The organism is Bacteroidota bacterium (genome assembly GCA_016711505.1).
GTDB lineage: Bacteria > Bacteroidota > Bacteroidia > AKYH767-A > 2013-40CM-41-45 > JADKIH01.
The window spans coordinates 1-57,671 of record JADJSV010000011.1 but is presented as its reverse complement, the minus strand read 5'-3'; the positions used below and the strand labels follow the sequence as shown (position 1 = coordinate 57,671).

General features: G+C 37.3%; 48 protein-coding genes and 2 pseudogenes (1 of these 50 running past the window's edge). 25 read left to right on the top strand and 25 right to left on the bottom strand.

The window, feature by feature from the left end:
* From IPL24_12345 to IPL24_12325, 5 genes and pseudogenes are all read left to right on the top strand, one after another.
* On the top strand, positions 1 to 827 hold the end of the coding sequence (locus IPL24_12345) for a T9SS-dependent M36 family metallopeptidase (protein ID MBK8364423.1). 2,914 nt of this gene lie to the left of the window's left edge; 827 of the gene's 3,741 nt are visible here — the last part of the coding sequence; its start codon lies off the left edge, out of view; it ends in the stop codon at positions 825 to 827.
* Positions 828 to 1,028: 201 nt separating this feature from the next.
* Positions 1,029 to 2,820 (top strand): annotated as a pseudogene (locus tag IPL24_12340) (M1 family metallopeptidase).
* Between the two features lie 21 nt (positions 2,821 to 2,841).
* Positions 2,842 to 3,171, top strand: a complete 330-nt coding sequence (locus IPL24_12335; GenBank protein ID MBK8364422.1) for a hypothetical protein — start codon at positions 2,842 to 2,844, stop codon at positions 3,169 to 3,171.
* Positions 3,168 to 3,356 carry a hypothetical protein gene (locus tag IPL24_12330; GenBank protein MBK8364421.1) on the top strand — a complete coding sequence of 63 codons (189 nt, stop codon included), beginning with the start codon at positions 3,168 to 3,170 and terminating at the stop codon, positions 3,354 to 3,356. The genes IPL24_12335 and IPL24_12330 overlap by 4 nt, the downstream gene beginning before the upstream one ends.
* A 41-nt stretch (positions 3,357 to 3,397) precedes the next feature.
* The gene (locus tag IPL24_12325; GenBank protein MBK8364420.1) at positions 3,398 to 3,889 is read left to right on the top strand and encodes an N-acetyltransferase; all 492 of its coding nucleotides are present in this window, start codon (positions 3,398 to 3,400) and stop codon (positions 3,887 to 3,889) included.
* 56 nt (positions 3,890 to 3,945) lie between these two features.
* Here IPL24_12325 and IPL24_12320 read toward each other — a convergent pair.
* From IPL24_12320 to IPL24_12305, 4 genes and pseudogenes are all read right to left on the bottom strand, one after another.
* Positions 3,946 to 5,993 (bottom strand): annotated as a pseudogene (locus tag IPL24_12320) (dihydrofolate reductase).
* Between the two features lie 362 nt (positions 5,994 to 6,355).
* Positions 6,356 to 6,589 (bottom strand): hypothetical protein, encoded by a 234-nt coding sequence (locus tag IPL24_12315; protein MBK8364419.1) that lies wholly within the window; start codon positions 6,587 to 6,589, stop codon positions 6,356 to 6,358.
* Between the two features lie 123 nt (positions 6,590 to 6,712).
* A complete protein-coding gene (locus IPL24_12310; protein ID MBK8364418.1) occupies positions 6,713 to 7,234 on the bottom strand; it encodes a hypothetical protein in 522 nt (173 codons plus the stop codon).
* A 116-nt stretch (positions 7,235 to 7,350) separates the two neighbouring features.
* Entirely contained in the window at positions 7,351 to 10,374 is a 3,024-nt protein-coding gene (locus IPL24_12305; GenBank protein MBK8364417.1) for an amidohydrolase family protein, read from the bottom strand.
* Positions 10,375 to 10,624: 250 nt separating this feature from the next.
* Here IPL24_12305 and IPL24_12300 point away from each other — a divergent pair, with 250 nt between their 5' ends.
* A complete protein-coding gene (locus IPL24_12300) occupies positions 10,625 to 12,064 on the top strand; it encodes a hypothetical protein (protein MBK8364416.1) in 1,440 nt (479 codons plus the stop codon).
* Between the two features lie 10 nt (positions 12,065 to 12,074).
* Here the strand turns inward: IPL24_12300 and IPL24_12295 are convergent, their stop codons facing one another.
* Complete coding sequence (locus IPL24_12295) at positions 12,075 to 13,283, bottom strand: T9SS type A sorting domain-containing protein (protein MBK8364415.1); 1,209 nt, start codon at positions 13,281 to 13,283, stop codon at positions 12,075 to 12,077.
* A gap of 157 nt (positions 13,284 to 13,440) precedes the next feature.
* Here IPL24_12295 and IPL24_12290 point away from each other — a divergent pair, with 157 nt between their 5' ends.
* Together IPL24_12290 and hflX are read left to right on the top strand one after the other, a co-directional pair.
* Entirely contained in the window at positions 13,441 to 14,088 is a 648-nt protein-coding gene (locus IPL24_12290) for a SirB2 family protein (protein MBK8364414.1), read from the top strand.
* A gap of 2 nt (positions 14,089 to 14,090) precedes the next feature.
* Positions 14,091 to 15,251 carry a GTPase HflX gene (gene hflX, locus IPL24_12285; GenBank protein MBK8364413.1) on the top strand — a complete coding sequence of 387 codons (1,161 nt, stop codon included), beginning with the start codon at positions 14,091 to 14,093 and terminating at the stop codon, positions 15,249 to 15,251.
* A gap of 236 nt (positions 15,252 to 15,487) precedes the next feature.
* On the opposite strand, the gene IPL24_12280 is transcribed toward hflX, so the two are convergent.
* From IPL24_12280 to IPL24_12265, 4 genes are all read right to left on the bottom strand, one after another.
* Complete coding sequence (locus tag IPL24_12280; protein MBK8364412.1) at positions 15,488 to 16,411, bottom strand: T9SS type A sorting domain-containing protein; 924 nt, start codon at positions 16,409 to 16,411, stop codon at positions 15,488 to 15,490.
* A gap of 126 nt (positions 16,412 to 16,537) precedes the next feature.
* Positions 16,538 to 18,094: a LysM peptidoglycan-binding domain-containing protein gene (locus IPL24_12275; GenBank protein MBK8364411.1), complete on the bottom strand. Its 1,557-nt coding sequence runs from the start codon at positions 18,092 to 18,094 to the stop codon at positions 16,538 to 16,540.
* An 830-nt stretch (positions 18,095 to 18,924) separates the two neighbouring features.
* Positions 18,925 to 20,523 (bottom strand): T9SS type A sorting domain-containing protein, encoded by a 1,599-nt coding sequence (locus IPL24_12270; protein MBK8364410.1) that lies wholly within the window; start codon positions 20,521 to 20,523, stop codon positions 18,925 to 18,927.
* Between the two features lie 121 nt (positions 20,524 to 20,644).
* Positions 20,645 to 21,934: a hypothetical protein gene (locus IPL24_12265; GenBank protein MBK8364409.1), complete on the bottom strand. Its 1,290-nt coding sequence runs from the start codon at positions 21,932 to 21,934 to the stop codon at positions 20,645 to 20,647.
* Positions 21,935 to 22,511: 577 nt separating this feature from the next.
* Between IPL24_12265 and IPL24_12260 the strand changes: the two genes are divergently transcribed.
* Positions 22,512 to 22,832, top strand: a complete 321-nt coding sequence (locus IPL24_12260; protein ID MBK8364408.1) for a hypothetical protein — start codon at positions 22,512 to 22,514, stop codon at positions 22,830 to 22,832.
* Between the two features lie 324 nt (positions 22,833 to 23,156).
* Here the strand turns inward: IPL24_12260 and IPL24_12255 are convergent, their stop codons facing one another.
* Both IPL24_12255 and IPL24_12250 read right to left on the bottom strand, forming a co-directional pair.
* Positions 23,157 to 23,351, bottom strand: coding sequence for a twin-arginine translocase TatA/TatE family subunit (locus tag IPL24_12255; protein ID MBK8364407.1), 195 nt, complete (start codon positions 23,349 to 23,351; stop codon positions 23,157 to 23,159).
* A gap of 143 nt (positions 23,352 to 23,494) precedes the next feature.
* A complete protein-coding gene (locus tag IPL24_12250; protein MBK8364406.1) occupies positions 23,495 to 24,757 on the bottom strand; it encodes a peptidoglycan DD-metalloendopeptidase family protein in 1,263 nt (420 codons plus the stop codon).
* A gap of 277 nt (positions 24,758 to 25,034) precedes the next feature.
* On the opposite strand from IPL24_12250, the gene IPL24_12245 reads away from it, so the two are divergent.
* A complete protein-coding gene (locus tag IPL24_12245) occupies positions 25,035 to 26,585 on the top strand; it encodes a T9SS type A sorting domain-containing protein (GenBank protein ID MBK8364405.1) in 1,551 nt (516 codons plus the stop codon).
* A 64-nt stretch (positions 26,586 to 26,649) separates the two neighbouring features.
* On the opposite strand, the gene cysC is transcribed toward IPL24_12245, so the two are convergent.
* The 7 genes from cysC to IPL24_12210 form a co-directional block, all read right to left on the bottom strand.
* A complete protein-coding gene (gene cysC, locus IPL24_12240) occupies positions 26,650 to 27,354 on the bottom strand; it encodes an adenylyl-sulfate kinase (GenBank protein MBK8364404.1) in 705 nt (234 codons plus the stop codon).
* 94 nt (positions 27,355 to 27,448) lie between these two features.
* On the bottom strand, positions 27,449 to 28,393 hold the full coding sequence (locus IPL24_12235; protein MBK8364403.1) for a DUF4292 domain-containing protein: 945 nt from the start codon (positions 28,391 to 28,393) through the stop codon (positions 27,449 to 27,451).
* Positions 28,371 to 30,113 carry a tetratricopeptide repeat protein gene (locus IPL24_12230; GenBank protein MBK8364402.1) on the bottom strand — a complete coding sequence of 581 codons (1,743 nt, stop codon included), beginning with the start codon at positions 30,111 to 30,113 and terminating at the stop codon, positions 28,371 to 28,373. The genes IPL24_12235 and IPL24_12230 overlap by 23 nt, the downstream gene beginning before the upstream one ends.
* A 122-nt stretch (positions 30,114 to 30,235) precedes the next feature.
* Positions 30,236 to 31,240 (bottom strand): NTP transferase domain-containing protein, encoded by a 1,005-nt coding sequence (locus IPL24_12225; GenBank protein ID MBK8364401.1) that lies wholly within the window; start codon positions 31,238 to 31,240, stop codon positions 30,236 to 30,238.
* Positions 31,241 to 31,264: 24 nt separating this feature from the next.
* Entirely contained in the window at positions 31,265 to 31,699 is a 435-nt protein-coding gene (dut, locus tag IPL24_12220) for a dUTP diphosphatase (GenBank protein MBK8364400.1), read from the bottom strand.
* A gap of 23 nt (positions 31,700 to 31,722) precedes the next feature.
* On the bottom strand, positions 31,723 to 33,240 hold the full coding sequence (locus IPL24_12215; GenBank protein MBK8364399.1) for a polysaccharide biosynthesis protein: 1,518 nt from the start codon (positions 33,238 to 33,240) through the stop codon (positions 31,723 to 31,725).
* Between the two features lie 183 nt (positions 33,241 to 33,423).
* Positions 33,424 to 33,699: an acylphosphatase gene (locus IPL24_12210; protein MBK8364398.1), complete on the bottom strand. Its 276-nt coding sequence runs from the start codon at positions 33,697 to 33,699 to the stop codon at positions 33,424 to 33,426.
* Between the two features lie 45 nt (positions 33,700 to 33,744).
* Here IPL24_12210 and IPL24_12205 point away from each other — a divergent pair, with 45 nt between their 5' ends.
* A complete protein-coding gene (locus tag IPL24_12205) occupies positions 33,745 to 34,272 on the top strand; it encodes an NUDIX hydrolase (GenBank protein MBK8364397.1) in 528 nt (175 codons plus the stop codon).
* Between the two features lie 49 nt (positions 34,273 to 34,321).
* Here the strand turns inward: IPL24_12205 and IPL24_12200 are convergent, their stop codons facing one another.
* The 5 genes from IPL24_12200 to IPL24_12180 form a co-directional block, all read right to left on the bottom strand.
* Complete coding sequence (locus tag IPL24_12200; protein MBK8364396.1) at positions 34,322 to 34,549, bottom strand: BC10 family protein; 228 nt, start codon at positions 34,547 to 34,549, stop codon at positions 34,322 to 34,324.
* A 151-nt stretch (positions 34,550 to 34,700) separates the two neighbouring features.
* The gene (locus IPL24_12195) at positions 34,701 to 35,471 is read right to left on the bottom strand and encodes an enoyl-CoA hydratase/isomerase family protein (GenBank protein MBK8364395.1); all 771 of its coding nucleotides are present in this window, start codon (positions 35,469 to 35,471) and stop codon (positions 34,701 to 34,703) included.
* Between the two features lie 126 nt (positions 35,472 to 35,597).
* On the bottom strand, positions 35,598 to 36,014 hold the full coding sequence (locus IPL24_12190) for a cobalamin B12-binding domain-containing protein (GenBank protein MBK8364394.1): 417 nt from the start codon (positions 36,012 to 36,014) through the stop codon (positions 35,598 to 35,600).
* A 495-nt stretch (positions 36,015 to 36,509) separates the two neighbouring features.
* Complete coding sequence (locus tag IPL24_12185) at positions 36,510 to 39,947, bottom strand: HAMP domain-containing histidine kinase (GenBank protein ID MBK8364393.1); 3,438 nt, start codon at positions 39,945 to 39,947, stop codon at positions 36,510 to 36,512.
* 2 nt (positions 39,948 to 39,949) lie between these two features.
* Positions 39,950 to 40,519, bottom strand: coding sequence for a phosphoribosylglycinamide formyltransferase (locus IPL24_12180; GenBank protein MBK8364392.1), 570 nt, complete (start codon positions 40,517 to 40,519; stop codon positions 39,950 to 39,952).
* 165 nt (positions 40,520 to 40,684) lie between these two features.
* On the opposite strand from IPL24_12180, the gene IPL24_12175 reads away from it, so the two are divergent.
* From IPL24_12175 to IPL24_12125, 11 genes are all read left to right on the top strand, one after another.
* Positions 40,685 to 41,332: a DUF47 domain-containing protein gene (locus IPL24_12175; protein MBK8364391.1), complete on the top strand. Its 648-nt coding sequence runs from the start codon at positions 40,685 to 40,687 to the stop codon at positions 41,330 to 41,332.
* A gap of 21 nt (positions 41,333 to 41,353) precedes the next feature.
* Complete coding sequence (locus IPL24_12170) at positions 41,354 to 42,346, top strand: inorganic phosphate transporter (GenBank protein ID MBK8364390.1); 993 nt, start codon at positions 41,354 to 41,356, stop codon at positions 42,344 to 42,346.
* A 234-nt stretch (positions 42,347 to 42,580) separates the two neighbouring features.
* Positions 42,581 to 42,817: an acyl carrier protein gene (locus IPL24_12165; GenBank protein ID MBK8364389.1), complete on the top strand. Its 237-nt coding sequence runs from the start codon at positions 42,581 to 42,583 to the stop codon at positions 42,815 to 42,817.
* 107 nt (positions 42,818 to 42,924) lie between these two features.
* Positions 42,925 to 44,175 (top strand): beta-ketoacyl-ACP synthase II, encoded by a 1,251-nt coding sequence (fabF, locus tag IPL24_12160; protein MBK8364388.1) that lies wholly within the window; start codon positions 42,925 to 42,927, stop codon positions 44,173 to 44,175.
* 28 nt (positions 44,176 to 44,203) lie between these two features.
* On the top strand, positions 44,204 to 44,926 hold the full coding sequence (gene rnc / locus IPL24_12155; GenBank protein ID MBK8364387.1) for a ribonuclease III: 723 nt from the start codon (positions 44,204 to 44,206) through the stop codon (positions 44,924 to 44,926).
* 193 nt (positions 44,927 to 45,119) lie between these two features.
* Positions 45,120 to 45,542, top strand: coding sequence for an IPExxxVDY family protein (locus tag IPL24_12150; protein MBK8364386.1), 423 nt, complete (start codon positions 45,120 to 45,122; stop codon positions 45,540 to 45,542).
* Between the two features lie 8 nt (positions 45,543 to 45,550).
* Positions 45,551 to 46,984, top strand: a complete 1,434-nt coding sequence (gene pyk / locus IPL24_12145; protein MBK8364385.1) for a pyruvate kinase — start codon at positions 45,551 to 45,553, stop codon at positions 46,982 to 46,984.
* Positions 46,985 to 47,155: 171 nt separating this feature from the next.
* Positions 47,156 to 48,208 carry a M42 family metallopeptidase gene (locus IPL24_12140; protein ID MBK8364384.1) on the top strand — a complete coding sequence of 351 codons (1,053 nt, stop codon included), beginning with the start codon at positions 47,156 to 47,158 and terminating at the stop codon, positions 48,206 to 48,208.
* Between the two features lie 101 nt (positions 48,209 to 48,309).
* Positions 48,310 to 49,386 carry a PAS domain-containing protein gene (locus tag IPL24_12135; GenBank protein MBK8364383.1) on the top strand — a complete coding sequence of 359 codons (1,077 nt, stop codon included), beginning with the start codon at positions 48,310 to 48,312 and terminating at the stop codon, positions 49,384 to 49,386.
* A 41-nt stretch (positions 49,387 to 49,427) separates the two neighbouring features.
* Entirely contained in the window at positions 49,428 to 50,486 is a 1,059-nt protein-coding gene (locus tag IPL24_12130) for a PAS domain-containing protein (protein MBK8364382.1), read from the top strand.
* A gap of 627 nt (positions 50,487 to 51,113) precedes the next feature.
* Positions 51,114 to 51,428 carry a hypothetical protein gene (locus IPL24_12125; protein ID MBK8364381.1) on the top strand — a complete coding sequence of 105 codons (315 nt, stop codon included), beginning with the start codon at positions 51,114 to 51,116 and terminating at the stop codon, positions 51,426 to 51,428.
* Positions 51,429 to 51,717: 289 nt separating this feature from the next.
* Here IPL24_12125 and IPL24_12120 read toward each other — a convergent pair whose 3' ends face one another.
* Together IPL24_12120 and lysA are read right to left on the bottom strand one after the other, a co-directional pair.
* The gene (locus IPL24_12120) at positions 51,718 to 53,088 is read right to left on the bottom strand and encodes an iron-sulfur cluster-binding protein (protein ID MBK8364380.1); all 1,371 of its coding nucleotides are present in this window, start codon (positions 53,086 to 53,088) and stop codon (positions 51,718 to 51,720) included.
* Between the two features lie 158 nt (positions 53,089 to 53,246).
* On the bottom strand, positions 53,247 to 54,470 hold the full coding sequence (lysA, locus tag IPL24_12115; protein MBK8364379.1) for a diaminopimelate decarboxylase: 1,224 nt from the start codon (positions 54,468 to 54,470) through the stop codon (positions 53,247 to 53,249).
* Positions 54,471 to 55,512: 1,042 nt separating this feature from the next.
* Between lysA and IPL24_12110 the strand changes: the two genes are divergently transcribed.
* The 3 genes from IPL24_12110 to IPL24_12100 are packed head-to-tail and all read left to right on the top strand — an operon-like array spanning position 55,513 to position 57,459.
* Entirely contained in the window at positions 55,513 to 56,784 is a 1,272-nt protein-coding gene (locus IPL24_12110; protein MBK8364378.1) for a tyrosine-type recombinase/integrase, read from the top strand.
* 41 nt (positions 56,785 to 56,825) lie between these two features.
* The gene (locus IPL24_12105) at positions 56,826 to 57,170 is read left to right on the top strand and encodes a type II toxin-antitoxin system RelE/ParE family toxin (GenBank protein ID MBK8364377.1); all 345 of its coding nucleotides are present in this window, start codon (positions 56,826 to 56,828) and stop codon (positions 57,168 to 57,170) included.
* Positions 57,151 to 57,459, top strand: coding sequence for a helix-turn-helix transcriptional regulator (locus IPL24_12100; GenBank protein ID MBK8364376.1), 309 nt, complete (start codon positions 57,151 to 57,153; stop codon positions 57,457 to 57,459). Before IPL24_12105 ends, IPL24_12100 begins: the two co-directional genes overlap by 20 nt.
* The last annotated feature ends 212 nt before the right edge of the window (positions 57,460 to 57,671 follow it).

The window sequence follows — 57,671 nt, the reverse complement described above, 5'->3', positions numbered from 1 at the left end:
CAGTTTTTGTTGATGCAAGTGGCACAACTGACAGAACATTTAATTTGTATAATTCTTCAGGCACACTACTTCAGTCGAGAACAATTAATGTTCCTGACGGACAAAGTCGTGTAACATTGAACTTCGATATTCAGTCACCGGGAAATTATGAATTAGGTGTTGTTGCAGGAAGTGTACTGTATACAAATACGACCGGCGCCGGATATCCTTATACAATTGGCGGATTGGTTTCGATTACTTTAAGTAATTCAACTACTAATCCTGCAAATTATTATTACTATTGTTACGACTGGGAAGTTCAGGAATTACCTTGTTCAAGTTCACCTGCAACAGTGAGTGTATTGGTTGGAAGTGCTGTCAGTGACTTTACATACGCAGCTTTAGGACTTGATGTGGCATTCACAAATGCTGCAATAGGAAATGTTATTGTTTATTCATGGGCATTTGGTGATGGCAATACTTCTAATGCTGCCAATCCGAATTATACGTATGCTGCTGATGGAACATATACCGTTTCATTGCATATTGAAACTTCAGATGGATGTTCGGCAGATTATTCCGAAACCATCACGGTTACATCGATAGGAATTGATGAAGCGAATGATGAATCTATTATGATCAATTCGAAAAACAATTTACTCACTATAAAATTTGATCATCCGGCAAAAGACGCTACAATTAAAGTCGTAGATGCTTTAGGTCAGATCCTGATCAATGAAACATTTAACAAAGGCACAACATTCAACCGTACTTTGAATATTGCATCTTCCTATGTGATAGTTTCTGTTCATGAAGGTGAAAAAGTGTTAACGAAAAAGTCCTTATAACACAGTAAATAAATGCATTTTCCGAATTTTAGCAGATCAAAAGGCCGTTCCCTCAGGAGCGGCCTTTTGATTTTTAGCATTAAATCCTGAACAAAAAAAGTTATTACCTTTATAAAAAAATAATTTGTGACGAAAAACATTCTCCTCTTCGTAATTTCATTCGTGACTTTTTCTGCCTGCACGAATTCAAAAAATAAAAATATGGAAACTCAAGAATTGATTGTGAAACAAGATCCGCATTCCTATGCGCGGTCAAATGAATCTAAGGTGACTCATCTAAGTATGAACTTAGCTGTCGACTTTGAAAAAAAGATCCTGAAAGGGAAAGCCACACTGACAATTCAATCCGAAGCAGGAGCAAATAAGATTCATCTTGATACAAAAGATCTTGAACATTGAGAAGATCACTCTGAATGATTCTGATGCTCTGGCAAAATTTACCTTAGGAAACCAGGATCGGTTTTTAGGAAAGAGTTGATCATTGAAATAGATTCAACGACGCAATTTATCACAATCAATTATTCTACATCTCCGGAGCAGCAGCATTACAATGGTTGTCTCCCAACAAACTGCAGGAAAAAACAGCCGTTTTTATTTTTACACAGTCACGGCGATCTTAGCGCGTACATGGGTTCCGATACAAGACAGTCCGGGAATCAGGTTTACATACGAAGCAGTCATCCAGGTTCCGAAACAATTGATGGCAGCAATGAGTGCTGAGAATCCACAGCAGAAAAATGATTCGGGTATCTATCATTTTACAATGCCGAAACCGATTCCTGCATATTTACTGGCACTTGCAGTCGGCGACTTTCTTTTTAAGCCACTGGATGCACGTACAGGAGTGTATGCTGAACAGGTTACGATCGATAAAGCCATTCATGAATTTGCAGATCTTCCGCAAATGGTGAATGTGGCTGAAAAACTTTACGGCGATTATGCCTGGGGGCGATATGATCTGATCGTTCTCCCGCCATCATTTCCTTTCGGCGGGATGGAAAACCCAATGCTGACCTTTGCAACGCCTACAATTCTGGCAGGTGACAGATCACTTACTACACTTGTTGCACATGAACTTGCACACTCGTGGAGTGGAAATCTAGTTACAAATGCAACGTGGGATGATTTCTGGATGAATGAAGGATTTACAGTTTACTTTGAATTAAGGATCATGGAAGAATTGTATGGAAAAGATTTTTCTGACATGCAATGTTACTGGGACTTGAAGATCTCAAAGCAACTATTGCCGAACTCGGTGATACAAGTGCTGATACATTTAAAACTCAACCTGGCAGGAAGAGATCCTGATGATGGAATGAATGATATTGCCTATGAGAAAGGCCATTTTTTTATTGCTACTGATTGAAAAACTATCGGCAGAGACCGATTTGATGTTTTTCTTAAAAACTATTTTCACAGTCATGCATTTGGAACAATCACTACAGAACAATTTCTTAAAGAATATAATTCAGAACTGATAAAGGGAAATAGTGAGTTGGAGCAAAAAATTAATATCAATGAATGGGTATATAAACCCGGTCTGCCCAAAAATTGCCCCATAGTTCATTCTGCCAAATTTGAAGCTGTAGCCAAAGAAGTTGAAGTATGGAAAAACAATGGAAAAGCGAAAGAATTGAACACAAATGGCTATTCAACCTATGAATGGCTTAGATTTTTAGCATTACTTCCTGAAAAATTGTCATCAGCACAGATGAAAGATCTTGACGAGACTTTTCATTTTACAAAAACCGGCAATTCAGAAATTCTGTTTGCATGGTTGGAAAAATGTATCTACAGCAATTACGAACCTGCTTTCCCAACCCTTAAAGTATTTCTCACCGATGTTGGCAGAAGAAAATTTGTAAAGCCATTATTTAGTGCGATGATCAAAACAGAAAGCGGAAGAAAAATGGCTGAAAATATTTACTCGTCTTCAAGAGAAAATTATCACACAATAACACAAATGACAATTGATTCCCTTCTGGTAAAATAAAAGTTACATTAAAAAACAAATATGAAGAAAGTAAAAATACTGTTTGCATTTATTCTGATGTCAATGGTTGCAAGTGCACAAGACTATCAAACTGGATTAGGTTTCCGTTTAGGTGGAATTAATTCAGGAATAACGGTAAAACATTTTACAGGAAGTACATCTGCTTTGGAAGGAATAATTGGATTTGCAAGACATTCAATATCGATCACAGGCTTGTATGAAAAGCATCAATCTTTTCCAAATGCGCCGGGATTAAAATGGTTTTATGGATTGGGTGGCCACGTTGGTTTTTTCAAGGTGATTACCGTTATGGTGATTTTCGCTACTATAAATATAAAGGCAACAAGGTGATAGTTTATGATGACAAGTATTATACAAGTTCTACCTATCTGGGTGTAGATTTTATTATAGGTCTAGAGTATAAATTCACCGGAGCCCCGATCACACTCGGATTGGATGTGAAACCTCAAATTGACATTGTACCAGGATTCTACGGCTACTTTGATGGTGCTTTATCATTTCGTTTTACGCTCTGATACAATTTCAGATTATTATTGCGATTTCTTACATTTGAAGTATGTTACAAATTCGTAAATCTACAAGTGATGATTTAAAAGCAATTTTAGACATCTACAATGAGGCTGTTTTGAATACAACAGCAACTTTTGACACTACTGCAAGAACATTTGAAAAGCAATTGGAATGGTATGAAAATCATAAAGCCAATCATCCGGTTTTTGTTGCTGAAGAAAACAATGTTGTTGTAGGCTGGGCTTCATTAAGTCCATACAGTGATCGTTGCGCGTATGATACCACCGTTGAGGTCTCTGTGTATATTCATCCAGATCATAGGGGGAAGAAAATCGGTTCGAAGTTACTGGAAGTAATTACACTTGAAGGTCTGAAAGTAAAAAATCATACTGTGATTTCGCGAATAACGAGTGACAATTTATCCAGTATTCATATTCATGAAAAGATCGGATATCGTCATGTCGGTACACTAAAAGAAGTCGGAGTCAAATTCGGAAAATTACTTGATGTAGAGATCATGCAATATCTTTACAAATAAAAAGAATAAAAAGGGGCGATAATTACATCGCCCTTTTTCTTTACAAATAAATTTTCTTAATTCCAGAATGGAGGAAGGAAATTATATGTCTTCCCATATTCCAGCATTTGTGAAATAAGATCTTTTGGATATTCAACTTTCACATCAACGATACGATCTCCTTCCATAACAGGAACTAATTTTGGTTGAATGAAACCCTGATAAGGCGCAATGTTAAGCTTTCAAAACGAGCATGAACTTCTTTTAACAATGGCTGATCTACGATCACACCGTATGTTTCTACAAGATTTTTTCCTGCTTTGAAATCGCCTTCCGATTTTATTCTTTGGATCTCGCGAAGTAATTCGCCGAACAATGTTCTCAACTTCTGATAATCGTTGATCACAAAATATGTTTTACCATCACGTGAAATTCTCTCTATTACTTTATCTTTCTCTCCTTTTTAATGCCCATTGAGAACTCAATTGGCGATTACGCATGTGCGCTTGTTCCAGATTTTTTCCCGGCTCGATTCTTTGTAGTTGAGTCATCAATCCATTCAGAATATAATTATCATACTGAGCCTTTCCGACTTCCAGTGATGGACTTACTCCCATGTCAACTAATTTCTGGTCCATTGTATAATATAAGCCGACTAAATCTGCTCTTGCTTCTTCTAACACACCTGCGTAATTTTTCAGTGTGATGTCTGTAGTTCTTACTCCTCTGATTGATCTTTCCTGATGCATGTCCAATTACTTCATGCAGGTCGGTGTGAAGTTCACCACCAATTGCAGCATATTTTCTTATTCTCTCTTTCACTTCATCTGATGAACCGAAACTCATCGATCATTGGTGATTTTGCTTTATAGAAATTATACGATTCAACGATATTACTTAATGAAACAGATTTCGAACCTGTATCTCTTCCCGGATCCATTCATTGTTTGGCAGATTAATTCCTATTGGGTCGAAGGTGCAGCATCTCCAACTTCTGAGATCACAGTGATGACCTTAGCACTGATTCCGGTTACTGTATCTTTCTTATGCTCTTTCATGATTGGCGAATTGTCTTCGAACCATTGCGCTTCATGCGAAACAGCTGCAATTCGTTTTGTCGCTTCGAAATCTTTCATCGACACTACCGATTCAAAAGCAGATTTTTTCTGCAATGCATCCTGATATACTTCGATAAAACCATTCACAGCATCGACAGTAGAAATCGTATCACAAACCCATGCAATGCTGTAATTATCAAAATCAACAGGATCCCCTGTCTGATAAAATTCGATCAGGTTATCAATTGTTTTTTTTGTTGTTCATTTTCAGCCACTCGTACTTGCCTTTTGCAACCAGTAAATGATTTTCTCAATGGCCGGCCATACATTCCTCCCAATTTATAAACTTGCTCAACGATCTTTCCATCCACTTTCATCAATTTAGAATTGAATCCGATCTGGGAATGATTTGTTGGATCCGCTTCTTTCATCTTTGTATAAAAGTCTTCTACCTCTTTCTGATTTACACCTTCATAAAAATTGTTGCTACTTCCGATAATTACATCTTTGCAGAAAGGTCAACACTTTTGAATCATAAGTCGGATCAAAAAGATTGTTTTTAAGCGTAAGAAATTCATCAACTGATTTTCCATTGAGTGGTAAATTGGCTGATCACTATTTTTACCAGATTCCGAAAAATATTCAAAACTACATGCCGGAATAAATTTGTCTGCCGAATAATGATGATGATTTCCATTCGAAAAAAAAATCGCTTACAGTATTCAATGAAATTATTCCAGTCAGGGCCACTTTTTCGCCTTTGTATGTTTCAAGAATTGCTTCAAACGTTTCTCTGAGCAATCCCGTATCGATATTTCTGATCATAGAAAATATCGCTTCCTGCTAATCCTGCTTGAGAAATAATATGCAAGTTGCTTTTGCTTCAACGTCAACTTATCGAAGTCGTGGATCTTATATCGCAACACTTGGATATCTGCGAATCGATCTGCGATGAAATCGAATGTAGTATCTTCCATTTGTGCTGTTCCGGATTCCGGAGATTTTTTCCTGAATTACAGGCGCCAGGCAAGTAGTGATCCTGCAAGAATCAATTTTGTTATTTTCATTGTGATCATTATTTCTTAATTCCGTATTTGTTTTATAAGTTTGATTCAATTGTTTTTGGATATTATCAAGGCTGATTTCTCGGCCATTGATAAATGCACTTTCAACATGATTGGTTTTCATATCCAATACATCACCTGCTGATAATAAGTGTAGCATCTTTTCCTTCTTCCAAAGATCCTGTTGTTGTACTTATCCCTAAATCTTTGCTGCATTCAATGTAATGCTCATCAAGGCTTCTTCTTTCGTCAGGCCGTATGCAGCACTTGAGTTCCTGCATTGAATGCAAGATTTCTTCCTTGCCAGGAACCATCCATACTTATGGTATAATTTATTCCGGCTTTAGATAAGAATAGCAGGTAATTTATATGGAAGATCTAATATCATCATCTTCTCGAGGAGGAAGCGAATGGGTTCGTCCTAGAATGATAGCGACATTTTTAGATTTCAATAGATCGGTTACACGATATGCATCTCCGCCACCAACAATTACCAGACGAATTCCAAATTTATCTGCCATGCTGATTGCGCTAACGATTTCTTTCACATAATCACAATGAACATAAAGAGTTTTTGTTCCATTGAATAAACCACGCATAGATTCAAATTTCAGATTCTGATCCTCGTTAATTTTGAATTCGCACCTAGATTTGCAGATGACACGGTTGAAGCTGATTTAATGAATACGCTTTTGCTTCATCAAAATACAATTGAAGATCATTTAGATTTCTTGGATCTTATTACGTTGCACATCTTCCGGTTCAGAATTGCCACCTTTGTAAACATACATACGAGGCCAGTTGAGATGAATTCCTTCATCTGTTTTGTATGCTGCATCTTCCCAGTTCCAGCCGTCTAATTGAACTACACTTGACTGTCCACTGATCGTTCCACCGGAAGGAACAATTTGCGCTAACAGAACTCCGTTCGATCTTACGGTCGGAATAATCCTTGAATCTGAATTGTAAGCAATGAGACTTCTTACATTGGGATTCATGTCACCCACTTCATAGTTATCTAGCGTCGAGCGAACCATATCGATCTCTGTCAAACCAAGAGTTGAATTACATTCAATCAGCCCCGGATAAATATGCTTGCCTAGTGCATCTATCACTTTATCAAATTTCGATTTATCTAACCGGATAACAGTTGCATCTGCTACCAATGTCAGCTTTCCATTTTCAAATCCTATTGCAGAATTCTCTATCACATTTCCATTGCCAATATGAGCAACGCCATTCATGATAAGAATTCTCTGTGACTGAGCAGGAACCGGATCCGGTCGCTGTGCATTGACTGCAAGAGAAAGCCGTCAAATATATGTATAAATTTTTTTTCATCTTGTTGCGTTCTTTAGGATCAATGAGGCATTGATATTTCGTGATCATTACAATGTTTTAACTCCAGAGCTTTGAATGCGGGTTTTTGAGTCGACTCGCCTTTGTTCTTTGCATCTGTCATCTTCTTCATTAATCTTGCTTTTTCCGACACGATCTCTTTGCGTAAGATCTCATCTTGCTTTATGTCGAAATATTTAATTCCATCAACGTAAGTCTGAATTGGTTTTGCATAGACCGAAAGTGGATTCTCATTCCACACAACAACATCACCATCTTTGCCGGCTTTCAAACTTCCTGTGCGGTCATCGATGTGCAACATCTTCGCAGGATTGAGTGTAACAAATTTAAACGCTTCTTCTTCACTTACTCCACCATACATTACTGCTTTCGCTGCTTCCTGATTCAATCGACGAGCCATTTCTGCATCATCTGAATTGTAGGATACATTCAATCCAACATTATGCATGATCGGACCATTGTATGGTATTGCTTCATACACTTCAAACTTATAAGCCCACCAGTCACTGAAAGTTGAAGCCCCACTTACTCCATGAGCTTTCATCTTGTCTGCTACTTTATACCCTTCGAGAATATGAGTGAATGTATTTACTTTAAATCCGAATGAATCAGCAACATGTATAAGCATATTGATCTCGCTCTGAACATAACTATGACAGGTAATAAATCGTTTGCCTTTCATTATTTCAACTAATGCATCCAATTCAAGATCACGGCGAACAGGAATTGAATTTGTTCCCGCAGGTTTTTTATTCGACGCAGAATTCAAATTCATTTTTGCATTGTAAATACTTGCTTTAGTAAAAAAGTCAAGATAAACCTGCTCAACACCCATTCTTGTCTGTGGAAAACGTACGACTTGTTTCTCGCCCCAATTACTTTGCTTTACGTTTTCACCTAAAGCAAATTTGATAAATCCCGGTGCGCCTTCGAATTTCATTTTCTCCGGACTTTGCCCCCAACGCAATTTTATCAGTTGAGTTTGTCCCCCTATTGCATTTGCACTTCCATGTAATAAATGCGATGTAGTAACCCCGCCGGCCAGTTGTCTGTAGATCTGAATATCATCTGCATCAACAACATCACCAATTCGAACTTCAGCAGTAGAAGATTGTGTTCCTTCATTTACTGCATCAGAAACTGCAATATGTGAATGTTCATCAATGATGCCGGGAGTTACGTGCATATTTGTACCATCAGTAACTTCGCATCCCGCAGGTGCTGCAATATTTTTTCCAACCTGCTTGATCTTTCCATTTTCAATAAGAACATCAGTATTTTTTAATATCCCATCTTGTTCATTTGTCCAGACAGTTGCATTCTTTATCAAATATGTTTTTGCCTGTGGTAATTGTTTCCAGCCATAGGCCATATTCGGAAAGTAAACCGGAGCTCTAACAGTATCTTTTTTCGCTGTATCGTTTTTTGATACCGGAGCAATAAAAGCCGAATCAAATTTCATTGTCCATTTGCCCCAATCGGCAGAAGGCAATAATACATTTCCCGTCCACACAGATCCTATTGTTTCACCGGTCAGCCGGTAAATGCCCTTAGGCTCTGTTTTTTTCAATTCAACCTGCATTGTTACTGTCTGGCCTTGTCTGGAAAAAGATATTTTCGTGGAAGTCGTGTCTTCATAGACAAATGCTTCCGGAGTATTTACTTCGCCACCAATTTTAATCCGTAAAGGTTTGATGTTATCAATCGACAAAGAATAATTTCCACGGACATCTTTGAAAGAAGGATCAACGATCTGATATCTTTTTCCATTGATCCAGTTCTCAAAGATCTGATTGTCTTTATTTGTAAGATTCGTAGAAGTAATAATAAAATTTGCAAGCATAGAATTCTTCAAACTTCCGATCTGATCATCAAGTTTTAAGAATTGTGCTGGTGAATAAGTTAATGCTTTTATCGCATCTTCTTCCGTCAATCCGTTTTCAATAGCCTTACGCAGATTTTTCCAGAAGTCTGATTTATTTTTCAGATCAGAAAGAGTAATTGCAAAAGGAATTTTTTTACCGGCAACAACACCAGCATTTGCAGGAGCAAGTTCCCAGGCTTTCATCTGACGCAATGAAACATTGACAGCTTCATATGGATCAGAGAAATCATAACCTTCAGGAAAATTTAATGGAATGATAAGAGCACTTCCGGTATTCTTGATCTCTTCGATTCGTTCGTATTCATCACCACTTCCTTTGATTATATAATCAACTCCAAACTCAGTTCCGATCCTGTCTGCCCGCAATGCATTTTGCTTATCACTGACTTCAAAGATCTGAGGTAAGTTTTTGTTCTTGTTAAAAGCATCAAGAGAAATATTGAATTCTTCCTTGTAGCCACCTGAACTATACCATTCAGCATCAAGATAAGTCTGACGAATGAGAGCTATGGAGCCCATCAGTGATGATGGATAATCCTGAGTCGAACTTCCTTTGTTAAATGAGAAATTTGAAGCAGCACGATCCCGAAGAATCATTTCGTTTTCGCGTTCATCTCCTAAGAGAACAAATGTTGATGTTCCTCTGACTACTCCATCACGAAGTACACTCATCACAGAACCAAAACCAAGTTTGCGTAACTCCTCGGCCTTTTTTGAATCTGCATTAAATGTACGGAAAGCATCATACTCTGCACGTACTGCCTGATTCCAGTTATATGCGCCTTTCGTATTTGAAATAAATTGTGGTGAACGGTCAAAGTCAGGAGTACGTTTTACTTCCGTCATTCCATAATCGCTGAAGATATCGATCAGTCCGGGATAGATATGTTTTCCATTCAGGTCGAAGACAACAGCATTCGAAGGAATAGAAATTCCTGCTCCTGAGTTTAAGATCTTTCCATCCTGAATCAGCATTGTTGCACCAGAAACAGAAGTCTTATAGTCAACATGCAGTACTGCATTTTTAAATGCATAAATAGTATGTCGCGGGTCGTCGGTGCCATTCACCGGAAATGTTTCCTGTGAATAGGATTCCATCATCGATAATACCAGAAATATAAACGTAAATAATCTTCTCATAAAACCGGATTAAGGTGTGAAAGATAAGATATTTAGGTAATGGGAAATAACCACCAGAGGTCAAAAAGTGACGATTTATATCATTTTAACTACAATTAACTATTTGATTCCTAATTACATCAATTCTCTTCCTTGAAAAAATTCAAAGGCAAAACAGATTCCGGTAAAACCTGTTTTTAGTCGATAAATTTTTCGGTTGAATTGACTATTTTTTGTACACTATTACATCAGGATCTTCGATTCAAAAGAAATGAAACAACTTTCTATGAATAAGATCATCCAACCGGAATTAGAAGATAAAGATGTCGATTTTGAAGATATTTTTCTTTTAAATGACAAGTTATATGTTGTAGGAAGTGTCTACAACAGAAAAGAAAAGATCTTCAATTTGATGGGAACACAAATTGGCGAAAATGGTATCATGAGTCCAACTTCAACTAAAATGTTTGAAGCAGAAGTTGCAAAGAAGAGTGCACGTGGAGCTTTTTACTTTAAAATTTCACCTGATGGTGGCGCTTTACTTGCAATGCATACATGTGAATTCAGCAAAGAAGATGCTGTGAAATATCAGGTAAAATTATTTGATAACAAGCTTGATGTAATGTTTGACCATAAAGAAGATGTATTTTTTAATGATAGTAAAAAAGATTACGAATTCATGATCTCTGACTTTGAAATCAGTTATGATGATGATGTTTTACTGGTAATCAATGAAAGCTATAGAGATAACAAAAAGAAAGAGCAAGTAGAGAAATTTGAAATTCACGAATTTATGAAAGCTAACAGCTACAAGAAAGAAGTCGTAAATATCAATTTAAAAGATGTGGAGATCATTAATTGCAAAATGATGTCGACTGCACAGAACACATTGAAACTTGTAGGATTTTATTCAAGCGTCCGAGAAAGCGGAAGAGCAAATAAAGAATTAAAAGGTGTTTATAATGCAACAATGGACTTAAGTTCAAAAGCATCACCTGTAGTAAAATTCAACGAATTCGATCTTGCTACTAAAGTAAAATTGATGGGAGAAAGAAGAGCTAACAAAGGAAAAGATGTAAAGCCACTCTATGCGATTACAAACATTATTGAAAAAGAAGATGGCGGAATGATCATCATGTCTGAATATCAAACTATCATTGTCGGAAAAACACAGGGGCTAGGTCCATTTTCTGTTACTCCGATCACTTATACAAGAAATGAAATAATAATTACAAGTTTGAATCCTGATGGTAAAGTTGCTTGGAGCAATGTTTTGCCTAAAGAGCAATCTGCCACTGTTTCAGAAATCGGATGGTCGACCGGTACTTACAGTTATGGCGCCGGTAGTTTTGGTGTTGGTGTATATAAAGGAATTCCACTGGGAACTCTTGGTAAAGGTCCGGAATATCTTGGTTCAATTCCGATCTATAGCAATGGTAAATTAAACGTTGTGTTTAATGATAATATCAAGAACAAAGGCATCACAGATATTGAAGAAGTCAGAACAATGGGAAATTACAAGAGCTCAGTTCCGGCATTATTTATTTTTGAAGAAAACGGAAAGCTTTCCAGAAAAGATCCTGAAGATGCTGTTAAAAGTGAATTGGTTTTGAAACCTGGTGTCTATAGCAGAAAAGCGAGTAACGAATTAATTGTGTATTCGTCAAAAATGAAAAAAGATAAATTAGGACGAATGGTTTTAAAAGATTGATCAATCTTTCTTACTTAAAAAATAAAAAAGGCGCCATAGCAATGAGCGCCTTTTTTATTTTTATCAGAATTCTTTTCTGAAATATATCATTGATCCTTATTCGAACAAAGTAAACTCCGGAAGTTAATCCCGACAAGCGCAATTCATAAGTCTCCTGTGTTGATTTCACCTGACTGAAAAGTAGTCTGCCTGAAATATCGTGAACTGCAATTTCAATAGTAGCATTTTCATTTTTGAAAGAAATATTTACTAAGTCATCAAAAGGATTTGGGTAAATAGCTACAATGTCATTATCCATTTCATTGTCAGAAACAGATGAGCACAAATTGCACGACTGAAAATAAGATATTGTCGTATCGGAATTTCTTGTTGTTTCAAAATCAATTCCTGACTGACAGTTTTGCTTAAGAACCGCATCGAGCCAGAGAGAAAGATATGAAAGAACTTTTTGCTGTTGAACTTCCCGGGAAATTGAAGGTGCCGGTGAACATGTTGCTTCACCTAAACTGCAATTAAAATTTGAATCACCCATCTGACAATGACTGGCACCATTTATTGAAATCAGATTTTTGCAGGGAGATTGAATTGCATTATACATCAACAATTGATTTGTTGCAACCGGAGTGATGCAATCATTTTCACCTGCTATCAATAATGCAGGAATAGTTAGTAAAGAAGCTGCAGTTACAGCAGAAGGATTTGTTTCAGCAGCTGCAAGATTTGCAATTGCTGTAATACCTGAATAAAATTGAGTCGATAAAAAACTTGCACCACCTCCCATGGAATGTCCCATGACGCAAGTAGCATCAGCAACACGATTGAAAAACAGATCTGCACCATTTAAGTTACTAAGTTGAATTTGTTCGGAGATAAACGCAATGTCCTTTCCGAAATCCAGGTGTGAGGGAGCAAAACCTGATTCCGTTGTTGGAAGTGCCATGATATATCCTTGTAAGACCAATGAATCCCGTAATGAAGAATAAGAACTTGTAGACATTACAAAACCATGTCCGAACACAAGAACAGGAAAATGAAACGTATCCGAAACAACTGAAACATTTGTTCCGGAAACATCGGCAGGATAATAGATATCACAAGTGATCGATCTGGTTCTTGAACTGTCAAAAAACGTTTCTGCCCGATGGCCGATTGAAGTATATTGACCGTGAACATTACTAGCCAGAATTATTATTATCAAAAGCGTAATTAATTTTTTCATATGATTATGTAACAATCCGGGTTTGTGAAAGTTTTCCCGGCGTGACAATTGTAGCCAATATTCCGCAAATACAAGCATTTTTGAGGAATGAAACTGCAATTCATTAATAGATTCCAGATTGGATTAGTTTTCCTATTTTTACCACAAACTACACCTAATGGACTCAAATTTACTTGCCCGGATTCACGGAATTTCTGTGATGCTTTTTTTACTGACGTATGTGATCAAGACTATTTTACTTTTTACGAGTAAAGATATGCTGGCAAACTACAGTAAAAAAACGAAGGTTCCAGAAATGATCATCAGCACACTTTTTCTTGTGACAGGAATCTGGCTGTTCGTAATTGTAGGTGGAATAAAGACGCTGTATATCATTAAACTTGTTTTTGTATTTCTGAGTATTCCGATTGCAATTGTTGCATTCAAGAAACAAAACAAAGGCCTGGCTTTACTTTCACTAGTATTGATCGTAGGAGCTTATGGAATGGCAGAAGCAGGAAAGAATAAACCGTTTATCCCGGCAAAAGTTGCACTGTCCGGAAATGCGACAGCAGAGAATAGTACAGGTGCAAAATTGTATTTTGAAAATTGCGCCTTTTGCCATGGTGCTGATGGAAAAAAATTATACCGTGGAGCTAAAGATCTTACGATCTCTCCCTTCGGTTACGATGACATTGTACAAATGGTCCGTGAAGGAAGCAAAGGAAAGATGCCCGGATATACTGTAACTCTCAGTGATGATGAAATTGCTGCTGTATCGAAATTTGTACAAAACTTAAAAACACCGATGGGTCCACAAGAATAATTATGAAAGAAACAGCGGTACTTGTAGGGTTGATCAATAAAAATCAGAATGAAGAACAAGTAAATGAATATTTGGATGAACTGGCATTTCTTGCAGAGACGGCAGGAGCTGAAACATTAAAACGTTTTACTCAGAAACTTGAGCATCCGGATTCAAGAACATTTATCGGTAGCGGTAAACTTGAGCAGATCCGTGTTTTCATGGTAGAGAATGATGTTAAACTTGCAATCTTTGATGATGAGTTAAGTGGTTCACAGATCAGGAATATTGAAAAGGTACTTGACTGCAGAGTTCTGGACAGAAACAATCTGATCCTTGATATTTTTGCAAATCGTGCACGAACAGCACAGGCAAAAGCGCAAGTAGAATTAGCACAATATCAGTATTTACTACCACGACTTACACGTATGTGGACTCACTTAGAGAAACAACGTGGTGGTATTGGTATGCGTGGTCCGGGTGAATCGGAGATTGAAACCGATCGCCGTGTAATTAAAGACAAGCTATCAAAATTAAAACTCAAACTGAAAGAATTTGAAAAGCAAAGTCAGACGCAAAGAAAGCAGCGTGGCGAAATGGTACGCGTTGCGCTTGTTGGATATACCAACGTCGGTAAGTCAACGTTGATGACTTTGTTAAGCAAAAGCGAAGTCTTTGCAGAAGATAAATTATTTGCAACTCTTGATACTACGGTACGCAAGATCGTTTACGACAGAATTCCATTTTTACTTTCAGACACTGTTGGTTTCATCCGTAAACTTCCGCATGATCTGATCGAATCATTTAAGTCGACGCTCGATGAAGTTCGCGAAGCTGATATACTTTTACATGTTGTCGATATTTCACATCCACAATTCGAAGATCAGATCAATGTTGTGAATCAAACTTTAGTAGACATTAAAGCAAGTGATAAAAAAGTTATTCTGGTTTTAAACAAGATCGATGCATACAAATGGGTTGAAAAAGAAGAAGATGATCTTACTCCGAGTACGAGAGAAAATATTTCTTTAGAAGAACTGAAACGCAGCTGGATGAGCCGGATTGATTTGAATTGTATTTTTATTTCTGCAGCTAAAAAAACTAACATTGAAGAATTGAGAGAAAAGATACTAAAAGAAGTTAAGGCTGTACATTACAAGAGGTATCCGAATGCAATACAATGAAGTGGAATGAAGTGGAATGAAGTGGAATGAAGTGGAATTAAGTGAAATGAAGTGGAATGAAGTGAAATGAAGTGGAATGAAGTGAAATGAAGTGAAATGAAGTGGAATGAAGTGGAATGAAGTGGAATGAAAAATAAAAAATTGCTTCATCAGTTACAAATAACAAATCACAAAAAAAGGGTCAAAACCCAACCTCAGTTGACCTTTGACCCTTTCATTTGAACTATTTTATAAACTTATCGTGTAACTGCAAATTGCTTTGCAATAATTATCTTTCCATTAGCATTCAATTTTACAATGTAATTGCCAATCGCTAAATCCGAGATCTCAATTGTTTCTTTTGAAGAATTCATTTTATCGGAACGAATCCAGCGACCGTTGTTGTCGAACAGGTCATAAGAAAGTGTTGCCGGGTTTCTCAGTTCAGCATCGAGGGTGATGAATGAAGAAGCCGGTGATGGATAAACAGAAAAACTTTTCACATCGCCGGAAAGCTCTTCTACTCCAACGAATCCTAATGCAGTCAATGAATCGATTACAAGTTCACTTTCATTTACAGTTGAACCGAGCGCCAATGCAGTATTTGCAGACTGCATGATTATTAAAGCTGTATCAGGTTGCACAGTGAAATCACGGAAATTCATTGTAACCATAAATTGGCGGTAAGTTGCAGATGCTTCAAGGGAAGTTATTCCGGCTGCAATTGTATCTCTTACAGAACCGTTTCTTTTTAAAAGAAAAACTTTCACAATACCTGAATCGCCACCTACGGGAATATATTTATACTGACCTGAATAGTATCTTGCTCTTGTTGTATCTGCATGACCTCCGCTGTATGCTAATGCAAATCCATTTAATGAAACAATACCATTTGTTGCAACTGCAGGTCCGGTTACATTGAATCCTTGAAACAGAATTACCGCAGATTTTAAATGTAATGAGTTAGCTCCTTCATACGGATCTAAACCTCTCCAGGCGGTCTGAACTCCACCGCTTGCTTTTGTTAAACTGTCACTTGTTGTCCAACCGGTTGGATATTCACCTGATCCGCCTGAAGCAGTAAACGATGTCCACGTTTCAAAACTTGGATTTAAGATTCCCTGGCCAAACAAAACAGATGTTGAAGCCATTAGAAATAAGAATAGTATTGATTTTTTCATAATTAGGATTTTGTATAACAAAAGTACGGATTTTAGCCGAAAGGTTGTATGACCCATCGGTCAAAAAATGAATCAAAAAAAAAGCACCCCTAAAAGGTGCCTTTTAAATATCTTTTGAGTAAATGATTACCCTTGAACCTTTACTTTGATTCGTGTACCTACCTTAAGGTCGTTGGACTGTAGTTGATTCATTTCTTTAATCTGGTCTACAGTCATCCCCTCATAACGTTGAGCAATTTTCCACAGTGTGTCACCGGGTGCTACAACATGATAAACAAAGCGGCTGCCGTTTGTTGAATCAGTGCTTTGATTTGCTATAAGAGTACTTGCAGGTTTTACAGTCTCAGTTTTTTCAGCAAGTTTAGCAGGAGCTTTTTTCTCAGGAACAAAAACTGTCAGGTATTGTCCTGCTTTTAGTCGTGTAGACTTTAAACGATTCCATTTTTTTAATTCTGTAACGGAACAAGAATATCGTTTTGCAATTGATTGTAAATTATCGCCTCTTCTTACTTTATGTGTTTTGCGGATCTCATCATTTCCATCAGAACTTACATTTACTTTTTCGCTTGATGCAAAAGTTGCAGTGTAGCTGTCTTCGGCAGGTTTGTATATCGAAGATAAATTAGCCAGATAAGTGTTGATCTTATTGGATGGAAGTTTTACAACCATTGGCTCATCAGAAACAGGAACGACACCACGTTTGTAAATCGGATTCAGATATTGAATCATGTCGAGTGGAGTGTTCGTTGCATCGGCAATAGCTTTCAATGAAACTTTCTGATCGACCATTACTGTATCTGCATCAAAGTAAGTAAGTGCAGGAGCGACAGGAGTAAGATTGTGTTCAGCCGGATAAGACATCAGGTAAGTAACAGCAATGAATGCAGGAACATAACCACGAGTTTCTTTTGGCAGGTAATTACAAATTTCCCAGAACGTTCTTTTACCTCCGCTGCGTGCAATTGCTTTGTTGACATTTCCTGCACCGCAGTTGTAAGCTGCAATTACTAAAAGCCAGTCGTTATAGATTGCATACATGTCTTTGAAATACTGACATGCAGCATAAGTAGATTTTTCAGGATCACGACGTTCGTCGATCATTGAATTAATTTTCAGATCGTATAATTTTCCGGTAGCAAACATAAATTGCCACAAGCCTGTTGCACCGCAATGTGAAACCGCCATTGGATTCAACGCACTTTCAACGATAGAAAGATATTTGAATTCAACCGGCAAACCCTGCTGATCGAGGATCTGTTCGTACATAGGAAAATACAAATTCGAAAGTCCCATTACTCTTTCCGTTAAGCCACGCTTACGAACCGCATACATATCAATGTAATCTTTCACCATTGAATTATATGTAAGAGGGATTGGTGTCTGGATTTTCTCCATTCGCTTTGCGATCACATCGCCCGAATAAACCGGCACTTCCTGCGGACGGAAATTACTTGACGTAAAACCATATGCTGAATTAGAGTTTAGTCGCTGAACGTAACTAAGGTTTAGTAAGCTATCAAGAGTTGCGGCAATCGGATCATAAGAATCCGGAATAACGTTTTGTTGTTCGTTGATCAACTGAGCGTTGACCGGTGCAATAGAAAACACCGATACAGAAAGTATCGCTGCGGATAAAAGTAAATTGGAAATTCGCTTCATGTATTGTCCCTTCTGTTTAAACACTGTTTCTACATAAATTTCAAGCTTTCGTGGGGTTGCAAAGATATGATTATCTGATAATTGACAATCCTGATACGATGAACGCCAAATGAATTTACAGCTAAAGCTTTGAGCTTCTTACAAATTCACAATTTGAAAAGCCTGTGTTTTGTGGAGATTACGAAGGTAGGTTCAAATTCTATGTTTTGTCTGAAGAACAGCCTTAACATTTATCGTTTTATGCTGAATATCAAACATTTACGGATATTGTTAAATTTGGATGGTAGTAAATGGAAGTTGGTGTTAGCTCTAAATTCTTTATTTCTGAGTAAATTTCAAATAGAAGCTTTTCTCTGTAGAAATCAAATTTCCCAGGTCAAAAATCGTCCGGAAAATTCAATCTCTGAGGATTGGCCTTAGGAAATAAAATAACCCAAAAACAATCCTAAAAGGAATTCACAAGGGGCAGAAAAATAAGTCAAAACTAAATCTCAATCTCGGAGGGACTTATATCAGTAGGCAAAGCCCGATCCCAGAGGGATCACATATCGGTAGAAAATTAAATAATGCACAAGCCCCGATCCCAGAGGGATCACATATCGGTAGAAAAATAAATAATGCGCAAGCCCCGATCCCAGAGGGATCACATAACGGTAGAAAAATAAATAATGAACAAGCCCCGATCCCAGAGGGATCACATATGAATCACCCCAAGTTTTCCAAAATTAAAAAATAAATATCCAGCCAAAAAAAAGCCCTCACAAAAATAAATTTCTGTGAGGGCCTTCGAAAAAAATAATATTAAAAAAATAAATTTTAATTAATGACAACCTTGTTCACCATTCACTCACCATTCAAAGAATAATAAATTTTTTTGATACAGGTAGTAATTCAATTCCATTTTCCAAACTCAAAAAGTAAATTCCCGAAGGTAAATCCACATCAAATGAATTAGAATTTCCTATCACTGCTTCTTCTAAAACTAATTCTCCAAAAACATTATAGATACGACATACAGTGTTAAAATAATTTTCTCGCACTAAATTAAATTTGCCGTAATTCGGATTAGGGAATATTTTTACTTGGCTTTCCAAATCTCCGTTATTGTCAACTGCTGTCATGCACAGAGTTGTTTCTGTAATAGAAGATGTGGCATCATACATAATCATTGAAACATCGGTAAGTGGTGCAACCATTTCAATTACAGAATCATCTACCTCCGAAATGCTAAGGGTAAATGACGAATCGCTAAACAAATAAGGAGTTTCAAAACATCCACTATATCCTGTTAAGTCTGTCTTCACAATATAAAAATCCCCTTCCATACTTTGATATGATGGACTATGATCGCCTGCATTAACAATATAATTATTGAGAACTGCAGAAACACCAAATCGCGTTCCATTTGTTAAACCATATGTAGAAACAGAAGATACATTTCCGCTTAAGTCAATATTAAAACCAACGGCTACGTCAGAGTTCGAAGTCCCGACCAATCCAGTTACTGAAAAACTGCCATTCGGTAATTGATTTATAGTTGCCGGAACTTCTGAATTGATGGTTCCAATTAGTTTTGACCAAACAACATTTCCTATGGAATCTGTTTTTAAAAACAGAAAGTCGCTACTACCAAGCCCCACACTTTGTGTATATGTAAATACCATATAACCCCCATCAATCGTTTCTCTAATCCTAGACCTGTTACCTTCGAAGCCCGGCAATAAGATTTGTTTGCTCCATAATAATTGCCCTGTTGAATCAAGCTTTCCGAAATAAATATCTGTGTTCGCCGGAAAATTATCTATCAATCTGTCTCCTGAAAATGCGATTCCGCCATCGCTTGTAATTGAAAAATCGTGAAATTCATTATCCAAAGTATCGTATAAATATTTACTCCAAACCACATGTCCATTATAATCAAGTTTCGTAAAGAAAAAATCCTGGAATGTGCCGGTTTGAGTATTATTTAATGTTCCACCGGTATAAATACTTCCGTTGTAATTTGAAAGTGAATAAAGATAAATAGTGGGTAAATTAAATGAATAGATCTTTGACCATACTAGGTTTCCATTTGAATCAGTTCTAAAAATAAAACTGCTGTTGTCACCCCATGATGAATCCGATAAAGTACCGGCTACTACATAATTGTTATCTGGCAAAAGCAACGAGGCAGTAGCATCATTATTGGTCGGCGTATACGCATATAGTTTAAACCAAAGAAGGTTTCCATCGGTGTTTGTTTTTAGAACCGCTGCCGAAGATGTTTGTTGAATAAAATCTTTTGTATTCCCGCTTAACACAATGTTTTCACTTGAGTCAAGAAGTATCGAATAAATATGATCTTGAACAAGAACGCCAGGTACAGAATGATTATATGTTTTCTGAAAAGTAGATTGACACCAGGACAATTGTGCCAAAAGCAACAAAAACAAAAGTAAAATTATACTTTTCATACTGGGAATATATTAAAAGACTTCATCAAAAATAACAAACAATTTCAATTGGCAAACATTTTCGAATTATTTTAATTCGGTTTTTGATCCTAAATCTTTAAAAAACTAAAATAGAGTCAATTTAATTAATAATTTTCACTTTCCCCCGCCCAAACAATCTCCTCTCAACTTTTATCTTCCCATTGTTTTTGAATTTGATCACAGCACTCGAAAGCAAGATCAATTTTCCACCACTCTTCACCTCTATCGTCCCATCCCATCCATCTTCGCAATCATTTGCAACAGTTCCGCTGATGATCAGCGTTGAACCTTTTTCAACTACGATCTTTGAACGCTGTGGCATGGATAAATGGCATTCAAAATTTACTGTGGCTTTATTACGGATGAAAATATCTTTGTCCCACTTCATTTTGAAATCCCATTCTTCATCGGATGTAATGATCCACGCATTGCTTGAATCATATGTACATGATGTTACATAACGCGATGCATTTTTCACTGACAATGCACGATGACATTTTGCGATCTGCAGCGGCGACAAATAAGATTCATCGCGGAAGCCGCCGTGTAAATTGTTGGTGACTTTATCAGCAGTATCTTTGTTTACATCATACTCCCACGGAAATACTTTTGTTGGTGCTGTGTGCGGAGCATTTCCGGGATACGGTGTTCCGAATACATCGGGAAACCAATCGCCGGTGTCAGGATCAGTACCCATTGCTTTGAGTGTTCCGGCACAACCGCCACCGAGGTAAGTATGACACAGATCAAAGATGTGTCCGATCTCATGCGCCATTTCTGTTGCCGATGCATAATTACTTCCGGGACTCCACGACCAGATGCCGGGCATTACGACTCCTAAATTTCCTTTTGTATCATATGATACACCTCTTGTTGCATAAGCAAGTCCGTGTCCGGCTTCGGTGAGAAATACATTCAGATACTGCAATCGTTCGGGATCATTTTTTGTGAGATAAGAAAGCAAGCCTTGAACATTTGCAGATTTATTGAGTGTGCTGTTTTTGTAAAAATAAATTCCTTTCAATTCAAGATCGATGAATTTACTTTTCAAATCTGTTACACCTTGAATAGGATCGGATGGCTTTGAGTTTTTTGCGTATAAATTTTTTACATACCCGAAAAGTGTTCTGAGTTCTTTCAGGTGTTCCTCTGAATCGGTGTATCCATTTCCACCGGTATCATTCTGCATGATGATCAGATTTATTCCTACGGTTTTAAGCGGACTGTTTTCATGCGGCAGATAAGTCGCTACTTTGCTGTATATATTTTTCCATGCTGATGATGAGCGGTTGCAGGAAGTATCTGAAGTATTCTTCGATGCAACAGTTTGCTGAGCGAACGATTGGTTGAATGTCAGGATAAAGAAAAAAAGAAGGATTCGTTTGAACACAGGGGTTGGATTGAGTTATCAAATTTAGGTATTTCTTGTAGGTGAAAGTGTGCATTTGTGATAGGTAATTTATTTCCCGCAGAATTGCGCAGAGTTCGCAGAAAATCCGCAGAGATCTCTGCGAGATCATAAATCAATGTTGAATTTCATAAAAGGAAAATTTTCCAACAAATAAATACAATTCCGCAGGAATTTCTGCGGATTTTCTGCGTACTCTGCGAACTCTGCGGGAAAGAATTCTGTGTGTTTTTTCTCCCGCAAATCCAGTAGTCACGACTGATATCAAGATTGAATCTAATCTCCAAGACTGCGCATCCCTTGATCTTGGCCTTCTAACCCAATTCGACCCCATTTCCACCGCTTTCAACCCGCCATTCACTCCCCCAAACCCTCGATTGACTGCCACTACATGCCGATTGACTTAAAATAATGGACAAAGGCCCGTCAATACGGTATTTTCGAATTGTCTTTCTACTACATGTGTTGCGTCTGCTGTAGCAACACATTCTCAAAAAAACCATTTACCGAATACTGTACGTACGTCTGTACGGGCAGGATCACAATTCAATCTAGCACTATGGAAACTGCGCTACTTGGGCTTGCTTTGCCCGAAGTTTTAGAAAAATTAAAAGAGATGTTACTACGAAAAGGTTTCATAGTACAGACTCTGAATTCATCAGTTGTCATTGCTTATCAGGAAGGAAACTGGTTACGGAAAGCCCGTCAGTTAGTATTTGAGATCAGCACGGTTAATCAGAATGTAACCAGAATAGACATTACAGCAATTATAAACAGTACTAAAAACAACCGTCAGGAAGAAGAACTGATCGAAGAAACTTATGCAAGCGCCATTTACAACAATTTCACAAACATCCTCCAGCCACATGGGATTAGATGATATCACACCCCATTTGAATAAGATTGCAACCTTATACCTGAAAAATAATAAGCGAAAAGTCGGATGTTTATTTGTAGAAAACGAAATGTCAACTACAGAAAAGTACGATCGGGATCAGATCATTTATTTCATCAGTGTACAAAAAGGGAAAAAACTGATTTCGGAATTAGAAAGTCGGGACCATAAAGCACTGGAACCATTTCGGGAAGAGATTCCGGTGGACATGATCGAAAGAATCAGAAGCTCAAAGTAAAAGATTTCGGATTGCGGATTTCGAATTGCGGATTGAGCTTCAATCAGAAATTCGAAATCCGCATTCAGAAATTATTTTTTTAACTCGTCGTCCTTTGTAGGGGACCCATCTTTAGCATCTTTAAATTCTCTGATTCCTTTTCCAAGTCCACGGGCAAGTTCAGGAATTCTTTTGCCTCCAAAAAAGATGAGGATAACAACTACTAAAAGAAAAATTTCTCCGCCGCCAAGACCGCCTAGAAATCCAAGTAAAATCGATGAGATCATTTTGATTTGATTTATGGTTCTTTAAACCGTTGCAAATGTAAAGAAAAATCCTGTCAGAATCGTGAGATTTATCCTTTCATTTACCTTAAATGATGATTTAAATTATACTATTGATTGTTAAATATCCGTTTTTCTTGTTGAAACTATCTTTTTGAGGCAATCCAGTTTTCAGGATCCATTTTATTACTTCCGCGCCAAACCTCCAGGTGAAGCTCCGTTTTGTCGTCTTCCTCATCGGTTTGAACGACTCCTAAAGGCTGACGGGTTATGACTTTGTCGCCGGCTTTTACATAAACTTGTTCAAGATTGGAGTACAATGTAAAGTATTCACCATGCTGAATTAACACAGCATACTTATCGACTACGAGTAGAACACGGATAACTTTTCCTTCGAAGATCGATCTTGCTTTTGCGCCTTTACCGGAGTTGATGTTTACACCATTATTATTCACCACAACATCTTTCCAGACAGGATGAGAATGTCGTCCGAAGGATGAACTGATAATTCCCTGTTCAACCGGCCAAGGTAAACGACCGCGATTGCTTTCGAAATCGTTACTGAGTTTGATTGTTTCCGGAGTGTTAGACAAAACAGCGGCACCCGGATTAGGAACTTCTGTTTTTCGTTTGCTTGCGCTTGCACCTGAATTCGACTGACGTTTCGTTGCAGCCTTTGCCATCTCAATTTCTTTCCTGATGATGTCTTCGATCTTATCTGCGAGTTTTTGTTCCTGACGTGCTTTCTCTTTTAATTCCGCACGCAATCTTTTCTCGCGCGAAGTCAGATTATTGAGCATGTGCACTTGCTCTTTCTTCTCTTTATCAAGTTGTTTTTTCTCACGTTCCTGAGAAGTAAGTAATTGCTTTTTATCTTGCTTTACTGTCTGCAGTTTTGTTTTCTTCCCATTAAGTGAATCCTGCGTCTCCACGATCTTGTCGTGCTGACGTTCACGATACTTGCTTAACTGTCGCAAGTATTGCATGCGTTTAAATCCCTGGTTAAAACTTTCTGCAGAAAAAACAAACATCAATTTAGAAAAGGTACTTTGATTCCTATACGCGAAATAAAGCATCTGTCCATATTGCTTTTTCAGATTGACCATTCTCGAATTCAAGGAATCAATATTTGTACTTACAGCACCGATCTCCGTTTCCACGGAATTGATTTCCGTGTTGATGGTAGAAATAAGTTCAGACCGGTAGGTGATCTTTTTGTTCAGAGTCACTAACTGATTCAATGAAGCAGATTTATTTTTCTTCGTTTGTTTTAAAAGCTGGTTAGTATATTCAATATCTTTTTGAATCGCATTCTTCTTCTTTTCCAGTTCCTTCTTCGATTGACCGTAAGAAACCCCTGAAAAAAGCATAACCATCCAAACCACTGAGAAAAAGCGGATTAGAAGCAATTTTTGCTTGCTTTTGTTAAAATTAAAGGAAAACGCAGAAACGGAATGCATTGATTTCTATAGAATGTCAGGTCGTTTTTAACGCACAAAATTGAGAAAAGTTGGGGATTTTTTGAAGTCCAAAAGTTAAAAGTCAAAATGGGACGGGGTATGATAAGGACAAAGGGTTAGGGTGTTAAAACAAAACTTAAATCCTTTCAAAGAACGTATTCGCCAATTAATACTAGCTTTAAATGAAAGAATTTCATTCCTTGGAAGACTTTCGAAATACAAATCGATGAAATCCAATCTATCAATTGTTTCTGTTTTTCTTTTGACCATTCAGGCTTTGTATTGTTCAGGCCAGACAAATTCAAAATATACTCAATCCCCAACTTCCCATTTCAATATTATTAAAGCAAATGGAGGTGGATATTATGCTTTAAGTACAAACGATTCAACAAATCTCATCCGGCTAACTGAAGACTTGAATGTGATCTGGTCAAAGAAATTAAATACAACGCCAAAGTATATTAACTCAAATTTATATCAGGGAGAAAGCACAAATTTATATGTATGGGGCGATTCTCTCAGTGTTGTCCAGCATGGGTTTCCGGTTGGGGGTAGCTATTTTAAATTAGACAGTGCAGGAAATATTCTTCATTTTACTTCTTTTGACAGAGGAATTTTTGCGCAGAATTTTATTGAACACAGTGCCGATGAGTTGCTGATAAGTGGATTACACATTGTAGGAAATGGTTCTATAGATATTGACTTTCTTAAGTATGATTCATCCGGTACAAAAATCTTTTGTAAGGAACGAGGGTTTACAACCTATTCAAGATTCAGTGTGAACTTTTTGAAAACAACAAATAATTTATATCGGTTAGGCGTAGAACCGGATGGCGCAGATGGATTTATGGCCATTTATGAATTTGATCAGATAGATGAAAGATGGAATAAATTTAAAACATTTCAGTTTTCTACAGGCGTTCTCACAGGAACAAATTTAATTGAGCTACCAAATGGAAATTATTTTTTTTCAAATTGCGGGTATGACTTTCCAAATAGCAGTAGCAATTATTTTTGTATAATGGACACAGGATTTAATATTTTAAGACAGCGTTCCTATCAGTTTAATTATATTCCAAATACTACAAGCAACGATCTGAGAATATCTATGCAAGCAATGAGCACAGACAGTCAGATTGTTATTTTTGGGAAAACCAGTTCTAACCCTAGTTCTCTTTGCTTATTTAAGCTCGACCTCAATTTGGATATTATCTGGTCAAATTCTTTTGAAGGAGGAACTGATTCCTGGCCAAATGCGATTCTGAATACTTCAGACGGAGGTTTCCTTTTATCATATACCAAAAGTAATTCGAATTATTTGATCAAAAGTGATTCGATTGGTCAAATTAATTGTATGCAACAATTCCCGATTAATATTTCAACTTCTTCACTTTTACCAAATGTATATGATATAAACTTTATCACAGACAATGTCAATGCAAATTACCCGCCTGATACGATGACCTACACAATCGATTCATCATATTTCTTTTTAGACGACTTCTGCAACTTAGTAAATGTAAATAAACCTATTTCAGAACAATCTTATTCCATTTCAATTAAAAATAACCTTCTTCAGGTCAAAATTAATGATGAATCATTGACTATAAAACAAGTTCAACTATTTAATCTGTATGGCCAGGTTCTATTCAATGAGAAATTTAATGGATTCTATTACAATAAAATTATTCCGGAAATAAAAACAGGAATTTATATTATCCGAATTAAAAATGGCGGAGAAATTTTTACGAAAAAAATATTTATAAATTTCGAATAGTGATACCAATTATACAAAATATCTGCGCCTTCATCTGCGGAAATCTGCGGGAAATAAAAACACCCTACTTCTGCTTCCGATAAAAATCCAGAATCTTCACAGTACATTCTTTAATGGACATTGTTGCAGTTTCAACAACTACTTCAGGTTGTGAAGGTGGGAAATAAGAGTCGGAAATTCCGGTAAAGTTTTCCAGTTCACCGGCAATGGCTCTTTTGTAGAGTCCTTTTGCATCACGGTCGATACATACCTGCAAGTCAGTGGAAACATATACTTCAATAAACTTTGCGCACATATTTCTGATTTCATTCCGAACATCATCGTATGGAGATATGAGTGCAACAATTACTATGTTTCCCTGTTTCTCAAACAAAGAAGCGATAAAGCCGACATTCAGATTATGCTTTCTTCTTGAATCTCTGTCATATCCGGTTTGACGGATAGCGTGTCTAATTTCATCGCCATCGAGCAAAACAGGAACTACACCTTTTGCTTTAAACTTTTCCATCAGGTTTTTTGCAATGGTAGTTTTTCCGGAGCCGCTTAATCCTGTTAACCAGATCACAGCAGGTTTTGCTTTGAAACCAACTACTTTGTGCCACACTGAATCAAAGAAGTAATAAGACAAGATCTTGAACATTGAATCAAGTATACCGATTGAAAGTGCCTTCTTAAAACTTCCTGTAAGATAAAATGCAACGCATATTGTGATCGATGAAGAGTAACACCGGTAGACAATTGATTTGACAATGTTTGTTTTGTTGAACAAGTATTAAGCGTGATTAGTAAATGTAAAAATAAAAAAAAATAGCTTGATGCCTGTAAATTATAGAAAAATCAGTTCTGTTATCTAATTTAAAGTTTTATTTCAAGTCATATTTCTCCGGCACAGAAAACGGCAACGACAATGAATCCACCTGCGACACTTTTGAGTAATTGATCTTCATGATCGTTGGTGTTGTTCCGGAAATTGTAAGCACAAGATTGCTTGGGAACAATGAACCGCTTACATCGGTAAATTCTTTATAAGTTGCTTCAACAAATCGATCAAGTTTATCGTCAGTGATCTTTGATTTTGCTATTCTGTAATTGCCATCGATCCAGAAATCCTGAATGACAGGTTTAGTTGGATCCTTTTCTTCAGAAGCTCTTCTTACCTGACGCTTGTTGAGTGAACTCAAAATAATATAAGGCTCTTCCTCGTAAATTGATTTTAGTTTTTCTTTCTCCAGATACTGAAAATAATTTCCAACGATCACAGATTGCAACATATCGAAATTAACATTCGTCCGGAGCATTTCGCCAAAATAATTGATATCCCGTTTAAGTACAGTTTTATGTACACGATCAAGCATGAATACACTGTCTGTTGTTACCATCAATCGCGCAGCTTCAATCCCAAGCAGCGGTGTAATGGAGATCCAAACAGCGCTATCTTTTTTCATTCTCAGATTGATGTCGAAACTTTTAGTATCGCCGGTACGATCAGTATAATCGACACTTGCTTTCGCCGTCAGGTTATTAAACTGAAACTGATGAACAAGCACACTATCAAAAACCTGGATGACTTCTTCGCCTTTGATTTTTGTTAAAGCGGAAGGAGACTCGACGATTTTCTTAGACGACTTACAGGAAACAAAAAGAAACAGAAGGTGAAAAGTGAAAAGTGAAAAGTGAAAAATATTTCTGCGGATATTCTGCGTATTCTGCGCAAGTCTGCGGGAAACATTTCCGGATCTAATAACCAGGATCCGAAATTTTTTCAATTTAAATCGTACCATCAGATTATTCAAAAATCCGTTTTTCAAGAATCTTTCTTTCTAAAAAATCAGATGCGCCATCACCTGCGGCTTTGGCTTTTTGCCAGTATTCGAGAGCTTTTACATTATCACCAAGATGAAACACAACATCACCATAATGTTCAAGGACAGTTGCGCTCTTATCGCTGCCGTTAGCAAGGGATTTTTCTATCCAGATCTTCGCATCAGAATATTTTCCTTGTTTGTACATGATCCATCCGTATGTATCTTCATAAGAAGATTGATTTGGTTCAAGTTCATTCGAAGTTTTCGAAAGTTGCTCAGCACGATCAAGTTTTTCATTTCGTTCTGAAAGGAAGTATGCATAGTTGTTCATCACATTTGCATCTTTAGGATCCAGCACGAGAGCTTTTTCAAAACTCTCATCGCTCTTTACAAAATCGCGGATCTCATTATATGCTTCACCCAGACTGGAAAGAAAATTTGTTTCAAGTCTTTTGTCGTCCACAACTAATTTCACTCCGGTGTTTAAAGTTGAAATGGCATCGTTGTATTTTTTATTCTGAATATTTGCAAAACCATTAAAGTAATAAGTGATTGGTTGTTCAGGAAAGAGACTCATTGCCTCCGCGCTTTCAGATAAAAGAGATTTCCAGTCGGCAAGTTGAACATAAATAAACATCAACTGATTATAAACCAGAAAATCTTTCGCACCTAATTCTTTTGCTTTTGAATACTCAACTTTAGCTTCTTCCCACTTTTTATCTCTCATAAGGAAGTCACCATACACAGTATGTGCAAGCGGCTCATTAGCATTTGCCTGCACAAGTAGCTGACACATTTCAAGTGCCTGTGGTTTTAGTTCAGGATGAATTTCTATCAAAGAATAATAAGAACTGAGAATACTGATCTTAGTACCGATATCCAGTTCTTTATTCAAGAATGCTTTTTTCAATTCTTCGACAGACTTTTCTTTTTCGCCACCGTTGCGATAGAAATCCGCTAACGATAAATGCACATAAGGATTATCAGGATCAATAGCTAAAATCTTATTGTAAGTATCCAGTGCCAGATCCTTTTTACCCATTGCCTGATAGATCTCTGCCTTCATACCATAAGCTTGTGAATCTTTCGGATCGAGTGCAATAAGTTTATCTAATTCTTCAATGGCTTTTTCATTCTTATTCATTCGCTGATAAATGCGCGATTTTTGCATTGTAACTTCGCGTGTAATACCAACCTGTGATTCGAGTTTATCATACACTTTAATTGCATCAGCAGGTTTTTCGGCATAAAGAAGTGCAGAAGCCCATTCATAATAGAAGTCAGGTTTTGTTGGTGCGTCAGCAACAGCTTTTTCCAGAATTGTTGCTGCTTCAGTAAACTTTTTATTTTTCTGTAAAAGTTCAGTGTAGGTTAAAATATACCAGCTATTCGTTTTGTCGAGTTGATAAGCACCTTTTGCAAAATATATTGCATCAGCAAATTTCTTTTGTTCGCTGTAAATATTTGCCAGCTCATACATTGCTGCTGCATTATTCGGATCTTTTCTGATTACCTCAGAAAACAATCCTGCAGCATTTTCCAGATTACCTAAGATCTTTTCTTTGTTTGCATTGAAGAATGCATAAGTAACTTCTGCACGTTGCGCATCAGACATTTCAGTTTTTGGTTGAGACGTCTTCGCCGGTGTAGTAGTAGCAGTTTGTCCGCCCTTACAACCAGCAAGAAGCACAACTGATAGAGAAAATATAAGAAATCTGTTCATTTTTTTGAGATTCGTAATTTGAATTTATTTCCCGCAGTCCCGATAGCTATTGGGATACGCAGAATATCCGCAACATCCGCAGAACTATCCTTCATTATTAATTATCTATTATATATTATTAATTAAGAAATGTGTGTTGAATAATCGCTAAGACTAAGTTGTTCAGCTGAATTATTGTATTCGACTGAATTTCCCAACATAGAATTATCAATTACACTGTTTTTAATTTTTGAATTCGTTTGAATGATGCTGTTCGACACAACTGAGTTTTCAATTTTCGATCCGGCACCAAGTGAAACGTGCGGTCCAACAATTGAATTTTTCAATTCAACATTTTCTCCGATATAACATGGTTCGATTATAATGGAATTATCTTTTTTTACTGAAGAAGAGATCATAGCTGCCGAGCGGTTCATTTCAAGTACGCGCTTGTTAGTATAAACAGTAGCATCTTTATTTCCGCAATCCAGCCATTCATCAACTTTACCCGGAACGAATTTCGTTCCTTTTTTCTTCATATTTTCTAAAGCATTTGTTAATTGATATTCACCTTTTTCTTTGATGTTATTATCAATTAAATATTGCAATTCTTTATTCAGGTAATCGCCGTCTTTGAAATAGTAGATACCGATGATTGCCAGATCAGAAATAAATTCCGTAGGTTTTTCAACGAAATCAGTAATTGTTCCGGTTGAATCTAATTTTACCACACCAAACATTCTTGGATCTTCGATCTTATTGACCCAGATCACGCCTTCCTGTTTATCGTCGATCTTAAAATCGGCGCGGAAAAGAGTGTCTGCAAAAGCCACGATGACCTTACCTTTTAACGCATCTTTTGCACACAATATTGCATGTGCAGTACCAAGAGGTTCGTCCTGGTGATGAATCGTTCCTTTTGCTCCCAGTTTTTCTGCGATTGCGATCAGGTTTTTCTCGGCTTCTTCACCAAAGTCACCAATTACAAAAGCGATCTCCTCTACTTTTTCAGCACATACTTTAATAATATCTTCCACCAACCATTGCACGATGGGTTTTCCGGCAACCGGAATTAAAGGTTTTGGAACTGTAAGCGTATGTGGACGCATTCTTTTGCCCATTCCGGCCATTGGTACAATAATTCTCATTCGTGTTTTTTATTCGTTTATAATTTATTTTGTTCCTGTTGATCCAAATCCCCCCGCTCCTCTTTCACTTTCCTGGAGAGATTCTGTTGGTGCCCATTCTGCTTTTTCATGACGGGCAATTACAAGTTGAGCAATTCTTTCACCATCATTAATAATAAATTCCTCGTTTGACAGATTGACTAAAATGACTTTTATTTCGCCTCTGTAATCTGCATCAATTGTTCCCGGAGAATTCAGAACAGTAACTCCTTTTTTAGCAGCAAGTCCTGACCTTGGTCTGACTTGCGCTTCAATTCCTGCCGGCAATTCAATGAAGAGACCCGTTGGAACGATTGTGCGCTCCAAAGGTTTTAGAGAGACCGGATCAGTAATGAACGCACGGATATCCATTCCCGCAGCATGCAGGGTTTCGTAAGAAGGCAATGGATGATGGGATCTGTTGATGATACTGATTTTCATGGTTTTGTTTTCTATAAAAGTGGTCATTTTTCCTCTGAAACCTTGCGAAGGTAACCATTTTTATTCCTCACTTGAAGGTATGCTAAAATTATGAAGATGAGCAGTATGAAACAATTAATTAGTACGTAAAAGACTTTTCCGGGTTGAATTGATGTATGAATAAGATCGCCGGCAAGCCATAACACTATTGATATCGCTATGAAGTAAAAGAACGGGCCAATCCTGTATGGCACCGGATAAACTTTTTGTCCAAGGAAATAGGAGATGATCATCATCAACGCATAGCAGATCAGAGTAGTCCATGCCGCACCCATGTAGCCCATTGAAGGTATTAGCGCGAAATTGAAAACAAGAGTGATGACTGCACCGATCAAAGACAGAATAGCACCCCAACGTGTTTTAGATGTTAGTTTATACCAGATGGAGAGATTGTAAAATACTCCCAGACATAGATTCGCCATCAACAGAATCGGAACTACCGGAAGTCCGGAGCGGTAATCTTTTCCGATAAATGTCTGAATGAAATCCATAAAGAGCATTATTCCCAGAAAGATGAAAGCACAAACGATAACGAAGTAATGCATAACATCTGCATAAGTTTTCTGCGGATTTTCTTTTGTGGAATGACTGAAAAAGAAAGGTTCGGCAGCGTAACGGAAGGTTTGAATAAAGAGCGTCATTAAAATAGAAAGTTTATAACATGCTCCATAAATTCCTAACTGAGCCATTGCAGTGGATTTATCTGCGATGAGATAAGGAATAAGAACCCTGTCGAATGTTTCATTGATCATACCTGCAAGTCCGGCGATCATCAATGGAAAAGAATAGATCATCATTTCTTTCCAGAGTTTTGTATCGAATGACCATTCGATTTTTAAAAAGTCCGGAAGTAGCATGACCAAAACAATGAGAGATGAAATTGCATTGAAAACAAAAACATAACCGACACCGAAATCAGGATAATATATTGAGGCGATGAATGAATCAGGATTTGATTTTAGTATCCATGGACAAATGAGAAAGAAGAAAACATTCAATCCGATATTTACAAAAATGCTAACGAGTCGAATGAAAACAAATCGCTTCGCGCGGTTTTGCTGACGAAGCATTGCAAACGGAATTGCAGATATGGCATCGAATGCAAGTACTCCTGCAAAGAGAGCGATATAGACCATAGGACTTTGTCCTGCTACAGGCGCTGTATCAGGACTACCTATTAATCCGGAAAGTTGCGGAGCAAAAAGAATGATCAATCCACCAAGAACGACTGATGAAAAAATAATGGAGATCAATGAAGTGCAGTATACTTTAGGATTTCCTTTTTCAGACTGGAAATATCGGAAGAAAGAAACATCCAGGCCATAAGTAAATAAGACAGTCATCAGAGCAATGAAAGAATACAGTTGTGTAACAACCCCATACTCTCCGGCTTCAAATACGCGAGTGTAAATCGGAACTAAGAGATAATTCAATAGCCTTCCAACAATACTGCTTAGTCCGTAAATGGCGGTTTGGCCGGCTAGTTTTTTATAGATGCTCAATTTTTCTGTTCGGGATTCGAAGTGTAACTGGAAGGCAAAAGTGGGGAAAGGAAGTTAGTGAACGGATGGGGTTGGAGTTTATTTTTCAAGGGGTGGGCGTTGGTAACCATTTAAACACTTAAGAACACAAGTTCACAAAAAGAACACGGAATTAGTCCGTGTTCTTTTTGTGAACTTGTGTTCTTAAGGTTTATTTTCTATTGAGAATGCTTTATGCCCTGAATATACTATGTACTTCATATCAACAGAACTCACCTTTGAAGCCGGCGAACCTTTATAACACCAATCAACAAATTCTTTCAATACCTCTTCCCTACCCTCTGCAATGATTTCTACGTCTCCGTTGGGCAAATTTCTCACCATACCTTTGAGCCCTAAATCGTTTGCTTTGTCGAAGGTGTACTTTCTGAAGAAAACACCTTGTACCCGGCCGTGAATAACTAAATGAATTGCTTTCATCTTTAACAAAATTGAGTTGTACTTTTGTCGAAATATATAAAACTTATGTCTAAGAAAATCACTGCTGAAGAAGTTGCATATGATGGCAAGTTTCTTAAAGTAAATAAATACACCATTAAGAACAGTAACGATCAGTCGGAAGAGATCTATGAATGCCTTGAACGTGGTGATTCTGTTTGCGCAGTAGTGTTCAATAAAGAAACCGACAAATACCTTTTTGTAAAACAATATCGTCTTGGTGCAAAGAAAGATCTTATCGAACTGGTAGCAGGAATGGTCGACAAAGAAGACTCTTCGCTGGAAGATTGTATCATCCGTGAGATCGCTGAAGAGCTTGGATATTCAGTAAACAAAGACGATGTACGATTCTTATATAGTTTCTATTCTTCTCCCGGAGCGAGTACTGAAAAAATGCATTTGTTCTATGTTGATGTTGATCAGAAAATTTCCAAAGGCGGTGGAGTTGGTGATGAAGATATTGAGATCGTTGAATTCACAGCCGATGAGTTAATGGACCTAGATAGGTTTGAAGATGTGAAGACGATTCTGGGTGCTGTTTGGGTAAACTCCTAAATTCAGTTTGAGTTTGTAGTGTGGGGTGTGAGCTTTTCATACTACACACTCAAACTGCAGAGCTTTTAATCAAATTACAGTGCGGGTTTGTATCAGTAATGATTATTTCCCGCAGAGTTGCGCAGAGCACGCAGAAAATCCGCGGAGATCTCTTCGAGATCAGAACCATTAATGCTATGTGAATAAATAGCTGTGTGTTTTCTCCCGCAGATTTTGCAGATGAAGGCGCAGATAAATACGCAGATCGGGCTTCATCAAAATTTATGCTGCTCGAAATTTATCATTACTTTATTGTCTGTCTTTTGATTTTAGAGTTAGATCAATTCAATACTAGCGAATTTAAGGAACACAAAATCTGCGATTTTATCTGCGTATTTATCTGCGCAATCAGCGGGAGAAAAATAACTCTTGATTTTTTCCGTGACACTCTACCGAAAATTCGCTTTTCTTTTATTTAAGAATGCATCAACCCCTTCAACAAATCCATCAGTTCCAAAACAATTTCCAAACTCTTCAATTTCAAAAGCTGAACCATCAACACCGTCCTGGAAAAAAGCATCAACGCAATTAATAATTCCTGCAACCGCACGGGGACCGTTAGCATAGATCTTATTGAGGATCTCGAATGTCTTTGACATTAATTCTGCAGGAGCAGTTACATAATTGACAAGTCCCAGAGTATGTGCTTCTCCGGCACCGATCATATCGGCTGTCATCAATAACTCCATCGCTTTTCCTTTACCGATCAATTGCACAAGTCGTTGTGTTCCGGCATATCCTGGAATCAATCCAAGTTTCACTTCCGGCTGACCGAATTTTGCATTGTCGGATGCAATGCGCATATGACAACTCATTGCAAGTTCGCAACCTCCGCCCAATGCAAAACCATTCACTGCAGCGATCACAGGTTTACTGCATAGTTCAATCGACTTAAAAACTTTTTGCCCGTCGGCGCTTAATTTTTTTCCTTCTTCAACAGTATATTTTGAAAACTCTGAAATATCAGCACCTGCAACAAATGCTTTTGCTCCACTACCGGTGATGATAATTCCATAAACATCGTTGTCTTTTTCTGCAGCAGCAACAGCCTTTCCAATTTCCTGAATGGTCTCATGATTGAGGGCATTCAGTTTATCGGGACGATTTACTGTGATGATACAAGTATTTGATTGGGTTTCTGTGAGGATGTTTGTGTACATTGTTTGTAAATGGATTATTGGTGCTTTTTTTCTTGAAACTACTCTTAAATTCAGTTTGAGTTTGAAGTGTGGAGTGTGGTCGTTTCACACTTCAAACTCAAACTGAATTTATGGGTAAGTCTATAGTCAAATATTAATATTCCCCCGTTTCAATTCAACTTCATTCTTTATATACCTAATAATTTCCTTCGTATCAGTTCCGGGAGCGAATAACTTTCCGCAGCCGAGAGCCATCAGTTTATTCATATCATCTGTCGGAATGATTCCGCCGCCGGTCAATAGAACATTGTCAAGCTTTTTCTCATTCATCAGTGTAATGATCTTTGGGAATACAGTCATGTGTGCGCCGGATAAAATACTAACACCTATCACATCCACATCTTCCTGTAGTGCAGCATTGACAACCATTTCGGGAGTCTGGCGGAGGCCGGTGTAGATCACTTCCATTCCGGCATCACGGAGAAAAGATGCAATGACTTTTGCGCCACGATCGTGTCCGTCGAGACCGACTTTTGCAATTAATACGCGTATCGGACGATTCATTTTTTTGTCGGGGTTATTCGAAGGGTTGAATTTATAAATCGAGATCTGAGATTCGAGATTCGAAAGGTTTGGGACAAAGATAGTAATGTTATTTATCCAATATGTTCAGGCTTGTATTTCTTGTTTAGTTTAAAAATTGAAGAAAGATAAACATCTTTTTTTCAGCTAGATTGATGTGGCTAAAGCCAGGAAACTACTTCTTTTTCTATCCGTCAGCTAAAGCTGACGCCAATAAAGATGTTCAGCTAAAGCTGCCGGCAATAAATAATTTCATCTAATGCTGATGGCAATAAAATGTGGCGCTATGCGAATCAATAATAGAAATTGTCAACTTTATTGCCGTCAACTATAGCATATTCAATAAAGGAAGGTGTCAATTTTAATCTCATTAGTCTTGGCTAATTCAATTAAGGAAAGTATCAGCTTTATTGCCGTCTGCTTTAGCTGACGGAAGAAGAATAAGGAACACAAAGTGGCTTTAGCCACATTTTTTCCTCAGGCCTTAGGCAGATCAATATAGAATGTAGTTCCTGAATTGACCTCTGTTGTAAACCAGACTTTCCCACCAGATTGCTCCACCAGATTCTTCACCATGGCCAATCCTAATCCTGTCCCACTGGATTTTGTTGTGAAATTTGGGATAAAGATCTTGTCTTTTTTATCGTCAGGAATGCCAATACCATTGTCAGAAATCTCTATTCGAATATCATTTATAGTATTTTTTATATCAATTGTAATTTTCCCTTTTCGTTCATCAGGAATTGCCTGAAGCGCATTCTTCAGAACATTTGAGAAAATTCTATTCAGGTGATCTTTATCTGCGTGAACAAAATGTGCTTCATTATTACCTGACAATTTTATTTCAAGATTCGGGATTTCGCGGTAAAGGTCAGCGATCGGAGTGATGATCTGAAGCAGGTCGAGCTTCTCAGGTTTTGCCTGTGGCATCTTTGCAAAATCAGAAAACGAAGTTGCAATTGCTGACAAAGTATCGATCTGCTGGATCAACGTTTCAGAGATCCGGTTTACAAATTCGCGATCCTTATCATCTTTATGCTGAAGATTTCTTTGCAAATGCTGCACTGAAAGTTTCATTGGAGTCAATGGATTCTTGATCTCATGCGCAACCTGTTTGGCCATTTCGCGCCAGGCAGATTCTCTTTCACTCTGCGCCAGTTTATCGGCACTGGATGCCAGTTCTTCAAGCATCCGGTTATACTCATGAACCAATTGTCCGATCTCATCATTCTTCTGATAAGCAATCTTCTCGTTGATTGATCCTAAGCGAACGCCTGACATTTTTTCCTGAATAAGTAAAAGTGGTTTTGTGATCCTCGAAGAAATCACAACAGTTACAAATACAGCAATCGCAAGTAGAAACACATAAATATTTAATAAGGCCGAAAGAAATCCCGAGACTTCTTTATTCAATTCATTTTGTTTTTCAAAATATGGTAAACTCAGATATGCTTTCACAGCACCATTTCTGTCTGTGATCGGTGCATAAGCAGAAATGTATTTCAATTGTCCGGCATTCTCAGGATTGATAAATTGCGTTAACTGATTTTTTCTGATCTCATATAATGCTTCAGGATTCATTCGCTGACTAACGATATTCTGCTTGTAGATCTTCGGTTGTGACGAATATAAAAGACCACCATCGGCATCGAACAAATTGAAATCTATATTGGTATTCCCCACAATGCGATCAAGTACACCGAATAATTCCGGATAATTTTGTCCGTTCAGATAAGCCGAAGCATCTTCACTGATCATAAACCATAGCGCATTTACCTGATCTGAAATGCTCTTTCGTTCATCGTCCTGATATTTTTTATCGATGTAAATTACTGTTCCGGCTCCGACAAGAATAAAACTTAACACAACAACAGCTACAACTGACACCTGAATCCTCCGCATGAGGTTCCAGGTAAAATAACTACTTGGTGAAAGTACAATCGACAAAATATAGATGAGAAAGGCAGTAATTCCTGAGAAAGCAAACATCCATGAAAACAGAGTCACCAATGTAAAAATGTTCTCTATCGGTCGGCTTACAACAATGGCCGAGTTGGCATTCATCCTGTAAACAAGATGGTTGTATCCATTCAGATCGATGAATGTAAATTCATCGAGCGACTTGCGGAAATCTTTATCGGTAAGAGAATAGGTAAAACTTCCATATTCATAGATCAGAGAAAGATCGCTGTAACGTGCAAAAGAATATTCTTTCGGAAAAATATTTTCCTGCGATTGTCCACTCATGAATAATTCCGGGAAACCTTCTTCAGTTTGAAGGAATCGTGCATTCATTAAAATTACAATAGTGTATACTGACTGCTGCTTACTCTCTATCGGTATAAATGCAAGATAAGATGATCTCCCATTGTCATTGTTAAGGTAAACAAGATTTCTCCCAAAAGTTGGTTTTCCATTATCTGCCTGTTGTTGAAAATTAGCAAGCGTTCGTCCATCGATAACATAATTTGTATCATTAGCCGGAAATGCGTAGATGTTGCTTTCAAATCTGGAAAGATATCCGTTAAGATATTTCTGAGTGATGTATGCGGTAATGTTTTCCTTCTGCTGAATTAATCGGGGGAGAAGAGTGTCTGATTCAATTTTTTTTCCGGCTTCATCAAATAAATATTCGGCAACATGATCCTGTCTGACACCAATTTTCTGTGCAAGAAGTTTTCTGCTTTCCCGTTCTTTGAAACAATTTAATTCATTTAATAAAACCGAAGAATACAAAGCACAAAATGCAATTGCAACCCATGCATGTCCGGTAGAAATTTTATATCCGGAAAATAACCGCAGTACAGTTGCAATAAAAAACAAAAAAGTGATCAGCAGAATCGAAATTGCAGCAAAGGCCCACAAGCTGAATTCGCTCATCTCTAAAGGAGTATTCACATCGAATGAGATCTGAGAATTTATGATCAGACCGGTGATAAGAGAGTGAAAACCTCCGGCAAGAGCGCATACTAAGATCAATGCGAGAAAAATATTTCCTAAAGTGCTTCTTATCTTTTTACTGAATTGATATAAGTTTACCGCTATCAGTAAAAAAATTGAAGCGTTTATGAGCAGGTCGCCGAGAGAATTAAAATAAAAGGAAGAGGCATAATACTGCGGACTAAAGATCTGAAGCTTATAAAATTCTCCGGGAATTTTATAAGCGATCATCAGAGTTCTGAGTAAAAGAACTACTAATACAAAAACGCTTCCGGCAAGAACGGAACTTCGGAAATAGTTTCTGAATAAAATATGTAAAGCGATCAGACAAAGAATTACTGAAAGAAAATAAAGATATTTAGCAACACCATTTTCAGTATCAGAAATATTTTCAAAGTGAAGATTGTAACCAACTTTCCCGTCAGGCAAATGAAATTGAAATTTTCCGTCTTTGTCGTTTACAAAAGAAGCAGATAATCCCAGTGATTGATTGAATCCGTTTACTAAATATTTATTTTCATAATCGTAATTATGACGCAGAATGATCAGTCCGACAAATTTTTTATCTGCTGACGTTTCAGAATAAAAAAGAAAATCTCCGTTTGGCAAAGACAACAATTTTCCTTGTTCATTGGAATTAAAATCTTCCGGAGTTACGACAGGTTCGTTATCGGACCAATAGATTATTTTTCCATTCTGAATAACATAAAAGCTAAAGCCGATATTTTCGAAACCGCTATGAAAAAAGTAATTATGGAATTCATCTTCTTTTTCAAATGACTTTATTTTTTTCAAAGAAGCCTTCATCTCCTTTTCAAGTCCGATCAGTTTCTTTTCGGCATTTGAAATCAGAGCTTGTCCGGAATAGACTGTTTTATATTGAATATATTCGGCTCCGCCCGCAATTACAAATGCAGTGAAAAGAAGTATGAGGGAAAATTTAACCGGATTAAATGCGGTCAATCTTTTTATCATTATCAGGGAAGCTGTTGAACAATTTTTTCAATGACCACGGGAAAGTACATTTTCTCAAGGTGATGAATTTTCCCGGCTAATGTATCCGGAGTATCTGCTGCGTCGATATGACAAGCGGCCTGGAAAATGATCTCGCCATCATCGAAAAACTCATTCACGTGATGAATTGTAATACCCGAAATCAGACTTTTTGTTTCGATTACTTTCTGATGAACATTTGCTCCATAAAAGCCCTTTCCACCAAATAAAGGAAGTAAGGCCGGATGGATATTGATAATTTTCCCCTTGAAAGCATCTATTAATGTGGTCGGAACCAGCAAGAGAAATCCCGCCAGGATGATCATATCGATATGCCAGTCCTTCAAAATCTCTATGAACGATGAATCAGAAAACTCTTTTTTGGAAACAATCAAAACCGGGATCGAGAATTTTTTTGCACGTTCGATCACACCGGCATTGGCATTATTGGTAACTATGAGAGAAACTTCTGCCAGTTTATGATCAAAAAAATGTAAGGCTATGTTTTCGGCATTTGTACCTGAACCGGACGCAAAAATGGCAAGACGTTTCATATAGGAACAAAAGTACACATCTGTGTGTAAGAATATTTTTTATTTCTAAAAAATCTCCGCTTTTATTTTTATTACTTTACCGACCATTAAAATACCTGCAGGGAAGCTTTTATTCCCACAATTGAACTTTAAAAACATTAGTTTAATAAGCTAAGAACCAACTCTATGTCAGTAAATCCAATCTTACAGTATTTCGTTCCGAAGGATCGTAAATTTTATCCTCTATTCGAAAGTGCTTCTGCAAACTTAGTGGCCATTTCAAAAGTTCTGGTAGAAGCATTGACCACTACTTCAGCTGAAAAGCGGTCGGCTTTTATCCGCGAAATTGAAAAACTTGAGCATGTCGGGGATGAGATCACTCACAACATCTTTCAGGAAGTAAGTTCTACATTCATTACGCCTTTTGATCGTGAAGACATTCAGCATTTAGCATCGGCAATGGATGATGTTGTGGATTATATTCATGGATCAGCAAAACGGATAGCATTATACAAAGTAGATCCGATTCATCCTTCGATGATCAAACTTTCTGAGCTGATACTCCAATCTGCAGAAGAGATCAACATAGCTGTATGTTCTTTGAGAAGCATGAAAAATATTATCAGAATAAAAGAATCGCTTGTAAGAGTGAACAGTCTTGAAAATCATGCAGACGATATTTTCGACAATGCTGTAGCTCGATTGTTTGAAGATGAGAAAAATGCAATTGAGATCATTAAGATCAAAGAAGTTCTTTCTGCTCTCGAAACTGCAACAGACAAATGCGAAGACGTTGTCAACGTGATCGAATCAATAATTGTTAAACAAGCATAATCAGGATTATCCTTTCGATTTATGACTACATTTCTAATAGTTATCATAGTACTGGCATTGATATTTGATTTTATCAATGGCTTTCATGATGCAGCGAATTCAATAGCTACAGTTGTTTCGACAAAGGTATTATCACCATTAAGCGCCGTGATCTGGGCGGCAATGTTCAACTTCATCGCCTACTGGATGTTTGAATTGAAGGTTGCTGATACAGTTGCCAAAACTGTTAAACCGGAATTTATAACCTTAAATGTTGTTTTTGCCGGATTGATAGCAGCAATTATCTGGAACCTTCTCACCTGGTGGTGGGGAATTCCATCCAGTTCATCACATACATTGATCGGAGCTTTTGCCGGAGCGGGAATTGCAAATGCCGGCCAGTTTCATGCAGTTCAACTTGACAAGATCATGCCTGTGATCTATTTCATTGTATTGGCACCTGTTATTGGTATGATCATGTCATATATAATTTCTGTAATTACTATTACCATTGTGCAGAGATCGAATCCCTCGAAAGTTGACCGGATTTTCAGGAGATTACAATTACTTTCTTCAGCAGCATACAGTTTAGGACATGGTGGAAATGATGCCCAAAAAGTTATGGGGATTATTGCCGCAGCCATGGTTTCAACAGGATTGATTGCAGAAACGAAGGAGTTACCTGAATGGGTTCCTTTAGCCTGTTATTCAGTAATTGCCTTTGGGACATTATTCGGTGGGTGGAAAATTGTAAAGACGATGGGTCAAAAAGTTACCAAACTCACTCCATTTGAAGGTTTTAGTGCAGAAACAGCAGGAGCGATCACATTATTTGGAACACAACATTTCAAGATTCCGGTAAGTACTACGCATACGATCACCGGATGTATAATAGGTGTTGGGGTTACAAAAAGAGTAAGTGCTGTGCGATGGGGAGTGACAATTGAATTGATCTGGGCCTGGGTCTTAACAATTCCGGTTTCAGCATTAATGGCAGCATTGATCTATAATTTAATACAATGGTTTTTACCATAATCACGAAGTGACTTAAAAAAGAGTATTTTCGTGGAATAATAATCTGTTTAGTTTTATTTATTCGTCTGCAAATCAAAGTTTTAATATGATTTCAGAAGACGAATAAAGTGAACTCCGAAAAGAAGAACCAATTAACAGCAAAGAATAGGATTTAAAAAGGGCACATTTTGTTATTAGCCTGAATAAATTTTACTTTGCAACACAAATAAAAACAAATCACAAAAAAGATTAATCATGTCAGACATTGCAGCAAAAGTTAAAGCAATCATCATCGACAAATTAGGTGTTGATGAAAAAGAAGTTACCCCTGAAGCGAGCTTCACAAACGATCTGGGTGCAGATTCTCTTGATACGGTTGAGTTGATCATGGAATTCGAAAAAGAATTCAATATCGCTATCCCTGATGATCAAGCAGAAAAAATTGCCACTGTAGGTCAGGCAATTGAATACATCGAGAAAAACGCAAAATAATTTTTCCTAAATACAACATGACCGTTTTGAATAAACCGGTCATGTTGTGTTTTCAGCAGGTTATTCTCCGGCCGCTGAATTTTTCACCTTAAAATTCCAGCACAGGAATGCAACTGAAACGAGTAGTCGTAACGGGCCTTGGCGCTCTTACTCCCCTTGGGAATAATGTTCAAGATTATTGGACCGGATTAGTTAATGGTGTCAGCGGTGCTGACATGATCACTAAGTTTGATGCATCCAAATTCAAAACACGTTTCGCTTGTGAAGTGAAAGGCTTTGATGTAAACGATTTCTTTGAAAGAAAAGAAGGTCGTAAGCTCGATGGCTTTTCTCACTATGCGTTGGTAGTTGCAGATCAGGGAATCAAAGATGCAAAGATCGATCTTGAAACAGCGAATCACGACCGCATTGGTGTGATCTGGGGTTCAGGAATCGGAGGATTAAAAACTTTTCAGGATGAAGTCACAGCATTTGCATTAGGTGATGGAACTCCGCGATTCAATCCATTCTTCATTCCAAAAATGATCTCTGATATTGCATCAGGACATATTTCAATCAAGTATGGTTTTCGTGGTCCTAACTTTACAACTGTTTCAGCTTGTGCTTCATCAACCAATGCGATCAATGATGCCTTTACCTACTTACGTTTAGGTAAAGCCGATATAATTGTAACCGGTGGATCAGAGTCAACAGTAAATGAAGTTGGTATTGGCGGGTTCAATGCATTACAAGCATTATCACAACGAAACGATGATCCTAAAACTGCATCAAGACCATTCGATCTTGACCGCGATGGATTTGTTTTAGGTGAAGGTGCCGGATGTCTGATCCTTGAAGAACTGGAACATGCAAAAGCACGTGGTGCAAAGATCTATGCAGAAATTGTCGGCGGAGGTATGTCGGCAGATGCTTATCATATGACAGCTCCACATCCTGAAGGAATCGGAGCGGCAAATGTAATGCGTGCAGCATTGGAAGATGCGGAAATGAAACCATCGGATATCGATTACATCAATGTTCATGGCACTTCTACTCCAATCGGAGATCCACAGGAAATAAAAGCGATCCAGACTATTTTTGGTCAGGAAGCATATCGATTGAATATCAGTTCAACAAAATCAATGACAGGCCATTTACTTGGTGCTGCAGGTGCGATTGAATCGATTGCAAGTATTTTAGCAATTGTTCATGGCATTATTCCTCCTACCATCAATCACTTTACAGATGATCCTGCTTTCGATCCAAAACTTAATCTGACGTTTAACACTGCTCAAAAGCGTGAAGTACGTGCAGCATTAAGCAATACATTTGGTTTTGGTGGACACAATGCTTCTGTTATTTTCAAAAAGTACGTTTGATAATTTCTCAGAATAAAAACACTTCTGCTTGAGTGTAATATCTACTATTCGTTTATTCTTTTCCAAGGACAAAAAATTTGTCGGATCACTGCGAAATCTTCTTGGATTCATTCCCGGAAATCCTGCCGTGTATCATCTTGCTTTTCGGCATCGTTCAACTGCTACTGAACATCATAATGGTGCAAAGATAAGTAACGAACGATTGGAATATTTAGGTGATGCAGTCCTTGGAGCGATCATAGCTGAATTACTCTTCAAAAAATTTCCTTTCAGAGAAGAAGGATTTCTGACCGAAATGCGAAGTAAGATCGTTAACCGTGAACATCTGAATAAACTTTCATTGAAACTGGGCATAGATCATTTTATGATCAACTCAATTGACCCCGCTGCAAAAAATAAATCTGCTTATGGCGATGCATTTGAAGCATTGATTGGCGCTATTTATATCGACAAAGGATATAATACTGCACAAAAATTTGTTTTAAAGCGTATCGTCAGACATCATATAGATCTGGAAGAGATTGAATTGCAGGATAAGAATTTCAAGAGTAAACTCATCAACTGGTCGCAACGAGAGCGAAAAGTTGTTGAATTCGAATTAATAGAAGAAGTTGACAATGGAGGGAAAAAATTATTGCGAGTACGGGTTCTTGTCGATGGTGTAGAAAAAGCGCGTGGTGAAGATTTTTCCAAAAAACGTGCAGAGCAGATCGCTGCGGAGAAGGTTTGTCTGGCGTTGCACTTGGAGTAAGTGGTGAGTAGTAAGTGGTAATTAGCACCACTTACAATTATTCAGGAATATTCATTGATTTGGAAAAAGGATCCATTCAAATGGACAGTTTCTCTTTATATGACAATGATTGTTATAAAGAAACTGGTGCTACTTACTAATTACCACTCACTACTCACCCAAAAATTGTCGATATTCGTACCCGCAAACCAACATGGCCAAGACCGTCATAAAATTCACTAATGAAGACGATTACGATTTTATACTGATCGGATTGGCTTGTCAGCACCGTGATTACAGGTTGTGTCATGAATTAAATAGAACACTTGGAATTAGTATGATGAAAAAAGATGATTACACTGTTTTCAATAATAAGAGAATGGAAGATCATGCTTTTTCATTTTATGAATTTACAAATGAAGAAGGCGACAGGTATAATCTTATTTCCAATCGTTGTCCGAAAGGAGTATTACTTCCTGAGCAGAAAGCACTGGATTATCTTTTTCTGATTCGTCCTGATAAGACAAGAATTGATGAAAGTGAATTACTTCAAAAATTGAAGAACATCAGAATTCTTCTTGGGGTTTACAAGCTTGAAGTATTAAAATTAAAATCAAAAGACAATTTACTATTCTAAAATAAATAATGAACAAAGTACCATTTAATAAAACAAAAATTGTTGCAACGATTGGACCGGCATCATCATCGCATGAAGTATTGAGAAAAATGATGATTGCAGGAGTAGATGTTTGCAGATTAAATTTATCGCATGGAGAAGACAGTGTGCATGAAGGAGTGATAAATACGATCCGTGACCTCAACAAGGAATTGAATTTACACACCTCTATACTAGTCGATCTTCAGGGACCAAAACTACGCATTGGTGAAGTTGAAGGGAATCAGATCTTTCTTGAGAATGGTTCGAAAGTAGTATTCACTATGCATGAATGTGTAGGGAATGCGAAAAGACTTTACATGAACTACAAAGATTTTGCAAAAGATGTAGCTATTGGAGATATCGTTTTGATCGACGATGGAAAAATTGTTTTGAATGTACTTGAAACCAATCATACAGACGAAGTAATTGCACTTGTGGAAAGTGGCGGAAAATTATCCGGACGAAAAGGTGTAAATCTTCCGAAGACAAAAATTTCATTGCCAAGCCTTACTCCAAAAGATCTGCATGATCTTGAATTTGCATTGAAGCAGAATGTCGACTGGATCGGTTTATCATTTGTAAGAAGTCCATTAGACATTATTGATCTGAAGAACAGAATCAAACAAGCAGGAAGAAAATGTCGTGTGATCGCTAAAATAGAAAAGCCGGAAGCATTATCAGAGATCGATCACATCATTCACGAAACCGATGCATTGATGGTTGCCCGTGGAGATCTTGGAGTTGAATTACCGATGGAAGAAGTTCCGTTGATACAAAAGATGCTAGTTAACAAATGCATTCAGGCCAGCAAACCTGTTATTATTGCAACACAAATGATGGAGAGTATGATCTCAAGTTATACTCCAACCAGAGCAGAAGTTAATGATGTTGCCAATTCAGTAATTGACGGAGCTGATGCAGTGATGTTGAGTGGAGAAACGTCAGTAGGTTTGTATCCGGTACGTGTTGTAGAACACATGCGAACGATCATTGCAAAAGTCGAAGCAAAAGGATATTATTACAACAGAAAACATTTACCAAGCGTAACCAGCGATACTTTTATTTCTGATTCGGTATGTTATAATGCATGTGTGATGGCATCGCAAGTTGGTGCACGCGCAATAGTCGGAATGACAAGATCAGGATACACTGCATACAAAGTATCAGCACAACGTCCTGATGCCGACATTCTGATCTTTACAGATGTTCCCGATATGTTGAATGTATTAAGTTTAGTCTGGGGTGTTCGTGTATTTTTCTACGATCACGTCGTCACAACCGACGAAACAATAATTGAACTTCAGAATATTCTGAAAGAAAAAGGGTATGTGAATAAAGATGATATTATAATTAACCTTGCTAGTATTCCTTTGGAAGAACAAGGGAGGACAAATATGATTAAACTTGGCCGGGTGAAGTAACAGTTTGAGTGTGGAGTGTGGAGTGTGGCATTTCACACTTCACACTCAAACTCAAACTCAATTTAGTTTATCAAATAAAGTACTCAAAAAAAGTGTGAAGTGTGGAGTGTGGCGATCTAAACACCACACACAAACTTCCCATTGCAAATGAATTTACTACTGTAACAAAATATGAAACTCAACATCCCCCTACTAAAAGAAATCTGCGAAACAGCCGGCGCTCCGGGGTATGAGCAGCGGATTCGTGAAATTGTATTACGTGAAATCAAAGGTCTGGCTGATGAAGTTAGTGTAGACAATATGGGAAATGTCACTGCCATAAAAAAAGGCCGTGAAAGAAAGAAAGTGATGATCGCTGCTCACATGGATGAGATCGGATTTATGGTAACGCATATTGACGACAATGGATTTTTACGGTTTCATACGCTTGGCGGATTTGATCCCAAGACATTGACAGCACAGCGGGTAATTGTTCATGGAACAAAAGACCTGATCGGTGTAATGGGTAGTAAACCTATTCACATCATGACGGCTGACGAAAGAAATAAAGTTACAGCAATAACAGATTACTTCATTGACCTTGGAATGCCAAAGGAAGAAGTTGAGAAATATATCCGAATAGGAAATCCGATTACACGTCAGCGCGAATTGATTGAAATGGGAAACTGCGTGAATTGCAAATCGATCGACAACAGGGTTTCTGTTTTCATTCTTATAGAATCGATGCGACTGATGAAAGATCTTCCTTACGATCTGTATGCAGTATTCACAGTACAGGAAGAAGTGGGTATCCGTGGTGCAAGTGTAGCAGCACATAAGATAGAACCGGATTTTGGTTTTGGTCTGGATACTACAATTGCATTTGATGTTCCGGGAGCGCAGGCGCATGAGAAAGTTACATCCCTTGGCGGAGGCGCCGGAATCAAGATCATGGATTCGTCAACTATCTGCGATTACAGGATGATCGACTTTATGAAAAAGACAGCCGATAAACATTCGATCAAATGGCAGCCTGAAATTTTACAGGCTGGAGGAACTGATACAGCCGGAATCCAGAGAATGGGGAAAACAGGGTCAATTGCGGGCGCGATAAGTATTCCGACAAGACATATTCATCAGGTCATAGAAATGGCAAACCAGGATGATATTGCCAATTGTATCGATCTGTTAACCAAATGTTCTCAGGAATTAGATCAATATAATTGGGAATTCACTTCGATTTAAAGGATTTACTGATTTTAACTTTCATCCGACCTTTTTGCATTTGCATATATAGTTCCTATTATTAAATTTGGAACTGAACTAATGCGTGCCTTACTTTTTTCATGAATGAAATAAATAATTTTGTTGAGCCAAACAGGCCAATGTATGAATTGATTCTCGACGGGATTATTATTGCAAATCTCTCAGGAAAGATCTCGTATGTAAATTCAGCAGCCTGCAAATTGATGAATTGTGATAACAGGAAAGATCTGAAAAACAAATCCATTACAGATTGTTTTAAAGATTCGAATTATCTTGATGAGATCATCAGATACTTAGCGACACAAAAAAGTTTTGTCACTACAAAAATCTGCACAAAGAAAGACGGTATTGAAGGGGTTTTTATATTATGCTTTTCATTACTATTAGATCTGAACTCAATGCCAATTGGGTTGCAGGTCGTATTTAAAAATCCGGATTCTGTTCCGGATGACAACCTGTATTTCGAAAAACGCAGTGCATTATTAAAATCACTTAACTACCACTCCCGCGAAATAATTTACATCAGTGATGTTGCGAAAAAAAGTAATATTTTTTGTTCGCAGGCAGTTGAGAAGATCTTAGGCTGGACCCAAAAAGATTTTCTCGATGGTGGCTGGGCTTTTTCTGTTTCATTAACTCATCCGGACGATGCAGAAATGATCACAGAACATTTTATCCGTGAAATGGAATTAAGAAAAAAAGAAAAATTTATTCATGACCATAAGCCAATAATTTATGAATACAGAAAACGTCATAAGAATGGTACATTCCTAAAAATGTATTCTGAAAGTATTCTGATTGAACGTGATCTGGATCAGAATCCGAAATTCCTGATGACTTTTTCAAGAGTTGCTTCTGATGAACAAAAAAATAATGTTCAGGATAAGGATGAGTTCGACTTGTCAATCAAGAAAGAACTCGATAAAATATTATTGACCGGTAAGACAAAGAATAAATTTAATCCGGTACAATTATCACAAAGAGAAAAGGAGATCTTACAACTTGTACGCGATGGTTTATCTACAAAAGAAATTGCAGATATTCTTTGTATTAAAATAACATCGGTAAATTCCTACCGGAAAAACCTGATGATAAAGATGAATGCCAAAAATACAGCTGAACTTGTACAAAAATCAAATCAGTTCATTTTAACCTGACAAAGTATTTTTATGTATTCGCTTAAAGATTATATTTTTCAATGAAAGAAGTTTTATCCTTTACCGAGGAAAAAGTTCTTATTTTAAATCCTGAAGGAAAGGTTGTTTATGCAAATGATCACTTTCTGACTTCATCAGGTTACAATAGAAAGGATAAGAGTGCATTAAATTTAAATTCTTTAGTAAGTACGGGTGTAAAAAAATCAATTGATTCAGCTCTCAGCAATAATTTAATTTGTGTTTCTACTGAGAAATTTAATTTTTCGAATTCATCAGAGAAAATTTCATTTATCGCATTTAATATCTGGAATGTAAATTTTAAAGTTGGAAAGGTTTTAATATTACTTTATCCGGAAAAAAACGGTGAATTATTAAAAAATAATTTATTTGAAGAAAGTATTCTAAGGGCAATGAATAGTAGGAATGATGCTGTGTGGTTTATGACCAATATTCAAACCGGAAGATATGCCTTCACAAGTGATTCTGTTAGAACAATACTTGGATGGCAGCCTATTCATTTCAATCTTGGTGGGTGGTTATTTCTTTTTTCTATTGTACATCCTGATGATATTACTAAATTATTTGCAAGTCACAACGAATGGGTGATAATGAAAAATAAATTAGGTGCTTTGTATGATCATGTTGAATACACAAATACCTTCCGGATAAAAAATTCAAAAGGTGAATATGTATCAGTTGATACTGATTCAAATGTACTAGAACGTGACGAAGAAGGCCGGATCAAACTTATTTTTGGATCATTCCGATTGATCGACCAGAATTTAATGAATCAAAAGATCTCGGAACAGAAAGCAGGAAACATAAAAGTGATTGATGGTAAAACATACGTCGAACTGGATTATCTGAAAAAATTACGTGAGGAGTTGGAAGAGAATTCTCCAAAGCAAGCATTCAAAAATCTGTCGTCACGCGAACTTGAAATTCTGGATCTGATCGTTGAAGAACATTCATCAGTTGAAATTTCGAAAAAGCTGAATATAAGTATCCATACAATAAATCTTCATCGGAAACAGATCATGAAAAAACTCGAGGCGAAGAATTTAGCCGGGCTGATCAGGATTTACTATACCAGTAAATAATTTCCGAAAGTGGAGAGACAAACTTCTCTCAAGCAAACATTCTACTCTATTAATAATCAACTTATTAGTATAAATTCAACGTAATTATATGGAATAATGCCCAAAAATCGCATAAAAATGATGTGAAATACTACTAGTAGTAGGTATAGGGTATGTAGTTAATATGTCCCATATTTGTGGCAGCTTTTCACATTAGTTCAATTTTTCTCTAACCTTTTTATAAAAACCCGAGGGAACGCAGCCCGCGGGTTTTTTACTTTGATTTAGGACCAGGATTTGACCAGGATTTAATGGATTAATGGGATTACAGGGAAGATTATTTTTAACTAAAGCGGGATTATAAGATTTATCGCAATTTTTTAAATCGACAAAATCCTGAAACCCATTAATTTATCTTTTAATTCAGAGGTCAAAATGCCGGTAATCGCGGAAATCCATTAAATTCATGTTTAAAAGCCCATTATTCCTAACTGTGGAATGTTTTTTTAATTATTTCAAGCATCAACAAAATCCAATAACCAAAGCCTGACTCCCATTCATCCATCATTGTTCGGTGTTTACCAAACGAAATTGATGAGGGACAGCTTCAGACCTACTTTCGTTAAACAATTCAACAACAACCCACACATGACAACAATTGAGATACAAGACTTCATACATGTTTACAGCATGTTTTCATTCAGAGACGGACGTAAAGAACCGGGAATCGTTATCAATAAATACAATCTGGAAAAAGCAGAAGTAGAATTTTTCTTCATTCCGCAAGAACAGATGAATGCATATAAAAGTGCTTTCGATCGCTACGACAAAGAAACATGTCGCCGCATTGCACAACATGTCGAAGTAGACCAGATCCTGAACGTTCGTCCGGTATCACTTGCAGATTACAAAGTGATCATGCAATTACTAGCCGAAAGAAATCAGAGACTGAGTTTTCAATAAGAGATTCTGAATACATGAAAATGAAAAAGTCTGCCGGGGGGTGGGCTTTTTTTTTGGTGAGTAGTGAGTGGTAAGTGGTGAGTTGCAAAGGTTACATAGATTTAAGTGCATTTATAATTCTGGTGAGTGCTGAGTTGCAAAGGTAAAATGGATTCAATTGCATATTTCATTTTAGTGAGTAAAGAGTGGCGAAAAGTGCAATGAAAATTTTGTCATAGCCTAAACCTTTGTATATAGCAACGCAGAGGATAAACTTTGGTAGTGCTATTCACTACTTACCACTTACTACTTACTTATTTCTCCACATCTCATTAAACGACTTCGGTGCCACTTCCGGCAATTCGCGTCTTTCGCCCCATTTGGAACGGAAAAAGTTTCTTAAGAAAAAGTTTTTTATTCTCGATCCGCCGCCATTCATCAGACTTCTGTTCAGCATTGCTTTTTTCCATATCGTAAAAATAAATTTTTCGGAGAATGGATTTAATTTTTGTTCAACAGAATCGCGGCGATTATACAGGAGTAATTTATGCAAATCAATCTTCACCGGACAAACTTCTGTACACTTTCCGCATAGAGATGAAGCATAACTCAAATGCTTGAACTCTTCCATACCTTTGTAATGCGGAGTGATGATAGAACCAATCGGTCCGCTGTAAGTTGAACCGTATGCATGCCCTCCTACTCCTTTGTAAATCGGACAACCGTTCAGACATGCACCGCAACGAATACAGGATAATGCCTGACGTTGCTCTTGTTGTGCGAGCAATTGCGTGCGGCCATTGTCAAGAAGAATAACATACATCTCATCCGGACCATCCAACTCACCGTCTTGTCGAGGACCGGTAGAAATAGAATTGTAAACAGTTATATTTTGTCCTGTACCATGTGTTGCAAGCAAAGGCCAGAAAAGATCGAGATCAGTAAGTGTCGGTATAATTTTTTCAATTCCAACAATTGCGATCTGAATTTTAGGAAAAGCAATTGACATTAAAGCATTGCCTTCGTTTTCAGTTACACAAACAGAACCGGAATCTGCAATTAAAAAGTTTGCGCCTGTAATTCCAACATCAGCGATCTGATATTTCTCTCGCAATTTTTCTCTTACGAAAGCAGTGATCTCTTTAGGAGTACTTGTAAGCGGAAGTTTAAATTTTTCGTTGAATGTTTTTGCAACATCTTCTTTTGAAAGATGCATTGCAGGAGTTACAATGTGATAAGGAGATTCATTGCGTAATTGAACGATGAATTCACCAAGATCTGTTTCGAGCGATTCAATATTTTCAGCAGTGAGTGCTTCGTTGACATGAATCTCTTCAGTAGTCATCGACTTTGCTTTAACGACAGTTTTCGCTTTAGCATGTTTCATGATGCGCATCATTTCAGATATCGCTTCATCAGCATCCTGTGCCCAGATCACTTTGCCTCCGCGTTTAGAAAAATTCGATTCGAACTCAGTTAAATATTTATCGAGATTTTCCATCACCTTCCACTTCAGCATCGCTGCCCGTTGACGAGCAGTTTCAAAATCGTCGTACTGAAGTTTTCCGTCAACAACTTTTTTATCGTACTGAAGAATATTAAACGCCAGTTTCCTTCGATGTTCTTTATTGAACACGCGGTCTTCGGCGTCTATGAGAAATTGTTCGGAGTGGAGGGACATTGGTAGGCGAAATTAAGCAATAGGGTTGAAGGTTGGACGGAAAATTAAAAGGAATTTGACTCGGGTATACAGAGTGTATGTTGCAGGTTACAGGTTTCAGGTTGTCGCAACCTGAAACCTGTAACTTGGAACCTGCAACAATACTCATAATCAATGCCCTACATGATCTGGGTCTTGAGAAGATCCTCCACCGTCTCCCTCCTCCTTATCAATCTCGCTTTTCCGTTTTCTATCATGACTTCGGCGGGACGGAGGCGGGAATTGTAATTGTTGCTCATTGAGAAACCGTAAGCGCCGGCATTGAGGATGGCAAGAATGTCACCTTCGCGGACTTCGGCCATTTTGCGATCCCAACCGAACGTATCCGTTTCGCAGATGTAACCGACAACAGTATAGAGTCTTTGTTTTCCGGTTGGATTACTGATATTGATTATATGATGATATGCATCGTAAAACATTGGCCGGATCAAATGATTTTGTCCGGAGTTAACGCCGGCGAAAACAGTTGACATCGTTTGTTTAACAGTGTTGACTTGAGTAAGCAGAACGCCGGCTTCACTGACGAGAAATTTTCCCGGTTCAAACCACAGTTCAAGTTTTTTGCCATAGTCGGTACAGAAATTATTGAAGAGCAATGTAAATTCACTTGCGAGTTCTTCAATGTCTGTTGTATAGTCGCCTTCTTTGTATGCGACTTTGAATCCACTTCCGAAATCAATAAATTCAAGATCCGGAAATTGTTTTGCTTCTTCGAACATCAATTCAGCAACACGTAAGAAAACAGAACTGTCAAGAATTTCCGAACCGGTATGAATATGCAGTCCGTTCACTTTCATTTTGCATGAAGTCACAATTCGTAAAACATGTCTGAGCTGATGAATAGAAATTCCGAATTTAGAATCGATATGTCCGGTTTGAATGTGTGAGTTTCCTCCTGCTGCAATGTGCGGATTAAGCCGGATGCAACAAGGAACACGACCTTCATACTCATGTCCGAATTGTTCGAGTACAGAAATGTTGTCGATATTGATAACAAGTCCCATATCAACAGCTTGTTTGATCTCATCGAAAGCTACTCCATTCGGTGTAAACAGAATTTCCTTCGGTGTAAATCCCGCTTTGATCCCGATGATTGCTTCTTCAATAGATACAGCATCAAGTCCTGCCCCGAGGCTGTGTACATATTTCAGCACTTGTACATTCGTCAGCGCTTTGCAAGCATATTTTATTTTGAGCGACACATTGCTGAATGCATTTGTGATTCGTTCATATTGTCGTTTTATGGTTTCCGCATGATACACATAAAGCGGGCTACCGAATTCTTCGGTAAGTTTAACAAGGTCGGCACTTTTGAGGACGGGATAATTTTCTTCGAAATTCATGAGGTAAAAGTAGGTTTAAAGAGGAATGGTAAAATAGAAATAAAATGAAATTATAAACATTGCAAACGATAAAATATAAAATGGTTAATATAGGAAAGAAGCCTGGAAAAATAATCAGATCTCTTCTATCGCTTCGAATTTATTTTCAATTTTAGCCCTGTAAGGGCGACCTTTTTGTAGCAAATAGAGACGTCATTTTTTTTAGCCCCGTAGGGGCGACCTGTGATTTGTCGATTCATGTTTTTTTTTTGCATTCAATATTTTTGAAAATATAATATTGGTTGTTTGTAATCTATATTCGTTTGATTTACCGGTCTTGCAATTCACAGGTCGCCCCTACAGGGCTAAATAAAACCTATGTCACATTTTTTCTACAAACAGGTCGCCCCTACGGGGCTGATCTCGGCAATTGAAGTGTATTTTGAGATTCAGAAAGAATGAAGACACATAAGTGTGGAGTAACATTTCTTAAAACACTACTCCGTTAGTGCTCCATAATTCCGAAAATTAATACATAGCTTATCTGTGTTTTTGTCTGCGAAAATCCGCGGAACTCTGCGGGAAATATCTATCATTGATTATTTTGAAAAACATTTACATTTTTTAAAAGCTGTTTATTAAAATACAAAATTCGGTTTCAAATCGCGAAGGAGCTTCATTCATAAATATCTTCACATTAAAAAGATATTATGATGAAAGCAAGTTCAATCATTCATAAGAATGAAAAAGGATAAAAGTAGAATTTCCGAATTCGAAAGAGTCGACTCAACTGATCAAAGAAATAACCGGTGCGAAATGGAGTGCTACAATGAAGAGCTGGCATATTCCTTATACTAAAGAGGCATTTGCAGAATTAAAGCAACGGTGCCCGGATATTGAGATTATTTCTGCAAAGGAACCGATTCAACAAAACTTAGATCCACAAAATACCAAGAATGATCCGGAAGTGGATCATGCAAATAAACATAGAAATGTTTCGATAATTGTTAGTGGCAGGAAAATAGTAGTCAAGTTACCGAAAAGTGAAACCGACACGAGATTCATGCTTTCATTTCGCTTTAGTCGTTGGGACAAGAAGAATTACTATTGGGTGATTCCAAACTATGATAAGAATCTCGAATTAATTAAAGATTATTTTAAAGAACGTATCCTATCAATAGAGATCAACGAAGAAATTTCTATAGTAAATACATCAGAAAATCGAGAAATTAAAAAAGATGAGTTTCTTGTTGTAAGAGCGAACAATGGAAGATTAAAAATTTACTTTTCATATGACAAAGATATTTTTAAGAAATTGAGATCTTATCCTTATTCCAGTTGGAATTCAAAATTGAAATATCAAAGTATTCCATTTCAAGAAAGTTATTTAAAGGAGTTGGAGGAATTTGCCAAAGGAAAGAATTTAAAATTTCTTTATGAAATAGAAAAGGCAAGTACGATTACGAAGTACAAATCTGATCGTAGTAGTAAAGATTACAAAAAATGTCCTGAAGAGTATATTTCAAAATTGAAAGAGTTACACAATAGCGAAAATACCCTAAGGGTTTATTCATCGGCCTTCGAGCAATTTTGTAATTATTATAAAGATCATCCGTTAGAAAATATTTCACAAGAGCAGATCACAAAATATATGCAGCATTTAGTTGTAGATCGTAAAGTTTCTTCATCATATCATAATCAGGCAATCAATGCAATCAAGTTCTATTATGAGCGTGTGTTAAACGGAGACAGGAAAATATATTTACTAGACAGGCCAAGGAAAGAGCAGAAACTTCCTGTGGTTTTGAATCAGGAAGAAGTGAAACAACTCTTGAAATGCATTGATAACATCAAACACAGAGCGCTAGTAATGCTGGTATATTCTTCCGGTTTGAGGCTAAGTGAAATAGTCGGATTAAAGATCAAAGATTTAGATTCTGTTCAAATGCAGATAAGAATACAGCAAGGCAAAGGCAAGAAGGACCGGGTGACCATATTATCAGAGCGAGTTTTGGAAATACTCAGGAGATATTTTCAGCAATATCAACCGAAAGAATGGCTATTTGAAGGGGCGGATGGTGGTCAATATTCTAAAAGGAGTGCTCAGCAGATTGTAAAAGATGCGGCCAGAAAGGCGGGTATTAAAAAGAAAATCAGTATTCACACCTTGCGACACAGTTTTGGAACTCATTTGCTTGAATCCGGAACTAACCTCCGATATATACAAAGTCTGCTTGGTCACGAAAGCATTAAAACCACAGAAATTTACACACACATTACGCTAAAGGGGTTTGATCAATTGAGAAGTCCGATGGATGATTTGGGGGAGTTTTGAAAATATTTTTTGATTTAGTTGTCTAATTAGTTAACTTTACAATGCAGCAAAAAATCAGGCAAGTAATAGCTTATAAGAACTATTTCTTAAATTTTTATAATGGGTTATCCGACCATGTGCAAATTAAAATTGAATGGACACTTAAATTAATTGAAGTGACTCAAAGAGTTCCAGAAAAGTATTTCAAACATTTGGAAGGGACTAAAGGACTCTATGAAATTCGTGTTGAAGTTGGGAGTAATATTTACCGTATTTTCTCATTTTTCGACAAAGGAAATTTAGTTGTTCATGGAAACGCATTTCAAAAGAAAACACAAAAGACACCAAAAACGGACATTCAAAAGGCACTTAAAATAAAGGAAGAATATCAAAATGAAAAACAATAGAAAGATTACCTCCTTAGACAAAATACTTGATAAGAAATATGGCAAAAAAGGTCAACCAAAGCGAGAACTTTGGGAACAACAATTTGAAGCATTTCGTCTTGGTGCTTTGCTTGAAGAAGCGCGGACCAAACTTGGAATGACACAAGAAGAGCTTGCAGATAAATGCGGTACAAACAAGTCATACATTTCTCGTATTGAGAACAACGTATCCGATATCCGGCTTTCGACGCTCATGAAAATAATTCAGCAAGGGCTTGGCGGGCAACTTATATTGACTCTTAAGCTATAAAAGCAAAAAAAAAATGAAGTTCTCCATTTGCTTATGCTAGAACAAATTGGCATCTTTGAAAAACAGAGTTTACAATGTCAATGATCCATGATAACAAGATTTTAATTAAAAAGAGTACAATTATTTCTAGTAATTTAGAACTAATTGCAAAAGAGGTTTGCACTTATACTTCCAATTTAACATCAACCCGTTTCGTCAAGCCCACTATTTGG

Bases quoted from the DNA above. Each gene is read 5' to 3' on its own strand.
- IPL24_12170 (MBK8364390.1), top strand. From the start codon at position 41,354: ATGACTACATTTCTAATAGTTATCATAGTACTGGCATTGATATTTGAT.
- IPL24_12185 (MBK8364393.1), bottom strand. From the start codon at position 39,947: ATGATAAAAAGATTGACCGCATTTAATCCGGTTAAATTTTCCCTCATA.
- IPL24_12300 (MBK8364416.1), top strand. From the start codon at position 10,625: ATGAAACAACTTTCTATGAATAAGATCATCCAACCGGAATTAGAAGAT.
- IPL24_12165 (MBK8364389.1), top strand. From the start codon at position 42,581: ATGTCAGACATTGCAGCAAAAGTTAAAGCAATCATCATCGACAAATTA.
- IPL24_12225 (MBK8364401.1), bottom strand. From the start codon at position 31,240: ATGAGAATTATTGTACCAATGGCCGGAATGGGCAAAAGAATGCGTCCA.
- IPL24_12150 (MBK8364386.1), top strand. From the start codon at position 45,120: ATGGCCAAGACCGTCATAAAATTCACTAATGAAGACGATTACGATTTT.
- IPL24_12120 (MBK8364380.1), bottom strand. From the start codon at position 53,088: ATGTCCCTCCACTCCGAACAATTTCTCATAGACGCCGAAGACCGCGTG.
- IPL24_12290 (MBK8364414.1), top strand. From the start codon at position 13,441: ATGGACTCAAATTTACTTGCCCGGATTCACGGAATTTCTGTGATGCTT.
- IPL24_12245 (MBK8364405.1), top strand. From the start codon at position 25,035: ATGAAATCCAATCTATCAATTGTTTCTGTTTTTCTTTTGACCATTCAG.
- IPL24_12175 (MBK8364391.1), top strand. From the start codon at position 40,685: ATGTCAGTAAATCCAATCTTACAGTATTTCGTTCCGAAGGATCGTAAA.
- hflX (MBK8364413.1), top strand. From the start codon at position 14,091: ATGAAAGAAACAGCGGTACTTGTAGGGTTGATCAATAAAAATCAGAAT.
- IPL24_12295 (MBK8364415.1), bottom strand. From the start codon at position 13,283: ATGAAAAAATTAATTACGCTTTTGATAATAATAATTCTGGCTAGTAAT.
- IPL24_12130 (MBK8364382.1), top strand. From the start codon at position 49,428: ATGAAAGAAGTTTTATCCTTTACCGAGGAAAAAGTTCTTATTTTAAAT.
- IPL24_12195 (MBK8364395.1), bottom strand. From the start codon at position 35,471: ATGTACACAAACATCCTCACAGAAACCCAATCAAATACTTGTATCATC.
- IPL24_12325 (MBK8364420.1), top strand. From the start codon at position 3,398: ATGTTACAAATTCGTAAATCTACAAGTGATGATTTAAAAGCAATTTTA.
- IPL24_12105 (MBK8364377.1), top strand. From the start codon at position 56,826: ATGCAGCAAAAAATCAGGCAAGTAATAGCTTATAAGAACTATTTCTTA.
- IPL24_12305 (MBK8364417.1), bottom strand. From the start codon at position 10,374: ATGAGAAGATTATTTACGTTTATATTTCTGGTATTATCGATGATGGAA.
- fabF (MBK8364388.1), top strand. From the start codon at position 42,925: ATGCAACTGAAACGAGTAGTCGTAACGGGCCTTGGCGCTCTTACTCCC.
- IPL24_12335 (MBK8364422.1), top strand. From the start codon at position 2,842: ATGAAGAAAGTAAAAATACTGTTTGCATTTATTCTGATGTCAATGGTT.
- IPL24_12205 (MBK8364397.1), top strand. From the start codon at position 33,745: ATGTCTAAGAAAATCACTGCTGAAGAAGTTGCATATGATGGCAAGTTT.
- IPL24_12140 (MBK8364384.1), top strand. From the start codon at position 47,156: ATGAAACTCAACATCCCCCTACTAAAAGAAATCTGCGAAACAGCCGGC.
- IPL24_12135 (MBK8364383.1), top strand. From the start codon at position 48,310: ATGAATGAAATAAATAATTTTGTTGAGCCAAACAGGCCAATGTATGAA.
- IPL24_12310 (MBK8364418.1), bottom strand. From the start codon at position 7,234: ATGAATGGCGTTGCTCATATTGGCAATGGAAATGTGATAGAGAATTCT.
- IPL24_12315 (MBK8364419.1), bottom strand. From the start codon at position 6,589: ATGCGTGGTTTATTCAATGGAACAAAAACTCTTTATGTTCATTGTGAT.
- lysA (MBK8364379.1), bottom strand. From the start codon at position 54,470: ATGAATTTCGAAGAAAATTATCCCGTCCTCAAAAGTGCCGACCTTGTT.
- pyk (MBK8364385.1), top strand. From the start codon at position 45,551: ATGAACAAAGTACCATTTAATAAAACAAAAATTGTTGCAACGATTGGA.
- dut (MBK8364400.1), bottom strand. From the start codon at position 31,699: ATGAAAATCAGTATCATCAACAGATCCCATCATCCATTGCCTTCTTAC.
- IPL24_12180 (MBK8364392.1), bottom strand. From the start codon at position 40,519: ATGAAACGTCTTGCCATTTTTGCGTCCGGTTCAGGTACAAATGCCGAA.
- IPL24_12190 (MBK8364394.1), bottom strand. From the start codon at position 36,014: ATGAATCGTCCGATACGCGTATTAATTGCAAAAGTCGGTCTCGACGGA.
- IPL24_12110 (MBK8364378.1), top strand. From the start codon at position 55,513: ATGCTTTCATTTCGCTTTAGTCGTTGGGACAAGAAGAATTACTATTGG.
- IPL24_12230 (MBK8364402.1), bottom strand. From the start codon at position 30,113: ATGAACAGATTTCTTATATTTTCTCTATCAGTTGTGCTTCTTGCTGGT.
- IPL24_12280 (MBK8364412.1), bottom strand. From the start codon at position 16,411: ATGAAAAAATCAATACTATTCTTATTTCTAATGGCTTCAACATCTGTT.
- IPL24_12270 (MBK8364410.1), bottom strand. From the start codon at position 20,523: ATGAAAAGTATAATTTTACTTTTGTTTTTGTTGCTTTTGGCACAATTG.
- IPL24_12210 (MBK8364398.1), bottom strand. From the start codon at position 33,699: ATGAAAGCAATTCATTTAGTTATTCACGGCCGGGTACAAGGTGTTTTC.
- IPL24_12125 (MBK8364381.1), top strand. From the start codon at position 51,114: ATGACAACAATTGAGATACAAGACTTCATACATGTTTACAGCATGTTT.
- IPL24_12255 (MBK8364407.1), bottom strand. From the start codon at position 23,351: ATGATCTCATCGATTTTACTTGGATTTCTAGGCGGTCTTGGCGGCGGA.
- IPL24_12260 (MBK8364408.1), top strand. From the start codon at position 22,512: ATGGAAACTGCGCTACTTGGGCTTGCTTTGCCCGAAGTTTTAGAAAAA.